Source organism: Mycobacterium sp. 852002-53434_SCH5985345, from assembly GCF_001667155.1.
In the GTDB taxonomy this organism is placed as follows: Bacteria; Actinomycetota; Actinomycetes; order Mycobacteriales; family Mycobacteriaceae; genus Mycobacterium.
The window spans coordinates 1-56,637 of record NZ_LZIE01000015.1 but is presented as its reverse complement, the minus strand read 5'-3'; the positions used below and the strand labels follow the sequence as shown (position 1 = coordinate 56,637).

56 protein-coding genes and 1 pseudogene are annotated in these 56,637 nt (G+C 68.9%); 29 read left to right on the top strand and 28 right to left on the bottom strand.

Annotated features, from left to right (window positions below):
- From A5756_RS26340 to rimP, 4 genes are all read right to left on the bottom strand, one after another.
- Positions 1-443 (bottom strand): translation initiation factor IF-2 N-terminal domain-containing protein (locus A5756_RS26340; protein ID WP_232005311.1); only part of this gene is annotated, 443 nt, incomplete at its 3' end.
- 64 nt (positions 444-507) lie between these two features.
- Positions 508-756 carry a DUF448 domain-containing protein gene (locus tag A5756_RS25210; protein WP_369817312.1) on the bottom strand — a complete coding sequence of 83 codons (249 nt, stop codon included), beginning with the start codon at positions 754-756 and terminating at the stop codon, positions 508-510.
- Between the two features lie 175 nt (positions 757-931).
- Positions 932-1,987, bottom strand: coding sequence for a transcription termination factor NusA (nusA, locus tag A5756_RS02565; RefSeq protein WP_066946445.1), 1,056 nt, complete (start codon positions 1,985-1,987; stop codon positions 932-934).
- 106 nt (positions 1,988-2,093) lie between these two features.
- Positions 2,094-2,621, bottom strand: a complete 528-nt coding sequence (gene rimP, locus A5756_RS02560) for a ribosome maturation factor RimP (RefSeq protein WP_066946442.1) — start codon at positions 2,619-2,621, stop codon at positions 2,094-2,096.
- 203 nt (positions 2,622-2,824) lie between these two features.
- On the opposite strand from rimP, the gene A5756_RS02555 reads away from it, so the two are divergent.
- Together A5756_RS02555 and A5756_RS02550 are read left to right on the top strand one after the other, a co-directional pair.
- On the top strand, positions 2,825-3,361 hold the full coding sequence (locus A5756_RS02555; RefSeq protein WP_066946440.1) for a hypothetical protein: 537 nt from the start codon (positions 2,825-2,827) through the stop codon (positions 3,359-3,361).
- Complete coding sequence (locus tag A5756_RS02550; protein WP_066946437.1) at positions 3,358-3,804, top strand: ferritin-like domain-containing protein; 447 nt, start codon at positions 3,358-3,360, stop codon at positions 3,802-3,804. The genes A5756_RS02555 and A5756_RS02550 overlap by 4 nt, the downstream gene beginning before the upstream one ends.
- A gap of 20 nt (positions 3,805-3,824) precedes the next feature.
- On the opposite strand, the gene A5756_RS02545 is transcribed toward A5756_RS02550, so the two are convergent.
- The 8 genes from A5756_RS02545 to mqo all read right to left on the bottom strand — a co-directional run bounded on the left by A5756_RS02545 (position 3,825) and on the right by mqo (position 14,472).
- The gene (locus A5756_RS02545) at positions 3,825-5,573 is read right to left on the bottom strand and encodes a proline--tRNA ligase (RefSeq protein ID WP_066946431.1); all 1,749 of its coding nucleotides are present in this window, start codon (positions 5,571-5,573) and stop codon (positions 3,825-3,827) included.
- 102 nt (positions 5,574-5,675) lie between these two features.
- Positions 5,676-7,268 carry an MFS transporter gene (locus A5756_RS02540; protein WP_066946428.1) on the bottom strand — a complete coding sequence of 531 codons (1,593 nt, stop codon included), beginning with the start codon at positions 7,266-7,268 and terminating at the stop codon, positions 5,676-5,678.
- 33 nt (positions 7,269-7,301) lie between these two features.
- Positions 7,302-8,507, bottom strand: a complete 1,206-nt coding sequence (gene cobA / locus A5756_RS02535) for a uroporphyrinogen-III C-methyltransferase (RefSeq protein WP_066946425.1) — start codon at positions 8,505-8,507, stop codon at positions 7,302-7,304.
- A gap of 88 nt (positions 8,508-8,595) precedes the next feature.
- The gene (locus A5756_RS02530; RefSeq protein ID WP_066946422.1) at positions 8,596-9,990 is read right to left on the bottom strand and encodes a cobyrinate a,c-diamide synthase; all 1,395 of its coding nucleotides are present in this window, start codon (positions 9,988-9,990) and stop codon (positions 8,596-8,598) included.
- Positions 9,987-10,601, bottom strand: a complete 615-nt coding sequence (gene cobO / locus A5756_RS02525) for a cob(I)yrinic acid a,c-diamide adenosyltransferase (RefSeq protein WP_066946419.1) — start codon at positions 10,599-10,601, stop codon at positions 9,987-9,989. The genes A5756_RS02530 and cobO overlap by 4 nt, the downstream gene beginning before the upstream one ends.
- A 15-nt stretch (positions 10,602-10,616) precedes the next feature.
- On the bottom strand, positions 10,617-12,452 hold the full coding sequence (locus tag A5756_RS02520) for a VWA domain-containing protein (RefSeq protein WP_066946416.1): 1,836 nt from the start codon (positions 12,450-12,452) through the stop codon (positions 10,617-10,619).
- Positions 12,449-12,973 carry a GNAT family N-acetyltransferase gene (locus tag A5756_RS02515; RefSeq protein ID WP_066946413.1) on the bottom strand — a complete coding sequence of 175 codons (525 nt, stop codon included), beginning with the start codon at positions 12,971-12,973 and terminating at the stop codon, positions 12,449-12,451. Before A5756_RS02515 ends, A5756_RS02520 begins: the two co-directional genes overlap by 4 nt.
- Positions 12,970-14,472: a malate dehydrogenase (quinone) gene (mqo, locus tag A5756_RS02510; RefSeq protein WP_082959085.1), complete on the bottom strand. Its 1,503-nt coding sequence runs from the start codon at positions 14,470-14,472 to the stop codon at positions 12,970-12,972. Before mqo ends, A5756_RS02515 begins: the two co-directional genes overlap by 4 nt.
- A gap of 110 nt (positions 14,473-14,582) precedes the next feature.
- On the opposite strand from mqo, the gene A5756_RS02505 reads away from it, so the two are divergent.
- Positions 14,583-15,599, top strand: coding sequence for an alpha/beta hydrolase (locus A5756_RS02505; RefSeq protein WP_066946410.1), 1,017 nt, complete (start codon positions 14,583-14,585; stop codon positions 15,597-15,599).
- 4 nt (positions 15,600-15,603) lie between these two features.
- A complete protein-coding gene (gene mtr / locus A5756_RS02500) occupies positions 15,604-16,983 on the top strand; it encodes a mycothione reductase (protein ID WP_066946407.1) in 1,380 nt (459 codons plus the stop codon).
- A gap of 57 nt (positions 16,984-17,040) precedes the next feature.
- On the opposite strand, the gene A5756_RS02495 is transcribed toward mtr, so the two are convergent.
- Entirely contained in the window at positions 17,041-17,505 is a 465-nt protein-coding gene (locus A5756_RS02495; RefSeq protein ID WP_066946404.1) for a Fur family transcriptional regulator, read from the bottom strand.
- Between the two features lie 169 nt (positions 17,506-17,674).
- Between A5756_RS02495 and A5756_RS02490 the strand changes: the two genes are divergently transcribed.
- The 22 genes and pseudogenes from A5756_RS02490 (at position 17,675) to A5756_RS02385 (ending at position 38,976) form a co-directional block, all read left to right on the top strand.
- A complete protein-coding gene (locus tag A5756_RS02490; protein ID WP_066946401.1) occupies positions 17,675-18,790 on the top strand; it encodes a HoxN/HupN/NixA family nickel/cobalt transporter in 1,116 nt (371 codons plus the stop codon).
- A gap of 85 nt (positions 18,791-18,875) precedes the next feature.
- Positions 18,876-19,211 carry a hydrogenase maturation nickel metallochaperone HypA gene (locus A5756_RS02485; RefSeq protein WP_066946399.1) on the top strand — a complete coding sequence of 112 codons (336 nt, stop codon included), beginning with the start codon at positions 18,876-18,878 and terminating at the stop codon, positions 19,209-19,211.
- 28 nt (positions 19,212-19,239) lie between these two features.
- The gene (gene hypB / locus A5756_RS02480; protein WP_066946396.1) at positions 19,240-20,010 is read left to right on the top strand and encodes a hydrogenase nickel incorporation protein HypB; all 771 of its coding nucleotides are present in this window, start codon (positions 19,240-19,242) and stop codon (positions 20,008-20,010) included.
- Between the two features lie 229 nt (positions 20,011-20,239).
- Entirely contained in the window at positions 20,240-21,295 is a 1,056-nt protein-coding gene (locus A5756_RS02475) for a hydrogenase expression protein HypE (protein WP_066946394.1), read from the top strand.
- Positions 21,296-21,373: 78 nt separating this feature from the next.
- Positions 21,374-23,173 carry a nickel-dependent hydrogenase large subunit gene (locus A5756_RS02470; protein WP_066946391.1) on the top strand — a complete coding sequence of 600 codons (1,800 nt, stop codon included), beginning with the start codon at positions 21,374-21,376 and terminating at the stop codon, positions 23,171-23,173.
- A gap of 2 nt (positions 23,174-23,175) precedes the next feature.
- Entirely contained in the window at positions 23,176-24,075 is a 900-nt protein-coding gene (locus tag A5756_RS02465; protein ID WP_082959970.1) for a NifU family protein, read from the top strand.
- Positions 24,072-24,701 carry a DUF5947 family protein gene (locus A5756_RS02460; protein WP_066946383.1) on the top strand — a complete coding sequence of 210 codons (630 nt, stop codon included), beginning with the start codon at positions 24,072-24,074 and terminating at the stop codon, positions 24,699-24,701. The genes A5756_RS02465 and A5756_RS02460 overlap by 4 nt, the downstream gene beginning before the upstream one ends.
- Complete coding sequence (locus A5756_RS02455; protein ID WP_066946381.1) at positions 24,698-25,345, top strand: DUF6084 family protein; 648 nt, start codon at positions 24,698-24,700, stop codon at positions 25,343-25,345. Before A5756_RS02460 ends, A5756_RS02455 begins: the two co-directional genes overlap by 4 nt.
- Complete coding sequence (locus A5756_RS02450) at positions 25,342-26,667, top strand: hypothetical protein (RefSeq protein ID WP_066946378.1); 1,326 nt, start codon at positions 25,342-25,344, stop codon at positions 26,665-26,667. The genes A5756_RS02455 and A5756_RS02450 overlap by 4 nt, the downstream gene beginning before the upstream one ends.
- Before the next feature lie 143 nt (positions 26,668-26,810).
- Positions 26,811-27,320 carry a hydrogenase maturation protease gene (locus A5756_RS02445; protein WP_066946375.1) on the top strand — a complete coding sequence of 170 codons (510 nt, stop codon included), beginning with the start codon at positions 26,811-26,813 and terminating at the stop codon, positions 27,318-27,320.
- Positions 27,311-27,577, top strand: a complete 267-nt coding sequence (locus A5756_RS02440; protein WP_066946372.1) for a HypC/HybG/HupF family hydrogenase formation chaperone — start codon at positions 27,311-27,313, stop codon at positions 27,575-27,577. Before A5756_RS02445 ends, A5756_RS02440 begins: the two co-directional genes overlap by 10 nt.
- Before the next feature lies 1 nt (position 27,578).
- Positions 27,579-29,924: a carbamoyltransferase HypF gene (hypF, locus tag A5756_RS02435; protein ID WP_066946369.1), complete on the top strand. Its 2,346-nt coding sequence runs from the start codon at positions 27,579-27,581 to the stop codon at positions 29,922-29,924.
- A gap of 3 nt (positions 29,925-29,927) precedes the next feature.
- The gene (locus A5756_RS02430) at positions 29,928-30,647 is read left to right on the top strand and encodes a hydrogenase assembly protein HupF (protein ID WP_066946366.1); all 720 of its coding nucleotides are present in this window, start codon (positions 29,928-29,930) and stop codon (positions 30,645-30,647) included.
- On the top strand, positions 30,644-31,318 hold the full coding sequence (locus A5756_RS02425; protein ID WP_066946363.1) for an SIS domain-containing protein: 675 nt from the start codon (positions 30,644-30,646) through the stop codon (positions 31,316-31,318). Before A5756_RS02430 ends, A5756_RS02425 begins: the two co-directional genes overlap by 4 nt.
- Positions 31,315-32,427 (top strand): hydrogenase expression/formation protein HypE, encoded by a 1,113-nt coding sequence (hypE, locus tag A5756_RS02420; RefSeq protein WP_066946358.1) that lies wholly within the window; start codon positions 31,315-31,317, stop codon positions 32,425-32,427. The genes A5756_RS02425 and hypE overlap by 4 nt, the downstream gene beginning before the upstream one ends.
- Positions 32,428-32,467: 40 nt before the next feature.
- A complete protein-coding gene (locus A5756_RS02415; protein WP_066946355.1) occupies positions 32,468-32,740 on the top strand; it encodes a HypC/HybG/HupF family hydrogenase formation chaperone in 273 nt (90 codons plus the stop codon).
- 16 nt (positions 32,741-32,756) lie between these two features.
- Positions 32,757-33,887, top strand: coding sequence for a hydrogenase formation protein HypD (gene hypD, locus A5756_RS02410; RefSeq protein WP_066946352.1), 1,131 nt, complete (start codon positions 32,757-32,759; stop codon positions 33,885-33,887).
- Entirely contained in the window at positions 33,884-34,621 is a 738-nt protein-coding gene (locus tag A5756_RS02405; protein ID WP_255360736.1) for a DUF6390 family protein, read from the top strand. The genes hypD and A5756_RS02405 overlap by 4 nt, the downstream gene beginning before the upstream one ends.
- 52 nt (positions 34,622-34,673) lie before the next feature.
- Complete coding sequence (locus tag A5756_RS02400; protein WP_066946346.1) at positions 34,674-35,816, top strand: alkaline phosphatase family protein; 1,143 nt, start codon at positions 34,674-34,676, stop codon at positions 35,814-35,816.
- A gap of 126 nt (positions 35,817-35,942) precedes the next feature.
- A complete protein-coding gene (locus tag A5756_RS02395) occupies positions 35,943-36,389 on the top strand; it encodes a hypothetical protein (protein ID WP_066946343.1) in 447 nt (148 codons plus the stop codon).
- A gap of 226 nt (positions 36,390-36,615) precedes the next feature.
- Positions 36,616-37,518 carry a PPE family protein gene (locus tag A5756_RS02390; protein WP_156659159.1) on the top strand — a complete coding sequence of 301 codons (903 nt, stop codon included), beginning with the start codon at positions 36,616-36,618 and terminating at the stop codon, positions 37,516-37,518.
- A gap of 571 nt (positions 37,519-38,089) precedes the next feature.
- Positions 38,090-38,976: pseudogene (locus tag A5756_RS02385) on the top strand (PPE family protein).
- 8 nt (positions 38,977-38,984) lie between these two features.
- On the opposite strand, the gene A5756_RS02380 reads toward A5756_RS02385, so the two are convergent.
- The 10 genes from A5756_RS02380 to dxr all read right to left on the bottom strand — a co-directional run bounded on the left by A5756_RS02380 (position 38,985) and on the right by dxr (position 50,015).
- Complete coding sequence (locus tag A5756_RS02380; protein ID WP_231989170.1) at positions 38,985-39,719, bottom strand: gamma-glutamyl-gamma-aminobutyrate hydrolase family protein; 735 nt, start codon at positions 39,717-39,719, stop codon at positions 38,985-38,987.
- Between the two features lie 99 nt (positions 39,720-39,818).
- A complete protein-coding gene (locus A5756_RS02375) occupies positions 39,819-40,379 on the bottom strand; it encodes an alpha/beta hydrolase (protein ID WP_197505407.1) in 561 nt (186 codons plus the stop codon).
- Between the two features lie 143 nt (positions 40,380-40,522).
- Positions 40,523-42,034 carry a cobyric acid synthase gene (locus A5756_RS02370; RefSeq protein ID WP_066946331.1) on the bottom strand — a complete coding sequence of 504 codons (1,512 nt, stop codon included), beginning with the start codon at positions 42,032-42,034 and terminating at the stop codon, positions 40,523-40,525.
- Positions 42,035-42,048: 14 nt separating this feature from the next.
- A complete protein-coding gene (map, locus tag A5756_RS02365) occupies positions 42,049-42,906 on the bottom strand; it encodes a type I methionyl aminopeptidase (RefSeq protein ID WP_066946328.1) in 858 nt (285 codons plus the stop codon).
- A 10-nt stretch (positions 42,907-42,916) separates the two neighbouring features.
- Complete coding sequence (locus tag A5756_RS02360) at positions 42,917-43,522, bottom strand: DUF1707 domain-containing protein (protein WP_066946325.1); 606 nt, start codon at positions 43,520-43,522, stop codon at positions 42,917-42,919.
- A 40-nt stretch (positions 43,523-43,562) separates the two neighbouring features.
- A complete protein-coding gene (locus tag A5756_RS02355) occupies positions 43,563-45,380 on the bottom strand; it encodes a penicillin-binding transpeptidase domain-containing protein (protein WP_066946322.1) in 1,818 nt (605 codons plus the stop codon).
- 99 nt (positions 45,381-45,479) lie between these two features.
- Positions 45,480-46,334 carry a GNAT family N-acetyltransferase gene (locus tag A5756_RS02350; protein ID WP_066946318.1) on the bottom strand — a complete coding sequence of 285 codons (855 nt, stop codon included), beginning with the start codon at positions 46,332-46,334 and terminating at the stop codon, positions 45,480-45,482.
- Between the two features lie 55 nt (positions 46,335-46,389).
- Positions 46,390-47,556, bottom strand: coding sequence for a flavodoxin-dependent (E)-4-hydroxy-3-methylbut-2-enyl-diphosphate synthase (gene ispG, locus A5756_RS02345; RefSeq protein ID WP_066946315.1), 1,167 nt, complete (start codon positions 47,554-47,556; stop codon positions 46,390-46,392).
- 19 nt (positions 47,557-47,575) lie between these two features.
- Positions 47,576-48,799 (bottom strand): RIP metalloprotease, encoded by a 1,224-nt coding sequence (locus tag A5756_RS02340; RefSeq protein ID WP_066946312.1) that lies wholly within the window; start codon positions 48,797-48,799, stop codon positions 47,576-47,578.
- Positions 48,800-48,818: 19 nt separating this feature from the next.
- Complete coding sequence (dxr, locus tag A5756_RS02335) at positions 48,819-50,015, bottom strand: 1-deoxy-D-xylulose-5-phosphate reductoisomerase (RefSeq protein ID WP_066946310.1); 1,197 nt, start codon at positions 50,013-50,015, stop codon at positions 48,819-48,821.
- A gap of 78 nt (positions 50,016-50,093) precedes the next feature.
- Here dxr and A5756_RS26155 point away from each other — a divergent pair, with 78 nt between their 5' ends.
- Positions 50,094-50,348 (top strand): DUF2631 domain-containing protein, encoded by a 255-nt coding sequence (locus tag A5756_RS26155; protein WP_066946307.1) that lies wholly within the window; start codon positions 50,094-50,096, stop codon positions 50,346-50,348.
- A gap of 61 nt (positions 50,349-50,409) precedes the next feature.
- On the opposite strand, the gene rlmN is transcribed toward A5756_RS26155, so the two are convergent.
- From rlmN to pyrH, 4 genes are all read right to left on the bottom strand, one after another.
- Positions 50,410-51,504, bottom strand: a complete 1,095-nt coding sequence (gene rlmN, locus A5756_RS02325; protein WP_066946304.1) for a 23S rRNA (adenine(2503)-C(2))-methyltransferase RlmN — start codon at positions 51,502-51,504, stop codon at positions 50,410-50,412.
- Positions 51,505-51,526: 22 nt separating this feature from the next.
- On the bottom strand, positions 51,527-52,450 hold the full coding sequence (locus A5756_RS02320) for a phosphatidate cytidylyltransferase (protein WP_066946301.1): 924 nt from the start codon (positions 52,448-52,450) through the stop codon (positions 51,527-51,529).
- 32 nt (positions 52,451-52,482) lie between these two features.
- Positions 52,483-53,040: a ribosome recycling factor gene (gene frr, locus A5756_RS02315; RefSeq protein ID WP_066946298.1), complete on the bottom strand. Its 558-nt coding sequence runs from the start codon at positions 53,038-53,040 to the stop codon at positions 52,483-52,485.
- Positions 53,041-53,131: 91 nt separating this feature from the next.
- Positions 53,132-53,902 carry a UMP kinase gene (gene pyrH, locus A5756_RS02310; RefSeq protein ID WP_082939483.1) on the bottom strand — a complete coding sequence of 257 codons (771 nt, stop codon included), beginning with the start codon at positions 53,900-53,902 and terminating at the stop codon, positions 53,132-53,134.
- 357 nt (positions 53,903-54,259) lie between these two features.
- On the opposite strand from pyrH, the gene A5756_RS02305 reads away from it, so the two are divergent.
- Entirely contained in the window at positions 54,260-54,496 is a 237-nt protein-coding gene (locus tag A5756_RS02305; protein WP_066946288.1) for a CsbD family protein, read from the top strand.
- A 224-nt stretch (positions 54,497-54,720) separates the two neighbouring features.
- Positions 54,721-55,458, top strand: a complete 738-nt coding sequence (locus A5756_RS02300) for a response regulator transcription factor (protein WP_066946285.1) — start codon at positions 54,721-54,723, stop codon at positions 55,456-55,458.
- A gap of 47 nt (positions 55,459-55,505) precedes the next feature.
- Here the strand turns inward: A5756_RS02300 and A5756_RS02295 are convergent, their stop codons facing one another.
- Positions 55,506-56,441, bottom strand: a complete 936-nt coding sequence (locus tag A5756_RS02295) for a lysophospholipid acyltransferase family protein (RefSeq protein WP_066946282.1) — start codon at positions 56,439-56,441, stop codon at positions 55,506-55,508.
- Between the last annotated feature and the right edge of the window lie 196 nt (positions 56,442-56,637).

The following is a 56,637-nucleotide window of genomic DNA, read 5'->3' as shown; positions in this document are numbered from 1 at the left end:
CCGCCCAGCTGGCCGAGCGGCTGCCCGGGGGCGGGCGGCTGCGGCTGCTGTCCGGGCTGTCCGGGTGCGGGGCGGCCGGGCACCGGGCCGGGGCGTGCCGGCGCTTCCGCCGGGGCGGCCGGGGCCGCTTGGGCGGCGGCGGTCGTCGTCCCGCCTGCGGCTTCGCCGTTGGCCTCGCCATTGCCGATGGCCTTGTCGAGTGCCTGGTCAAGCGAGTTGTCCGGACCCTTGGCCGGAGCCTTGGCGGCCGCCTTGGCCGCCGTTTTCTGGGGAGCCGGCTTGCCGCCCCCGAAGGATTCGCGCAGTCGACGAGCGACCGGCGCTTCCACCGTTGACGATGCGGATTTTACGAATTCGCCCTGTTCATTCAGCCGGGCGAGAACTTCCTTGCTGGTAACACCGAGTTCCTTGGCCAACTCGTGTACGCGGGCCTTACCTGCCACTACATCTCCTGTCTAAGAGGCGACAGTCGTGGGGCCGCGCCTCGGGTTTAGCTATGACGCATGGTCATCGGGACTTCACGGTGTGCTCATGTTCTTTGCTACCTGTTCTGTTGCCGTGCTGGTTGAGCGTTTCCACGTGCTCGACCAGCGCGGATGTGTCCGGTGGACGGTCGATGCGCAGCGCTCTGGTGAGAGCCCGCCGCCGAATCGCCTGTTGCACGCACTGCGGTACGGGATGCAACCATGCACCCCGCCCCGGCCGGTTGGCCCTGGCGTCAACGATCACGGCATGTTCGCCGTTCCCGTCCGACACAGCCACCACGCGAAGCAGTTCGACGGCCAGCTCTCGCTTTCGGCACCCGACACACGTCCGGACAGGTCCGTCCACACGTCTGTGCGCCCGGGCCGAAGGCTCACGCTGGATCACGGCTCAGTCTAGCGTCACTTATCCGATGGTCAGAACCGCCCAATGGTGGGCGCGGGATCCGCTAGCGGTCGTGCGCCATCCCGTGGGTGGCGCCGTGTTCGGGGCGGCTCTCCGAATGCGACTCCGATCCCCCCGGCGTATCGCCGCGGATGTCGATCCGCCACCCGGTGAGGCGCGCGGCCAACCGCGCGTTCTGGCCCTCCTTGCCGATGGCCAGGGACAGCTGGAAGTCGGGCACCACCACGCGGGCGGCGCGGGCGTTCGGGTCGATGATCGACACGGAAACCACCTTGGCCGGCGACAGCGCGTTGGCGACGAAGCGCGACGGGTCCTCGTCGTAGTCGATGATGTCGATCTTCTCCCCGGAAAGCTCGCTCATCACGTTGCGGACCCGCTGGCCCATCGGGCCGATGCAGGCCCCTTTCGCGTTTAGCCCGGGAACGTTGGACTTCACCGCGATCTTGGAGCGGTGGCCGGCCTCCCGAGCCACCGCCACGATTTCCACCGACCCGTCGGCGATCTCGGGAACTTCCAGGGAGAACAGCTTGCGGACCAGGTTGGGATGCGTTCGGGACAGGGTGATCAGCGGCTCCCGGGACCCGCGGGTCACGCCGATGACGTAGCAGCGGACCCGGTTGCCATGTTCGTAGCTTTCGCCGGGCACCTGTTCGGCCGCCGGGATCACGCCCTCGGAGGCCTTGGTCTCGGTGCCCATCCGGACGACGACCAGGCCGCGGGCGTTGGCGCGGTTGTCCCGCTGAATGACGCCCGCGACGATCTCGCCCTCGCGGGTGGAGAACTCACCGTAGGTGCGCTCGTTCTCCGCGTCCCGAAACCGCTGCAGCATGACCTGACGGGCGGTGGTGGCGGCGATCCGGCCGAAACCCTCGGGGGTGTCGTCCCATTCGCTGATGACGTTGCCGTCCTCGTCGGTCTCTCGGGCGACGACCTTGACGACGCCGGTCTTGCGGTCGATCTCGATGCGCGCGTCGTTCTGGTGGCCCTCGGTGTGCCGGTAGGCCGTGAGCAGCGCCGACTTGATCGTCTCGAGCAGCTCGTTGACCGAGATGCCGCGATCCACCTCGATGGCGTGCAGCGCGCCCATGTCGATGTTCATCAGCGCCGCTCCTTTCCCCCGCAAGCGGGAGGTGCCCCCACATCGCTACGTCCCCCTGGCCGCTTCGCGGCTGGGGGCGCCCCCACTGCATCGTCGCCGGCGCGGTTCATGCTCCGGCCTCCGTCCTGTCGGCACGGCCCGCCAGGTCCAACTCCGCCTGGGCGGGGGGCGAAAACTCCACCTGGACAACGGCTTTGGCGATATCGGCGAGCGGCAATTCGCGCAGCCGATAGTCCCGTCCCGCGCGGACCACCAGCGCGACGGAATCGCCGCGCGTCTCGCCGACGCGACCGGTCAGTCGCGCACCGTCCGCGAGGACGACGTCGACCTTGCGGCCGCGGGCGCGACGGAAATGTTTTGCAGTGGTCAGCGGGCGGTCCACGCCGGGCGAACTCACCTCGAGCACATAGCGGTCCGCGACGTCGTCGAGGCCGTCCAGCAAAGCCGACGCCGAGCGCGACAGCGTCGCGATGGTGTCCAGGTCGAGGGCTTTGTCACCGTCGGCGACCACCATGATCCGCGGCGGGCGCGTCCGGGCGTCGATGACCACGTCTTCGATCTCGTATCCGGCGCGCGCGAACTCGTCACCGAGTAGCTCGATCACCTGCGTCTGCGAAGGTAGCCCGGTGGTCACGGCGAGCTCCTCATCTTGAGTTGTCCGGTCAGCTGGAGGGCGTCGCCACCCTATTGCCCTGCGGGCGGCTCCAGTGTCCTGGCGGAACGCGAAGGCTGCCGTTCCGCGAGAGCAGCTATCAACGATACGCCAGGAATCGCGTTTGACGGCCGGATCGCGTCCTGGCTTCGTACCCACCCCCGAACCGATGGCAGGATGTGTTTGTGTCTAGCGCATTTCCGGTCGTCAACCGGCGGGGTGTGCTCGCCGGCGGCGCGGCTCTGGCTGCGCTCGGGGTGGTGACCTCCGCCTGCGGCGAGTCCCCGCCCAAGGCCCCGTCCGTCGAAGAGCTGCTGGGGCCGCTGGACCAGGCCCGCAAGGACAGCGCGCTGGCCGGCGCCGCCGCGGCCGCCGTCGGCAACCCACCGCAGATCGCCGCCGCGCTGACGGTCGTCGCGAGTCAGCGCGCCGCGCACGCCCGCGCCCTGTCCACGGAGATCTCGCGGGCGGCCGGCAAGATCACCGCCTCCTCGACCAGCGAGACGACGGGCCCCAGCCCGAGCCCCGCCGAGCCGGCGGGGCCGCCGCCGCCTCCCCCGCCGGTGTCCGACGTGATCAACGCCCTGCGGGCCTCGGCGGACAGCGCCAGCCGACTGGTGGCGGGCGAATCCGGCTACCGCGCGGGGTTGCTCGCCTCGATCATCGCGTCCTGCACCGCGTCGTACACCGTCGCCCTGGTGCCAGGGGGCCCGTCGATATGAGTTCCGGCAAGGACGCGGACAACGCGGCGCTCTGCGACGCGCTGGCCATCGAACACTCGACGATCTACGGCTACGGCATGGTCTCGGCGTTGTCGCCGCCCAGCGTCAACGGCCTGGTGGTGGAAGCGCTCTCCCAGCACCGCCAGCGCCGCGACGACGTGATCGCGATGCTGACCGCCCGCAAGGTCAACGCGCCGGTCGCGGCCCCCGGCTACCAGTTGCCGATCCTGGTGGGCAGCGCGGCGGACGCGGCGCGGCTGGCGGCGCGGATGGAAAACGATGGCGCGTCGGCCTGGCGCGTGGTGATCGAGCACGCCGAGACGGCCGACGACCGCGCGTTCGCCGCCACGGCACTGACGCAAAGCGCGGTGATGGCCGCCCGGTGGAACCGGGTGCTGGGTGCCTGGCCCATTACGACGAGCTTTCCCGGCGGAAATGACTAGCGGCGCGAGGGTTTTCAGCGCTACCCGGTCAGGGCGGCCACGACGTCGGTGGCCAGCGACGGCCCGGTGGCCAGCTCGCGCGTCTGTCCGCTGAAGCGGTCGCGCAGCTCCACCACGCCGTTGCCCCAGCCGCGCCCGACCACCAGGATCCATGGAACGCCCAGCAACTCGGCGTCCTTGAACTTGACCCCGGGCGACGCCTGCCGGTCGTCCAGTAGCACCTCGATGCCCAACCGGTCCAGGTCGGCGGCCAGCGCGGTGGCCCCGGTGCGGGCGTCCGCGTCTTTATTGGCGATCACCAGGTGGACGTCGAACGGCGCGACCGAAGACGGCCAGCGCAGGCCCAGCTCGTCGTGGTGCTGCTCGGCGATAACCGCCACCATCCGCGACACCCCGAGGCCGTAGGACCCCATGGTCAGCCGCACCGGCTTGCCGTCCTCACCGAGCACGTCGGCGGTGAAGGCATCGGTGTATTTGCGGCCGAGCTGGAAGATGTGCGCGACCTCGATGCCGCGGGCCGACACCAGCGGGCCGGCGCCGTCGGGCGATGGATCGCCGTCGCGCACCTCGGCGGCCTCGATGGTGCCGTCGGCGGTGAAATCCCGGCCGGCCACCAGGCCGACGGCGTGCCGGCCGGGCTCGTCCGCCCCGGTGATCCAGCTGGTGCCGTCCACCACCCGCGGGTCGACGAGGTAACGAACACCGTTGTCCCGCAGCGCCTTCGGACCGATGTAGCCCTTCACCAGGAATGGGTATTTGGCGAAGTCGGAGTCGTCGAGCAACGCGTAGTCGGCCGGTTCCAGCGCGGCGCCGAGCCTCTTGTCGTCGACGTCGCGGTCGCCCGGCAGGCCGATGGCCAGCAGCTCCCACTCCCCGCCGGGCTGTCGCACCTTGAGCAGCACGTTCTTCAGCGTGTCCGCGGCGGCGACGGTGCGACCGAGGTCGGCCGTGTTGGCCCAGTCCACCAGGGTGGCGATGGTCGGGGTGTCACCGGTGTCGTGGACCACCGCCTCGGGCAGCCCGTCGATCGGCTTGGCCTGCGGGCGGGCGGTGATGACGGCCTCGACGTTGGCCGCATACCCCGATTCCAGGCAGCGCACGAAGGTGTCTTCGCCGACCGGGCTTTCGGCCAGGAACTCCTCCGACGCACTGCCGCCCATCGCCCCCGATACCGCGGACACGATCACGTAGCGCACCTGGAGCCGGTTGAAGATGCGCTGGTAGGCCTCGCGGTGCGCGTGATAGGCGGCCTTGAGTCCGGCGTCGTCGATGTCGAACGAGTAGGAGTCCTTCATCAGGAACTCGCGCACCCGCAGGATCCCCGCGCGCGGACGCGCCTCGTCGCGGTATTTGTTCTGGATTTGATAGAGCAGCACCGGAAAGTCTTTGTACGAGCTGTATTCACCCTTGACGGTCAGGGTGAACACCTCCTCGTGCGTGGGCCCCAGCAGGTAGTCATTGCCGCGGCGGTCCTTCAGGCGGAAGACGCCGTCGCCGTATTCGGTCCACCGGTTCGTGGTCTCGTATGGCGCGCGCGGCAGCAGGGCGGGAAACAGGATCTCCTGGCCGCCGATCGCGTTCATCTCCTCGCGGACGACGGCCTCGATCTTGCGCAGCACCCGCAGGCCGAGCGGCAGCCAGCTGTAGAGCCCGGGCGCGATCGGCCGGATGTAGCCGGCGCGGATCAGAAGTTTGTGGCTGGGCACTTCGGCGTCAGCGGGGTCGTCGCGCAACGTGCGCAAGAACAGCTCGGACATCCGGGTGATCACAGCGGGCCAGCCTAGCGTGGCCGGTACCTGCGACGAGCGTCACGCCAGCGCAACGCCCGCATGCCAACGCCACTCTGTCGCGACGGTCGGCAACCCGTTGAGCTACAGCTCGCCGGCGTCGATCGCTTCCTTGACCTCTTGCGCGTGGGCCACCTGCGCGGGCGTGTAGCCGATCAACAGCGCCGCGGCGCCGACGACGACGGCCACGCCGGCCACCCACAGCAGGCCGTAGGTGTAGCCCTGGTCGAGCGCGTGCAATTGGAGGTCGTTCATGATCTTGACCGGGCCGGTGGTGCCGCCCATGTACAGCGTGCGGGAGGTGATCACGGCCTGGATGACGGCCAGCACGAGCGGACCGCCGAGGCTCTGCAGCATCAACGCGATCGCCGACACCGGGCCGATCTGGTCGAAGCCGACACCGGCGATGGCCGCCAGCGTCAGCGGGACGACGCAGATGCCGATGCCGATCCCGCCCACGATGATGGGGAGCACCAGGTTGGGGAAATAGGGCACGCCGCGGTGCATGAACGCCCAGCCGTAGAGCATCGCCCAGAACAGCAGGATTCCGCCGCCGATCGTCAACACCCGGGGCGAGAACCGCGACACCAGTTGCGAGGAGACGCCCAGGCCGATCCCCATCGCGATGACGAACGGGATGAAGCCGACGCCGGCGCGCAGCGCGCTGTAGCCGAGGATGTCCTGCACGTACAGGCCGATGCACACCGTCAGGCTGAACATGAGGCCGCCGGCCAGGAAGATCGCGGCGAACGTGACCAGCCGGTTGCGGTCGCGGAACAGATCGAATGGGACGACCGGGTTTTCGGCGGTTCGCTCGACGATGATGAAGGCGAGAGCGGCGGCCATCGCGACCACGCCCGAGCCGACGGTGGTGATCGAGACCCAACCCTTTTCCGGCCCCATCGAGAAGGCGAAGACGGCGGCGGTGCACGCCAGCGTCGCCAGCATGGCGCCGGTGGCGTCGAGCTTCATCCGCTCGCGGTTGGTCTCGCGCAGCGCGGTGCGCGCGAGGTAGATCATCACCAGGCCGATCGGCACGTTCACCAGGAACGCCAGTCGCCAGGACACCTCGGTCAGCGCCCCGCCGACGACGAGGCCCATCACCGAGCCGACGGCCGTCATCGCGGCGAACACCGCCGTCGCGAAGTTACGCGCGGGCCCCTTGGGGAAGGTGGTCGCGACCAGCGCCAGCCCCGTCGGGGAGGCGATGGCGGAACCGACCCCCTGCGAGAGCCGCGCGATGACCATGGTCACCTCGTCCCACGCGACCGCGCACAGCACCGAGGAGATGGTGAACAACGCGACGCCCACGATGAAGGTGCGCTTGCGTCCGATGGTGTCGCCGAGTCGGCCGCCCAGCAGCATCAGCCCGCCGAACGTGAGCACATATGCGGTGATCACCCAGCTACGGCCGGCGTCGGACAGGCTGAGCTCGTTCTGGATCCGGGGAAGCGCGACGATGGCGACGGTGCTGTCCATGGTCGCCAGCAACTGCATACCGCCGATGGCGATCACGGCCGCGATGAAGCGGCTGGAAGGCAGCCAGGCCGGGTAGTACTTGCTGAGGCGAGTGGAGGCGGTCTCCGCCGGGCGCGTGGAGCGCGCCGGGGCCGGACGATCGGGGCGCGCGGACGTGAAGTTCCGCACCGCGCGCTCTGTGTCGTTGAGGGCCGTCATAAAGGGTTACCTTACAGTAATCTTAAGATCCGTTTAAAGCCCGAAAGCCGCCACTGGCCCGATCACGATGATCGCGGGAGGTCGGATGCCTTCGGCTCGGATCTTTTCCGGCGTGTCGGCGAGAGTGGCCCGCAAAGTGTGCTGAGCCGCTGTCGTTCCATGTTGAACCACCAGGACCGGCGTTTCCGCAGGTCGGCCGCCCGCTATGAGTGCGTCGGCGAAAAGCTCGATGCGTTCGACGGCCATCAGCAAAACGATGGTGCCGGACAGCGCGGCCAGCGCATTCCAATTCACTAACGATTCGGGGTGACCGGGCGCCAGATGTCCGCTGACCACGACGAATTCGTGATTTATGGCCCGATGCGTGACCGGAACGCCGGCCAGGGCGGGCACTCCTATGGCGCTCGTCACACCCGGCACGACGGTGACCGGGATCCCGGCGTCGACGCACGCCTGCACTTCCTCGTAGCCGCGGGCGAAGACGAACGGGTCCCCGCCCTTGAGCCGGACGACGAACTTCCCGGACCGGGCGCGTTCGATCATGACGTCGTTGATCGCGTCCTGCGCCATCGCCCGCCCGTAGGGGATCTTGGCGGCGTCGATGACCTCCACGTGTGGCGGCAGCTCGGCCAAGAGTTCCGGCGGCGCCAGCCGGTCGGCGACCACCACGTCCGCGTGAGCCAGCAGCCGGCGCCCGCGCACGGTGATCAGTTCGGGGTCGCCGGGCCCGCCGCCGACGAGGGCCACCCCACCGCGTACGACGTCGGGGCTCACCGCGCTGTCCGGGGCGATGACCCCGGTCTGCAGCGCCTCCCGGATCGCCGAGCGGATGGCCGCCGACCGGCGGTGCTCGCCGCCCGCGAGCACCCCGACCGATAACCCTTCGTAGCTGAAGGACGCCGGGGTCACCGCGGTCCCTTCGACGGCGACGTCGGCGCGGACGCAGAAGAGGTGGCGGCGCTCGGCTTCCGCGACGATGGCCGCGTTCACCTGCGCGTCGTTGGTGGCGGCGATCGCGTACCAGGCCCCGTCGAGGTCACCGTCGCGGTATTCGCGCAGCGACAACGTGATTCCGGTCATCGCCTCGACCGACCTGGTGGCGCTGCGGGAGATGACGTGTACCTCCGCGCCGCTGGCGATGAGCAAGGGCAGCCGGCGCTGGGCAACCGAGCCACCGCCGACCACGACGACCTTCTTGCCGGCCAGGCGCAGTCCGGCGAGGTAGGCGTTCTCGGTCACCGGGCAAGCCTAGTGGCGACCGCGAGCGCGGCGGAAAACGCCGGGCGCTGCGGGTCGCCACCATCGGCCTAGTGGCGACCGCGAGCGCCTAGACGGAGGGCATGTTGGCGCCGCCCAGCCGGCGGGCGGCGTGCGCGACGAACCGCGCGACGGCTTGTGGCGCGGCAGCCGGATGGGTGTGCAGATACGAGGCGTGCACTCCGGCGTGCACGACGCCTTCGCGCACGGGATCCGCGTCGTTGCCCCGATAGGCCCAGGCCGGCTGGTAGCCGTCGCTGAATGCGATTGCGGTCCGGTGGAATTCATGCCCCACCACCCGTTGCCCGGCGGAATAGAGCGGCGAATCGGCCACTGCGACGGCGTCGCGATAGGCCAACGTCAAATTCGGCGTGAACCGCGCCGACCCGGCCAGCACTCCGCACATCGGGTAGCCGTCGAGTTCGGTGGCCAGATAAATCAGGCCCGCGCATTCGGCGTGTATCGGCGCGCCGGCGGCCGCCAGCTCGTTGATCTGCCGGCGCACGGCGTCGTTGGCCGAGAGCTCCGCAGTGAACTGTTCCGGGAAGCCGCCGGGCAGCAACACCGCGTCCGTGCCATCCGGCAACTCCTCAGCCAGCGGGTCGAATTCGACCACGTCGGCGCCGGCGGCCCGCAGCAGCTCGGCGTGCTCGGCATAGCCGAAGCTGAACGCCTTACCCGCCGCCATCGCCACTGTGGCGTGCCCTCCGGGCGTCTCCCCCACCGCGGACGCCGGGTCCCACGCCGTGCCGGTCCGGCTCGCGGCGACAGCGGCCACGGCCGCCACCGCCGCAAGGTCGACGTGACGGGCGACCAGGTCGGTCATCGCCTCGACCGCCAGCCGCGCCCGCCGCCCGTACTCCACCGCGGTGACCAGACCCAGATACCTTGTCGGGAGCTCTAATTCGGCGGTTCGTGGAATGGACCCCAGCACCGCGACACCGGCCTGCTCGCAGGCCTGCCGCAGCACGTGTTCGTGCCGGGCCGAACCGACCCGGTTGAGGATCACACCGCGGACCCGGGTCGCGGCATCGAACGTCGAAAAGCCATGCAGCAGTGCGGCGATGCTGTGGCTCTGGCCGCGCGCGTCGACCACCAGAATCACGGGCGCACCCAGCAGGCCGGCCACGTGCGCGGTGGAGCCTTCCGCGGGACCAGCCGCGGCGGGCCCGATCCGCCCGTCGAAGAGCCCCATCACCCCCTCGATCACCGCGATGTCCGCACCGCCCGAGCCGTGCGCGTACAGCGGGCCGACGAGGTTCTCGCCGACCAGAACCGGGTCCAGGTTGCGGCCGGGACGCCCGGCGGCCAGGCCGTGATAACCGGGGTCGATGAAGTCCGGGCCCACCTTGAACGGAGCGACGGCATGGCCCGCCCGTCGCAGCGCGCCGATCAAACCCGTTGCGACGGTTGTCTTTCCGCTGCCCGACGTCGGCGCGGCGACGACGACCGCGGGAACACTCACCACTCGATGCCCTTCTGCCCCTTGCGGCCCGCATCCATCGGGTGCTTGACCTTGGTCATCTCGGTGACCAGATCGGCGGCCTCGATCAACCGCCGCGGGGCATCGCGACCGGTGATGACCACGTGCTGGTGGCCCGGGCGTGCCAACAGCACGTCGACCACCTCGTCGACGTCCACCCACCCCCATTTCAGCGGGTAGGTGAACTCGTCGAGCACATAGAAGTCGTGGCGCTGATCGGCCAGCCGGCGCGAGATCTCCGCCCACCCGTCGGCCGCGGCCGCGGCGTGATCGAGTTCGCTGCCCGCCTTTCGCGACCACGACCAGCCCGCGCCCATCTTGTGCCATTCCACCGGCCCACCGATGTTGTGCTGTTGGTGCACCTGACCGAGTTGAGCGAAGGCGCTCTCCTCGCCCACCCTCCATTTGGCGCTCTTGACGAACTGGAAGACCGCTACGGAGAGCCCGACATTCCAGGCCCGCAACGCCATTCCGAATGCGGCGGTGGACTTCCCCTTGCCGGGGCCGGTGTGCACCGCCAGCACCGGGGTGTTGCGCCGGGCCCTGGTGCTGAGTCCATCCTCGGGGACCTGCAGTGGGCGGCCTTGTGGCATCGGCGGTTACCTTTCTCAGGCCGCGTTGCGCACGGCGCGCGTCAGAGAGTCCGCGTGTAGCTGCTCCAGGCGCACGGCCGGCGCGCCGAGGTGGCGGGCCAGTTGCTCGGCCAAACCCAGCCGCACATAGGAGGTTTCGCAGTCGACGACCACGGCGGCCACGCCCTCGGCCACCAACCGGGCGGCCGCGGCGCGACTGCGGCGCAACGGGTCGGTTCCGGCGGTGGCCCGGCCGTCGGTCAGCACCACCACCAGGGAACGCCGGGCCCGGTCGCGAGCCTTCTCCCGGACGATCAGTTCACGCGCGGCGAGCAGGCCCTCGGCGAGCGGAGTCTTGCCGCCGGTATCGAACCGGGCCAGCCGCCGGCCGGCGATGTGCGCCGACGATGTCGGCGGCAACAGCAGCCGTGCCTCCTGCTGGCGGAACGTGATCACGGCGACCTTGTCGCGGCGCTGGTAGGCGTCGCGCAGCAGCGACAGCGTCGCACCGCTCACCGCGGCCATCCGGTCGCGCGCGGCCATCGAGCCCGACGCGTCCACGACGAAGATGACCAGGTTGCCTTCACGCCCCTCCCGGATCGCCCGTCGCACGTCATCCGGCCCCGGGCGCAGCGGGCCCGACCCGGCGCGCTCGGCGGCCGACAGCAGGGTGGCGAACAGGTGCAGCCCGTGTGCGCCGGAACTCGTGTCGTTTCCGTCGGTCGCCGCGATCACGCTGCCGCTGGAGTTGCGGGCGCGCGATCGCCGCCCCGGCGCGCCCGCGCCGACCCCGGGCACCGTCAGCGCTCGGGCGCGGAAGGTCTTCGCTGGCGGCGCGCTGGGACGCGGTGGCCGCGGCTTCGACGGCGCCGATGAGTTCGGCTGCGTTGCAGGGTCTTCCGCGGCCCGACCGCCGCCCGGAGGGTCGGGCTCCGGCTCGCGGTCGTCATCGTCGGCTTGCGCCAGCGCCTCGTCGAGCTGGTCGCGGTCGATGCCGGGGTCGTCGAACGGGTCGCGGCGGCGCCGATGCGGCAGCGCCAGCTCGGCGGCCACCCGGACGTCTTGCCCTTCGACCGACTTGGCCCCACGCCACGCGGCGTGCGCGGCGGCGGTGCGGGCCACCACCAGATCGGCCCGCATCCCATCGACGTCGAACGCCGCGCATACCGCAGCGATGCGCCGTAACTCGTTGTCCGGCAATACCACTTCGCCGACGAGCGCACGCGCGGCGGCGATGCGCCGGGCCAGTTCGGCCTCGGCGTCGACGTAGCGCTCGGCGAATGCGTCCGGGTCGGCCTCGTAGGCCATCCGCTGTCGGACGACCTCCACCCGCACGTCGACGTCACGAGACGCGTGCACGTCGACGGTGAGGCCGAACCGGTCCAGCAGCTGCGGACGCAGTTCGCCCTCCTCGGGATTCATGGTGCCGATCAGCACGAACCGGGCCTCGTGCGAATGCGAGATGCCGTCGCGTTCGATGTGCACCCGGCCCATCGCCGCGGCGTCGAGCAGCACGTCCACCAGATGGTCGTGCAGCAGGTTGACTTCGTCGACGTACAGCACGCCGCCGTGCGCGCGCGCCAACAGTCCCGGCGAGAACGCGTGCTCGCCGTCGCGCAGCACCCGCTGTAGGTCCAGCGAGCCGATCACCCGGTCTTCGGTTGCGCCGAGCGGCATTTCGACAAGGCCGGCGCCCGCGTCACCGGTCGCCTCGGACAGCAACGCCGCCAGGCCGCGCACCGCCGTCGACTTGGCCGTGCCCTTCTCGCCTCGGATGAGCGCACCGCCGATCTCCGGCCGCACGGCGCACAGCAGCAGCGCCAGGCGCAGCTGGTCATGCCCGACGATCGCGCTGAACGGATACGGCTTCACGGTAGCTCCGTCAGGCCCGCGCCCGGCCCGCCCTGCGACGATGCGGTCGGGGTCTCCGCCTGAGGGGGCGGGCGTGGCGGCTTCAGCATCGGCACGTGCGGCACGCCGTCGTCGACGAAATCGTCACCGGCTCGGACGAACCCGTGCTGGGCGTACATGTCGGACAAGTAGGTCTGCGCGTCGATCCGGCACGGGTAGTCGCCGACCTCGGCCAGGGCGGCGCGCAGCAACCGGGTGGTGTGGCCCTGCCCGCGCGCGCTGCGTTTGGTGCACAACCGGCCGATCCGGAATGTCTTTCGGCCGCCGGCGTGCTCCTCCATCAACCGCAACGTGCAGATCACCTCGCCGTCGGGCGTCTCCAGCCAGAAGTGCCGCGTCTCGGCGAGCAGGTCGCGGCCGTCCAGCTCCGGGTACGGGCAGGCCTGCTCCACCACGAACACCTCCACCCGCAACTTGAGCAGCTCGTAAAGGGTCCGGGCGTCAAGGTCTTTCGCCCACGACCGACGCAACGCTTCACTCATGACCGAACCCCCGAATCGGACTTCAACCCCAACACCTCGGTACCCCAGGACCACACCTCGTCGTACAACGCCGGCTCACGGGACAGCTCCACCCCCAGCGACGGCACCATCTCTTTGAGCGTGGGCAGCCAGGATTGATAGCGGCCGGCGAAGCACCGCTGCAACACCTCGAGCATGGCCGACACTGCCGTCGATGCTCCCGGCGATGCTCCCAGCAGCCCGGCGATGCTGCCGTCGGCGGCGGCCAGCACGGTGGTGCTGAAGTCCAGCACGCCTCCCTTGCGCCCGTCCCGCCTGATCACCTGCACGCGCTGACCGGCCACGGTCAGCTCCCAGTCGGAACCCATTGCGCTGGGGGCGAATTCGCGCAGCGCGTGGATGCGATCCGGATCGGACAACCGCAGCTGGTGAATCAAGTAGTTGAGCAGTGTCAGCTGGGTGAGGCCAACCCCGAGCATGGACAGTGCGTTGTCCGGCTTCACCGAGCGGGGCAGGTCGCTGAGGCGGCCGTGTTTCAAGAACTTGGGTGACCAGCCGGCGTACGGCCCGAACACGAGCCAGGATTTGCCGTTGACGAATCGGAGGTCCAGATGCAGCGCGCCGAGCGGCGGGGCCCCCGGTGCCGGGACCCCGTACACCTTGGCCCGGTGCGCGGCGGTGAGCGCGGGATTGTCGGTGCGCAGAAACCGTCCGCCGATGGGGAACCCGGCGAAGCCCCTGACCTCGTGAATGCCGGCCTTCTGCAGCAACGGCAGCGCGCCGCCGCCGGCCCCGACGAAGACGAATTTGGCATTCAGCCGGCGTTTTTCACCGGTGCGCCGATTGCGGATCAGCAGCGTCCAGCTGCCGTCCGATTGCCGGGTCAGGTCGCGGACCTCGTGGCCGAACAACGCGGTGGCACCGCCCTGCACGCAGTGGCCGATGAGCTGTCTGGCCAGCGCACCGAAGTCGACGTCGGTGCCGTGGGGGGCCCAGTTGAGCGCGGTCGGTTCGGAGAAGTCGCGCCTGGCGCCCATGAACGGCAGCCGGCGGGCGAACTCCTGCGGGTCGTCGATGAATTCGGTGCCGGCGAACAGCGGGTTGGGAGCCAGGGCCCGCTGCCGTCGGCGCAAGAACTCGACGCGCTGCGCCCCGCGCACAAAGCTCACGTGCGGGAGCGGGTTGAGGAAACCGGTGTCGGTCAGGATCCCGTTCTCGGCGGCGTAGGCCCAGAATTGGCGGGTCACCTGGAACTGCTCGTTGATGCGCACCGCTTTGGTGATGTCGATCGAGCCGTCCGGATTCTGCGGGGTGTAGTTGAGCTCGCACAGCGCGGAGTGCCCGGTGCCGGCGTTGTTCCACGGACTGCTGCTTTCGGCGGCGACGGCGTCCAGGCGTTCGACGATGGTCATGGACCAGTCGGGTTGCAGCCGCCGCAGCAACGCACCCAGGGTTGCGCTCATGATGCCCGCGCCCACCAGCACGACGTCCGTCCGTGCGGTTCGGGCTAGCGATGACACCTGCTCCTGGTCCTTCCGTCGACTGTGCCGGTTCCCAGGCTATCCCGAGGCAAACCCGGCCCGGACGGCGTGCGCCTCCCTGTGGCCAGCAAAACCTCTAAGCTTGCCTCGTGACTGGCTGGGTGCCCGATGTCCTGCCCGGTTATTGGCAGCGCACCATCCCCCTTGGGCCCGACCCGGTCGGCGAGGGCGAGATTGTCGCGACGCTGATCCGGCGCGGTGAGCCTGCCGAACCCTCCGGTTCGGGTCACGCGGTGCTGGCCGTGCATGGCTACACCGACTACTTCTTCAACACGGCGCTGGCCGAGCACTTCGCCGACCGCGGCTTTGCCTTCTACGCGCTGGACCTGCAGAAATGCGGCCGGTCGCGCCGCGACGGCCAGACACCGCACTTCATCACCAACCTCGACGATTACGACGCCGAACTCGACCACGCCCTGGCGGTGATCCGCGAGCACCACCGACCCGCCAAGGTTTTGGTGTACGGCCATTCCTCCGGTGGGCTCATCGTGTCGTTATGGCTGGACCGGCTCCGCCGTCGCGACGCCGCAGCCCACGCCGGCATCGGCGGTTTAGTGCTCAACAGCCCGTTTTTGGACCTGCACGGCCCCGCGGTGCTGCGTCATTCGGTGACCTCGGCGCTGATCGCCGGCCTGTCCCGGGTGCGCTCCAGGAGGGTGGTCCGGACGCCCACCGAGGGCGGCTACGGCACCACCCTGCACCGCGACTACCACGGCGAGTTCGACTACAACCTGCAGTGGAAACCGGTGGGCGGCTTCCCGATCACGGTCGGATGGCTGCACGCCATCCGCCGCGGCCACGCCCGGCTGCACCGCGGGCTCGACGTCGGGGTGCCGAACCTCATCCTGCGCTCGGACCACACCGTGCGGGAAACCAGCGATGCGGCGTCCATGCAGTGCGGCGACGCGGTTCTCGACGTCACCCAAATTGCCAGGCGGGCCGGCTGCATCGGGAATCACAGCACCATCGTGCCGATCGGCGACGCCAAACACGACGTCTTCCTCTCGCTGCCGCAGCCTCGGCGGGCGGCCTACCGCCAGCTCGACCTCTGGCTGGACCGCTACCTCCACACCGACCGCACCGAGCCCTCTTCGAGGATGGGGTGAGGAGTTGGAGACCTATGACATCGCCATCATCGGAACCGGTTCGGGCAATACCCTTCTCGACGATCGGTTCGCCGGCAAGCGTGCGGCGTTGTGCGAGCACGGCACGTTCGGCGGCACCTGCCTGAACGTCGGATGCATCCCGACCAAGATGTTCGTCTACGCCGCCGAGGTCGCCACGACGATCCGGGACGCCGCACGCTTCGGTGTCGACGCGCACGTCGACCGGATCCGCTGGGACGACATCGTCTCGCGGATCTTCGGACGAATCGATCCGATCTCGATGAGCGGCGAGGACTACCGCCGCGCGTCACCCAGCGTCGACTTGTACGACCAGCACACCCGGTTCGGACCGGTTCAACCCGACGGGCGCTACCTGTTGCGCACGGACGGCGGTGACGAATTCACCGCCGATCAGGTGGTGATCGCGGCGGGGTCCCGCCCGGTCATCCCTCCCGCGATCCTCGACTGCGGCGTCGCCTATCACACCAGCGACACGATCATGCGGATCCCGGAATTGCCCGAGCACCTGGTGATCGTCGGGAGTGGCTTCGTGGCAGCGGAATTCGCCCATATCTTTTCCGCCCTCGGCGTCCGGGTGACATTGGTCATCCGCGGCAGCTCGATGCTGCGGCACTGTGACGACACCATCTGTAAACGCTTCACCCGCATCGTCGCGGCCAAATGGGAACTGCGCACGCACCGAAACGTCGTGGGCGGCACCAACAACGGCTCTGGCGTCGCGCTGCGGCTCGACGACGGGTCGACATTGGACGCCGACCTGCTGCTGGTCGCGACCGGGCGGGTGTCCAACGCCGACCTGCTGGACGCCGAACAGGCCGGTGTCGAGGTCGAGAGCGGCCGGGTGGTGGTCGACGAATACCAACGAACCTCGGCGCGTGGTGTTTTCGCCCTCGGCGACGTTTCGTCGCCATACCAGCTCAAGCACGTCGCCAACCACGAGGCCCGCGTCGTACAGCACAACCTGCACTGCAACTGGGACGACACCGAGTCGATGCTGATGACCAACCACCGCCATGTGCCGTCGGCGGTGTTCACCGACCCTCAGCTGGCATCCGTCGGCCTGACCGAAAACCAGGCCATCGCACAGGGATTCGAGGTCTCGGTCGCGATACACGACTACGGCGACGTCGCCTACGGCTGGGCCATGGAGGACACCACCGGGATAGTCAAGCTGATCGCCGAGCGCAGCAGCGGCCGCCTGCTGGGCGCGCACATCATGGGCCACCAGGCGTCGTCGATCATCCAACCGCTGATCCAGGCGATGAGCTTCGGGCTCACCGCCCACGAGATGGCCCGCGGCCAGTACTGGATTCATCCGGCGCTGCCCGAGGTGGTCGAGAACGCGCTACTCGACCTGGACTAGTGGCGATCGCAAGCGCGGCGAAGCCGGGCGAAGCGGATCGCCACCATTGGCGGAAGCTCAGCGCTTCTGACACTGCGGGCACAGGCCGCGCAGCGTCAGACCCGCTGCCTCGGACAGCGCGAACGAACTGCCCGCCATCGCGTGTTCGAGCGCCGAACTGAGCTGCCGGGCGGGCACCTCGATGATCGAGCCGCATTCGGTACATACGGCGTGGTGGTGTGGCGCGGTGGCCATCCCGTAGGTGGTGACACCGCCGTCGAGGGTCAACGGGTGCAGCACTCCCTGGCCGACCAGGGTGGTCACCGTGCGATAGATGGTCGCCACGTCGGGAGCGTGTGATCCGTGCGGCAGGCACGCCCGCACCCGCTTGTGGATCTCCGCCACCGGCAGGTGGCCGTCGACCGGCTCGAGCACCGCCAGCACCTGGATCCGCGAGGACATCCGCCGCAGCCCCCGGGCGCGCAGGAGATCGCCGATCCGTGCGGTGGCGGACGGGTCCAGTGCCGGCGGCTTGGGCGTCACCCGTTCAGTGTCGCGCCGCCGCGGTGGGCGCGCCAGTCTTCTGCCGAATTCGCCCCGCACCGGCCCCGGGATTCCTGCAACCCACTTGCATCTGCCTGACGACGGCACATACAGTCGTGCCGGTTGTTGCGTTCCATGCCCGATGCTCGAAGGACCCTGGAGGAACCCAGTGGTCAGTACTGAGTTCGGCCGGCGCCCGTCATGGACGACCAGGCTGCGCAGCGCCCTGACACCGGCGGAGTGGGGGCGGCTGGCATCGATGTCGGCGATCATCGTCGCGCTGCACGTGGTCGGCTGGTTCACCCTGGTGGCTTTCGTGGCCCCGACGCAATTCAGCTTGGGGGGCAAGGCATTCGGGGTCGGCGTCGGGTTGACCGCCTACACCCTGGGAATGCGGCACGCCTTCGACGCCGACCACATCGCCGCCATCGACAACACCACCCGCAAGCTGATGAACGACGGGCAGCGGCCGCTCGCGGTCGGATTCTTCTTCTCGCTGGGGCATTCCACGGTGGTCTTCGCGCTGGCGGTGCTGCTGGCGTCCGGGGTCAAGACGATCGTGGGACCGGTCCGCGACGACTCCTCGAAGCTGCATCACTACACGGGGCTGATCGGCACGGGCGTCTCCGGTGTATTCCTCTATTCGATCGCCGTCCTCAACGTCGTCGTGCTGGTGGGCATCCTGCGGGTGTTCGCGCGGGTGCGCCGCGGCGGATTCGACCCGGACACGGACGGGGCCGAACTGGAACGGCAGTTGGACAACCGGGGGCTGATGAATCGAGTCCTCGGCCGCTTCACCAAGTCGGTCACCAAGTCGTGGCACTCCTACCCCGTCGGGCTGCTGTTCGGTCTCGGCTTCGATACCGCCACCGAGATCGCACTTCTGGTTCTGTCGGGCACCAGCGCGGCGGCCGGGTTGCCGTGGTACGCCATCCTGTGTCTGCCCGTGCTGTTCACCGCCGGCATGTGCCTCCTGGACACGATCGACGGCTCGTTCATGAACTTCGCCTACGGCTGGGCATTTTCGAATCCGGTGCGCAAGATCTACTACAACATCACCATCACCGCGCTGTCGGTGGTCGTCGCGTTGCTGATCGGCAGCGTCGAGCTGCTCACGTTGTTCGCCGAGCAGTTCGGCTGGCGGGGCACGTTCTGGAGCTGGATCGGCGGGCTGGACCTGGGCGCCGTCGGCTATTTCATCGTCGGCGCGTTCGTCATCACCTGGGCGGTGGCGCTGCTCGTCTGGCGCTACGGGCGCCTCGAACAGAAGTGGACGCCGTCGTAACGCGAGCCCCGAGAGCGGCTGCGCATCCGGGGCCTTCGGTGTAGAACAGTGCTCATGAGCCTCGCTGCGGCCGGAGTGATCGGCGGTGCATGAACTGTCGCTGTGCGAAGCGATCGCCGGTGTGGTCAAGACGCATGCCGACGGTCGGCACGTCGATGTGGTGCGCGTGCGGATCGGGGCGCTGCGTCAGGTGGTGCCCGAATCGCTCTCGTTCTGCTGGACGCTGGTGCGCGACGCCGAGAACATGCCGGAGGCCGAGCTGGAACTCGAGTGCGTCGGCGCCGAGGTGAGCTGTCGCGCCTGCGGCCGGCGATCGGAGATCACGTCGGCCTGGTCGATCTGGTGCCCGCGGTGCGACAGTTCCGACGTCGAGGTGCTGCACGGCAACGAATTCCTGGTGACGTCGCTGGACGTCTCGTGAAACGCGCTATCCCCGAACGGATTTGACCATGGGAAGATTTCATCGGCATGACGACGGAACGGTGCACACCCACGAGCACGACGATCCGGATCACGAGCACGGCGACCACGGCCAGTACCGGACCGGTAAGCAGCGGGTCGACGTGTTGGAGGCGATCTTCGCCGAGAACGATCTGCTCGCCGAAGCCAACCGGGCGGCGTTCGAGGGCAACGGGGTGCGCACGCTGAACCTGATGAGCTCACCCGGATCGGGCAAGACGACCATCCTGCAGGCCACGCTCGACGAGCTCGCCGGCGAGCTTGCCATCGGGGTGATCGAAGGTGACATCGCCACCGATCTCGACGCGGCCAAGCTTCGTGGCCGCGGCGCCCAGATCTCACTCCTCAACACCAGCAACGGTTTTGGCGGCGAATGCCATCTCGACGCGCCGATGGTGAACCGCGCGCTGCCCGGGCTCGACCTGCCCGTGCTGGACCTGGTGATCATCGAGAACGTGGGCAATCTGGTCTGCCCGGCCGAGTTCGACGTCGGCGAGCACGCCAAGGCCATGGTCTACTCCGTAACCGAGGGCGAGGACAAGCCGCTGAAGTACCCGGTGATGTTCCGATCGGTGGATGTGGTGTTACTCAACAAGATTGACTTGGTTCCACACCTGGACGTCGACGTCGACGAGTACATCGCCCACGTGCGCAAGGTCAATGCGACGGCGACCATCCTGCCGCTCAGTGCGCGCACCGGCGCCGGGATGGGCGCCTGGTTCGGCTGGTTGCGACGATTCGCCGCGGAACCGGCGGCCTGACGGGTCCCTTCTTGCAAGGGATTTGCATGATGGCGGCGCCATCGGCCGGGCCGCCGATCGCCGCTCGCTTCGCGAAGAGACTATGCAACGGTTGTCTAATTACTTGGTACCGCAGAATCGTTGACACACCCGGCGGTGAGGAGTAGACCCAAAATCAGCGCTGCGCAAGTGGGCCGACGGTCGACTCCGGCGGCGCAGGAGCCTCAGCCCGGCTCCGGAAAGCTGCAGCATGCCAACAGAAGCAGCAGTCAAAGCAGAAGAAACATTGATCCACGTTCTATGGATCAACGCGGGGCTCAGTTGTGATGGCGATTCGGTGGCGTTGACTGCCGCCACCCAACCCTCTGTCGAAGAGATCGCCCTGGGGGCACTGCCGGGGCTTCCGCAGGTCGCCGTGCACTGGCCGCTCATCGATTTCGAATGTGGGCCCAACGGAGGGGCGGACGACTTCCTCTCGTGGTTCTTCAAAGCCGACCGCGGCGAGCTGGAACCGTTCGTGCTCGTCGTCGAAGGGTCCATCCCCAACGAGAAGATCAAGGACGAGGGCTATTGGTGCGGGTTCGGCAACAACCCCGCCACCAACCAGCCGATGACCACCAGCGAGTGGCTCGACCGGCTGGCGCCCAAGGCCACCGCGATCGTCGCGGTCGGGACCTGCGCCACCTACGGCGGCATCCACGCCATGGCCGGCAATCCGACGGGGGCGATGGGGGTTCCCGACTACCTGGGGTGGGAATGGAAGAGCAAGGCCGGCATTCCGATCGTGTGCGTGCCCGGTTGCCCGATCCATCCCGACAACCTGTCGGAGACGCTGACCTACCTGCTCTACATGGCGACGGGTCAGGCGCCGATGATTCCGCTCGACGATGCGCTGCGCCCTAAATGGTTGTTCGGCAACACTGTCCACGAAGGTTGTGACCGGGCCGGATACTACGAGCAGGGCGACTTCGCCACCGAATACGGATCGCCGAAATGCATTGTCAAACTTGGGTGTTGGGGCCCGGTCGTCAAGTGCAACGTGCCCAAGCGGGGATGGATCAACGGCATCGGTGGCTGCCCCAATGTGGGCGGGATCTGCATCGGATGCACGATGCCGGGCTTCCCCGACAAGTTCATGCCATTCATGGACGAACCGCCGGGCGGCAAGGTCTCCACCACCGCTTCGGGTCTTTACGGCACCGTGATTCGCAATTTGAGGGGTATCACGGCGCGCACCGTCGACAAGGAACCGCGGTGGCGCCACAACGGCAACCAACTCACCACCGGAGCGCGCCGGACCTGGTAGCTCGCTACCGGGTCGGCGCGCTTCGTCTCAAATCTGAGCCTTCGAGCTCAAGAGCCCACAGCGGGAAGAAGAAGTGCGATGACAACCATCATTCCGGAGCCCACCCACGCCAAGCGGGAACCCGGCCAACTGGTCGACATGGCCTGGGACCCCATCACCAGGATCGTGGGCAGCTTGGGCATCTACACCAAGATCGACTTCGAGAACCGCGAAGTCGTCGAGTGCCACAGCACGTCGTCGATCTTCCGCGGCTACTCGATCTTCATGAAAGGCAAGGATCCCCGCGACGCCCACTTCATCACCAGCCGCATTTGCGGCATCTGCGGCGACAACCACGCCACCTGTTCGTGCTACACGCAGAACATGGCGTACGGGGTCAAGCCGCCGCACCTCGGCGAGTGGATCGTCAACCTAGGTGAGGCCGCGGAATACATGTTCGACCACAACATCTTCCAGGAAAACCTGGTCGGGGTGGACTTCTGCGAAAAGATGGTCTCCGAGACGAACCCGAGCGTGCTTTCGCTGGCGGAGAAGACCCCGGCGCCGCACGCCGACGCGCACGGTTACAAGACGATCGCCGACATCATGCGTTCGCTCAACCCCTTCAGCGGCGAGTTCTACCGCGAGGCACTCGTGGTCAGCCGCTGGACGCGAGAGATGTTCTGCCTCATGGAAGGTCGCCACGTGCATCCGTCCACGCTGTACCCCGGCGGGGTCGGCACCGTTGCGACCATCCAGCTGATGACCGACTACATGACGCGGTTGATGCGGTATGTGGAGTTCATGAAGAAGGTCGTGCCGATGCACGACGACCTGTTCGACTTCTTCTACGAGGCACTGCCGGGTTACGAGAAGGTCGGGCTGCGCCGCACCCTGCTCGGCTGCTGGGGCTCCTTCCAGGACCCCGAGGTGTGCAACTTCGCGTACAAGGACATGGAGCGCTGGGGTAACGCCATGTTCGTGACCCCGGGCGTGGTGGTCGACGGCAAGCTGGTCACCCACTCCCTGGTGGACATCAACCTCGGCATCCGGATCCTGTTGGGCAGTTCGTATTACGACGACTGGACCGAGCAGGAGATGTTCGTCAAGACCGACCCACTGGGCAACGCGGTGGACCGGCGCCACCCGTGGAATCAGCACACCAACCCGCACCCGCAGAAGCGGGACTTGGACGGCGGCAAGTACAGCTGGGTGATGTCGCCGCGCTGGTTCGACGGCAAGGACCACCTGGCGCTGGACACCGGCGGCGGCCCGCTGGCCCGGTTGTGGGCCACCGCGCTGGCCGGCCTGGTCGACATCGGCTACGTCAAGGCGACCGGCAACAGCGTCAAGATCAACCTGCCCAAGACCGCGCTCAAGGGTCCGGTCGAGTTCGAGTGGAAGATCCCGAAATACGGCAGCAACACGATCGAGCGCGACCGGGCGCGCACCTACTTCCAGGCCTACGCGGCAGCGTGCGCGCTGCACTTCGCCGAGAAGGCGCTCGGGGAAATCCGGGCCGGACGCACCAAGACCTGGGAGAAGTTCGAGGTGCCCGACGAAGCCATCGGTTGCGGCTTCACCGAGGCGGTCCGCGGCGTGCTCAGTCACCACATGGTGATCCGCGACGGCAAGATCGCCAACTATCACCCGTACCCGCCCACCCCCTGGAACGCCAACCCGCGTGACAGCTACGGCACGCCCGGGCCGTACGAGGACGCGGTGCAGGGTCAGCCGATCTTCGAGGAGAACAGCCGGGAGAACTTCAAGGGGATCGACGTCATGCGCACGGTGCGCAGCTTCGATCCGTGCCTGCCCTGCGGCGTGCACATGTACCTGGGTAAGGGCAAGACCCTGGAGAGATTGCACACACCAACGCAGTCACCCGTCGGGGAGTGATGATCGCGGATCGCCCGGAGGAACCCCTGATGACCTCAGACACAGACGCGCAATGGCGCACGGCGGGCGATCGAATCCAGACCCTGCTGGATTCCTGCGCGGCGGGTGGGGCGGCCGCGCAGGAGCGCGCCCAGCAGTTGGTCCGGGAAGTGGTCGGGCTCTACGGGGCCGGGCTGGAACGGATCATGCTGCTGGCTCGGGACGGCCAAGGCACTGGCCTGGCCGAGCGGCTGGCCACCGACGACCTGGTGGCCAGCCTGCTCCTGGTCCACGGTCTGCACCCGCACGACGTGCACCGCCGGGTGTCCGACGCACTCGACCGGGTGCGGCCGTACCTGGGCTCGCACGGCGGGGACGTCGATCTCATCGAAGTCGACGGCGATACCGTGCGGCTGGCGTTCACCGGCAGTTGCAAGAGCTGTCCGTCGTCGGCGGTGACGCTGGAATTGGCGGTCGAGGACGCGGTGCGCGCCGCCGCACCCGAGGTCGGCTCGATCGAGGTGGTGACCGCCGAATCCGCGCCCGGTCCGGCCGTGATACCCGCCGATTCGCTGATGTCCCATCTGCATTCGAGGGGCTCGACCTGGTATCCGGTACCCGAGCTGGCCGAACTGGAGCTCGGCGAGGTGGCAGGGTTCCTGGTCTCGGACACCACGCTGCTGGTGTGCAGGATCGGCGACCTGCCACTGGCCTATCGTGACCACTGTCCGGTGTGTGATGACTCGTTGGCGGGTGCGCGACTGCGCGAGACCCTGCTGGCCTGCCCGCGCTGCGGCACGCAGTTCGACATTGTGCATGCGGGTGCCGGCCCCAACGGGGCCCATCTCGAGCCGCTCCCCGTGCTGCTTCGCGACGGGGTGCCATCGGTAGCGCTGGCCGAACCGATGGGCGCCGGCGCATGACGACCCCGTACGAGGTTCTGACCCGCATCCGCAGCGAGCGGCCGGCCCCCGAACCGGCCGGCGAGCGGTGTGAGATGTGCTCGGAATCGATCGCGGACGCACACCAGCACGTGGTCAATGTGGCTGACCGCCAGCTCATGTGCGTGTGCCGCGCCTGCTATCTGCTGTTCACCGACTCCCGGGCGGAACTCCGCTACCGCGCGGTGCCCGATCGGTATCTGTCATTCCCGGACTTCGCGCTGGATCGCCGCGCCTGGGAGGCGCTGCAGATACCGGTGGGCGTCGCCTTCTTCTTCAGAAACTCCGCGCTCGGGCGCACCGTCGCCTTCTACCCCGGGCCGGCGGGCGCATGCGAATCCGAGCTCGCGCTGGACGTCTGGGACGCGCTCAGCGGCGCCGACGCCCGGGTGGGTCTGCTGACGGACGACGTGGAGGCGCTGTTGGTCCGCGTCCCCGAATCCGGTGCGCCGCAGAGCTATCTCGTACCGATCGACGCCTGCTACGAATTCGTCGGTCGGCTGCGCATGCTGTGGCGTGGGTTCGACGGAGGGCAGGAGGCGCGCGAGTTCATCGACGGGTTCTTCTCCCACCTCGAAGCGCGCGCCGTGAGGACGCCGCCGCCATGATGGACGTCGACTTCTCGGTCCTCGACGTGGTTCCCGAGCCGTACACCGTCAGCCCCGTGCTGACCGCACGAGTCGCCATCGACACCGGCGGAAGTGCGGGCGACCCGGTGCACGCGATCGCGTTGCGTTGCCAGGTCCGCATCGAGCCGTTGCGGCGGTCCTACTCCGACGCCGAAGCAGAGGGGTTGCTCGACCTGTTCGGGCCGCGCGAACGCTGGGCGAGCACCCAACGCACCTTTCTCTGGCAGCATTGCACGGCGATGGTGCAGGGCTTCACCGGCAACACGACGGTGGCGCTGCCGCTGGACTGCACCTACGACTTCGAGGTCACCGCGGCCAAATACCTGCATGCCCTGCGCGATGGCGCGCTGCCGCTCCAATTCCTCTTCAGCGGAACTATTTTCGTCAAATCCGAAAGCGGGTTCTCCGTCCAGCAAGTCCCGTGGGACTGTGAAGGCCGCTACGACATGCCGGTCACGGTCTGGCGGCAGCTGATGGCCCAGCACTACCCGAACGCCGGCTGGCTGCGGCTCAGCCACGAAACCATCACCGCCCTGGCCGCCTACAAGTCGGCGCACGGGCTGCTCGACCTCGACCACGCGATCATCGCGCTGCTGGACACGGACCGGGAGACGGCGCGGTGAACGAGGATCGGGCCCGGGCCCGGGCCGTCGCAGACGCGGTGCTTTACGAGGGCTACCTGCTCTACCCCTATCGCGGCACCTCGAGCAAGAATCAGTCACGCTGGCAATTCGGCGTTCTGGGCCCGCCCGGGGCCGCGGAGGCCGGCCTGGGCGAGGACGACACCCTGGCGGCACAGTTCCTGGTCGACGGGGCCGGGGAGCTGACCCTGATGGTGCGATTCCTGCAGCTGCAGCATCGCCGGGCCGAGCGCGAAGTCACCCGAGGGGAATACGAGCCGGTCGACGAGCTCGCCACCCCGGGCGGATCGTGGCTGACCTGGGACGAAGCGGTCGAATGCGAAAGGTCCTTCGGCCCTGTCGCCCTCGACGGCCGGCCGTGGACACTGGCGGTGACGGCGGACGCGGGCACCGACATCGAATTCCTCGATGGCGGGCGGCTCGTGCGGCAACGACGGGAGGTACGCGGCGTGCTCACGGTCGCCAGCGAGGCGGACGGCGATCTGCGCCGGGTGTCGGTGCGGGTCAGCAACATCGGCGACGGTGCAGCGGACAAGAACGACTCGATCGCGCGATCCATGATCGGAACGCACCTCATCGCCGAACTCGAGGGCGGCCAGTTCGTTTCGCTGCTCGAGCCGCCGCCCGCGGCGGTCGACGCGGCATCCCGGTGCAGCCAGCACCGCTGCTTTCCGGTGCTGGCCGGCCCGCCCGGCACCCGGGACCTGCTGTTGGTCTCGCCGATCATCCTCTACGACCACCCGGACGTCGCCGAGCAGAGCGACACCGCCCTGTATGACTGCACCGAGATCGACGAGATCCTCACCCTGCGCGTGATGACCATGACGGACGAGGAGAAGGCGCAGGCCCGGGCCACCGATCCACGGGCGGCGCGGATCATCGACCAATGTGACGCCATGTCTCCCGACGCGATGGCTCGCCTGCACGGCGTGCTGCGCGATCCCCACGCGATCTCGGGCCTGGTCCCGGAGATCCCCGAGGGGGTCGATTGGTGGGATCCGCTGGCCGACAACGCGGTACGCCCGGAAATCGATGCGGTGCTGGTGAACGGGGTCCGGGTAGCGCGCGGCAGCCGGGTCCGATTGCGGCCGAGGCGCAACGCCGACGCGCAGGACATTTTCGTCGCCGGCAAGACGGCACGCGTCACCTCGGTGCACGAGGACGTCGAGGGCACCAAGCACGTCGCGGTCGTCGTCGAGGACGACCCGGCCGCCGACCTGCATGACTGGTACGGCCGTTACCTGTACTTCTCCCCCGACGAAATCGAGCCTCTGGAAGCTCAACGCAGCCCGGCAAACTCGTGAAAGGAGTCCGAGATGGAGATCCTGGGTTGGATATTCCTCGCGATCATCGCGTTGGTGGTCGCGGTCGGATTGGCGCTAGGGGTGACATCCCTGCCCGATGCCCGCCGCTACCTGAAACTGAGGCGGATGTAACCGGCCCGGACATGACAGCGCGCATTCTGGTAGCGGGCATCGGCAACATCTTCCTGGGCGACGACGGATTCGGATCCGAAGTGATCCGAACCGCCGAGATCCCGCAGGACGGCGCGAGCGTGCGCGTCACCGACTACGGCATCAGCGGGATGCACCTCGCCTACGACCTGCTCGAGGACTGGGACACCCTGGTGCTCGTCGACGCTGTCGCCAGCCGTGGCAACCCCGGCACATTGCATGTCTTCCAGGCCGATCATGAATCAGATTCCACCGCAATGGGTTTCGACGGCCACAGCATGGATCCGGCCGCGGTGTTCGCCAGCCTCCGGGCGCTGGGCGGCAATCCGCCCTACACGGTCGTCGTCGGGTGCGAGGCGGGCAGCGTCGAGGAGGGTATCGGCCTCAGCGAGCCGGTGGCCCAGGCGGTTCCCCGCGCCGCGCGGGCCGTCGAGGAGATCGTCTCGGCGTTGCAGGCGCACTCGGTGGCAACCAGCCGAGGGGGTACTGAGCCATGTGTCTAGGGATCCCCGGCCAAGTGATCCGGATGCTGGACGGCTTCGAAGGGCAGCTGGCCCTGGTCGACGTCGCCGGCGAACCGCGCAGGGTCAACGTCGGCATGCTGCCGGAGGAGACATTCGCCCCGGGCGACTGGATAATCATTCACATGGGCTTCGCCGTCGAAAAGACGGACCGCGCGGGCGCGGAACAAGCGCTGGCGGGCCTGGAGCTGATGGGCCGGGGCCGCACGGACCCAACGGACTTTCCGGAGGTCGGCTGAGATGACCTCGTCCCCCCTGCTGCTGCGACACCGCGACGTTCGGCAGCGCTTCACCGTGACCGGTGTCGTGCAGGGGGTTGGCTTCCGGCCCTTCGTCCATCGCATCGCGACCGAACTCGGCCTGTCCGGCTTTGTCGGCAACGATTCGCGCGCCGTCTTCCTCGAGGTGCAGGGCGAGCGCACCCGCATCGCCGAATTCGGCCGGCGCCTCCGCACCGAGGCGCCGCCGCTGGCCCGGATCCGCGACGTCACGGTCAGCGAGCTTGCCGCCGACGCCGGCGGCGGCCGCGGGTTCCGGATCGTGGCCAGCCGGGACGTCCCGGGCGAGACGACGCCGATTCCGCCCGACATCGCGGCGTGCGACGACTGCGTCGCCGAACTCTTCGACCCACGCGACCGGCGCTACCGCCACCCCTTCGTCACCTGCACCAACTGCGGGCCGCGATTCACCATCATCCGCGAGCTGCCCTACGACCGCCCGTCCACCACCATGTCCGGGTTCCCCATGTGTGCGCGCTGCGCCGCCGAATACCACGACCCGGCGGATCGGCGCTTCCACGCGCAGCCGATCGCCTGCCCCGAATGCGGGCCGTCCCTATGGTTCCGGTCGGCGAGCGGACGCCTCGACGGAGCGGACGCGGCGCTGGCGGCCACCCAACGCGCGCTGGCCGCCGGCGCGGTGGTGGCCATCAAGGGCGTCGGCGGTTACCACTTGGCCTGCTCCGTCAGCGACGGCGCGGCCGTCGCCGCGCTGCGGGCGCGAAAGGCGCGCGGCGCCAAGCCGTTTGCCATGCTGGTCCGTGATCTGGACGTCGCGCGCCGCTACGCCTACGTCGACGACGACGAGGCCGCCGTGCTGCTGGGCCCCGCCCGGCCGATCGTGTTGCTGCGACGCCGACCGGACGCACCCGTTGCCGACGCCGTCGCGCCCGGCAGCCCGCTGCTGGGCCTGATGCTGCCGTACTCCCCCATTCATCACCTGCTGTTGGCGCCCGTACCCGCCTCTGCCGCGCTTGTGCCCGACGCGCTGGTGCTCACCAGCGCCAACCGGTCCGACGAACCGATCTGTTTCACCGATGACGATGCGGCACAGCGCCTTCCGGCGCTGTGCGATGCAGTGCTCGACCACGACCGCCCGATCCACGTCCCGTGCGACGACTCGGTGGTGCGCGTGTTGAAGGACGAGGGGGCCGCATGCGAACTGCCGATCCGGCGGTCCCGCGGGTATGCGCCGCTGCCGGTCGACTTGAACTTCGCGGGCCCGGCGGTGCTGGCCGTTGGCGGGGAATTGAAGAACACCTTCTGCCTCACCGACGGCGCGCGCGCCTACCTGTCCGGGCACATCGGCGACATGGGCACCTGGGAGACGCTGCGCGCGTTCGAGCGGGCGGTGCACCAACTCAGCGAAATGCGCGGTGAGCCGGCCCGGTTGGCCGCCGACCTGCACCCCGGGTATCACACCCGAAGCTGGGCGGAGCGCCGCGCGGACGGTCGACCGCTGGACCTCGTCCAGCACCACCACGCGCACGTGGTGTCGCTGCTGGCCGAGCACGGGCGAATCGGCGAACCCGTCGTCGGGGTCTCCTTCGACGGCACGGGTTACGGATGCGACCAGACCATCTGGGGCGGGGAGATTCTCCGGCTCGGCCGCGACAGCCAGCGATTCGTCCGGGCCGGCCACCTGTTACCGGTACCACTGCCCGGCGGTGATGCGGCTGTCCGCAACCCGTGGCGGATGGCGCTCTCGCAGCTGTGGTCGGCCGGCATCGACTGGACCCCCGACCTGGCCCCCGTCGCGGCCGCGACACCCGACGAATTGCGCCTGACCCGTTCGCAATTGGAGACGGGAACCGGATGCGTGCCCTGCTCGAGCATGGGCCGCCTGTTCGACGCGGTCGCCTCGTTGCTCGGCGTGCGGCACCGCATCGACTACGAAGGCCAGGCCGCCATCGAACTGGAGGCGCTGGCGCAGTCGGCGGGCACGAACGCCGGGCCGTCGCTACCGCTCATGGTGGGCGCCGACGGGGTGATCGATCCCGCCCCGATGGTGCAGACGTTGGTGTCGGCGCTCTACACCGGCACGCGATCCGCGCTGCTGGCCGCGGCTTTTCACGAGGCCGTCGCGGACGCCGTCGCCAAGGTGGTCGGTCAGGTGGCCGGTACCACCCGATTGGTGGGCCTCACCGGTGGGGTATTCCAGAATGTGTTGTTGCTGAGAGCGTGTCGTCAGCGGCTGCAGCTGGCGGGATTCGAGGTGCTGACCCACCACATTGTTCCGCCCAACGACGGCGGGCTCGCCCTGGGGCAGGCCGCGATCTCCATGCTGACCGCGCGGGAGGAGGGCTGACGCATGACCACCACAGCCATCGATCGCGGGCTCGGCGCCGAATTGGCCGAAGACCTCGCCGCCACCGCGTTCACGCTCGCCAAGCGCTTCGCGGCGGGCGCGACCATGTGGTCCATCGCGCCGTCGTGGGAACCGCACGCCCTGCACATCGCGGTCGAGTTCGTGCACCCGGTGATCATGGGCAAACGGGCCCTGCCCGCGGTGGCGCTGACCGGACCCGACCTGGTTGACCTGGTGCGAGTGTCGGTGCGACCGGGCGACATCGTGGTCGCGGTTTCCGGAGCCGACGACCCGCAGGTCCGCTCGGTCATGCGGCGGGCCCCCGCATGGGGCGCCACCACCATCTGGATCGGCAGCGGCGACCGCCCCGGCGCGGGCATGGCAGACCACGTGCTGTGGCTCGACGACCCCGATCCGCGCGTGCCCGCGACGGGTGGCTTCGTGCTGTTCTATCACGTGCTGTGGGAACTGACCCACGTGTGCTTCGAGCACCCCGGCCTGCTCAAATCCGAATGCGCCGAGTCGGTTTGCGTGACCTGCAGCGACGAGGGGCGACCCGGCGAGGCGGTGACGGCGTCGGCCGACGGGCACGCCACGGTGCGCACCGCGCGCGGCATCGAAAACGTGGTGACCACCCTGATCGACCCGGTCGAAGCCGGGGAGCTGATGTTGGTGCACGCGGGCATGGCGATCGGCAGACTGGAAGACGAGGAGGGCCGATGAGCACCGCCGACGAACCCACCAACTTCCTGTATCCGTTCATCGACGCCCAGGAAGACGACCCCGCCTCGCTGCTGGCCGACCTGGCCGCGTCGGCGCAGGCGAAGGCGGCCGAAAGTCTGGCGCTGCGGCGCTCGACACTGGAAGCCAACGCCGCGCTGCTCGGTGCGGCCGCCGCCGAGCTGGCGCGCCGTTTCGCGGCGGGCGGCCGCATGTTCACCTTTGGAAACGGCGGCAGCTGCACCGATTCCACCACCTTGGCGAGGCTGTTCGCCCGGCCGCCGGTCGGCATGCCGCTGCCCGCGTGGCCCTTGACCACCGATCAGGCGATCCTGACCGCGCTGGGCAACGACGTCGGATTCGAGTTGGTGTTCGCCCGGCAGTTGATCGCCCGCGCCAGGACCGGTGACATCGCGATCGCCATGTCGACCAGCGGCGGTTCGCCCAACCTGCTCGCCGCGCTGGCCGAGGCGCGTCAACGCGGCCTGTACACCATCGGATTCGCCGGCTACGACGGCGGCGCGTTCGCGAACAATCCGAATGTGGACGCCTGCTTCGTCGTTCGCTCGCAGAGCGTGCACCGGATCCAGGAATCGCAAGCGCTGCTGGGCTACCAGCTGTGGCTGAGTGTGCACCAACAGCTCGGTGGCAAGCAAGGCATGGGGGCGGCATGAATAAATCGGCGGGTGAATACCTTTCCTCGGGGCCACGATTCGCAGAGGGTGAGGTGATCGAGCGGATCGAATCGTTCCGCAGGCGCCGGCCCCGGTTGCTCGACGACCATGTGACGCTGGCGCACGGCGCGGGCGGCAAGGCCTCGGCGGCGCTGGTGGACGCGGTGTTCGTGGAGGCGTTCCGCAACCCGCTGCTGGAGTCACTCGGAGATAGCGCGGTCCTGACTCTGCCGAGCGGCGAACGCCTGGCGATGTCCACGGATTCATTCGTGGTGCAGCCCAGGCGCTTCCCGGGCGGCTCCATCGGCGCGCTCGCGGTGCACGGCACCTGCAACGACCTCGCGATGGCCGGCGCCGTGCCGTCGTGGATCTCGGCGGCGTTCGTGCTCGAAGAGGGTTTCCCCATCACCGAATTGAAGGAGGTCGTCGCCGACATGGCGGCGGCGGCCGCGGAGGCGGGCGTGCAGATCATCACCGGCGACACCAAGGTGGTGCCCAAGGGCGCCGCCGACGGCATGTTCGTCACGACCGCCGGGACCGGTGTCATTCCCACGGGACGCGAGCTGTCCGCGGCGTCGGTGCGGCCCGGTGACAAGCTGCTGCTGTCGGGATCGATGGGCGACCACGGCATGGCGGTCATGCTGGCGCGGGGCGACCTGGCCATCGAGGCCGACATCCACTCCGACACCGCGTGCCTCAGCCCGCTGGTGGAGCTGCTGATGGCGGCCGCGCCGTCCACCCGCTGGCTGCGTGATGCGACCAGGGGCGGAGTGGGCACCGTCTGCAACGAACTGGCGCAGGCCTGCGGTCTCGGGGTGCTGCTCGAAGAGGAACGACTTCCCGTGGCGCCCATGGTGAACGGCGCCTGTGAGCTGCTCGGCATCGATCCGCTGTACGTCGCCAACGAGGGCAAGTTCGTCGCGGTCGTCGCGCCGGACGAGGCGGCGGCCGGGCTCGACGCCCTGCGGTCGCATCCGTTGGGTGCCGACGCCGCCGAGGTCGGGGAGATCGTCACCGAACCAGCCGAAAGCGTGGTCTTGCGAACCGGATTCGGCGGAACACGGATCGTCGACATGCTCGTCGGCGACCCGCTGCCGCGGATCTGTTAGGGCGTAGCAGGTCGCCACCAGAAAGGAAGGGAGGCCGCACATGTGTTTGGGAATTCCGGGCCGGATCGTCGAGATCACCGATCCCGCCGACTATTTGGCGAAGGTCGACGTCAGCGGCGTGCAGCGCACCATCAGCGTGCGGCTGCTCGCCGACGACATGCCCGAACCCGACGACTGGGTCCTGGTTCATGTCGGGTTCGCGATGGCCAAGATCGACGAGACGGAGGCGCTGCTCACCCTGGCCGCCGTCAAGAAGCTCGGCGACGCCTACGACACCGAAATCCAAGCCTTCGACTCCTCATCGATCGTCTGAGAAGGAAAGGACCGTCATGAAATTCGTTGACGAGTTCCGTGATCCGGCCGCGGCCCGCAAGCTGCTGGGCGCCATCGAACGCTTGGCCGGCGCCGACGGCGAACTGTTCAAATTCATGGAAGTGTGTGGCGGGCACACGCACACGATCTACCGGCACGGCATCGAGCACCTGCTGCCCGACAACGTCGAGCTGGTGCACGGCCCAGGCTGCCCGGTCTGCGTGATCCCGATGGGCCGCATCGACGACGCCATGTGGCTGGCCGGCCAACCCGACGTGATCTTCACCTGCTTCGGCGACATGATGCGCGTGCCCGGATCGCACGGCAGCCTGCTGGACGCCAAGGCGCGCGGCGCCGACGTGCGGTTCGTCTACTCCCCGCTGGACGCGCTGAAGATCGCGCTCGACAATCCCGACAAACACGTCGTGTTCTTCGCCATCGGTTTCGAAACCACCGCGCCGTCGACGGCGGTCACCCTGGTCCGGGCGCGCGACCTGAAGCTGAGCAACTTCAGCGTGTTCTGCAACCACGTCATGATCGTCCCGCCGATCAAGGCCATCCTGGAGTCGCCGGACCTGCGCCTGTCGGGTTTCATCGGCCCCGGGCACGTGTCCACGGTGGTCGGCAACCGCCCCTACCGGTTCGTGCCGGAGGTGTACCGAAAGCCATTGGTGGTGGCCGGTTTTGAGCCCTTGGATATTCTGGCCGCGGTCGCGATGCTGTTGACCCAGATCCGCGAGGGCCGCTGCGAGGTGGAAAACCAGTACACGCGCGTGGTGCCCGAGGGGGGCAATCCCGCCGCTTTGGCGTTGATGGGCAAGGTTTTTGCGCTGCGCCCGCACTTCGAGTGGCGCGGGCTTGGTTTCATCTCGCAAAGCGCACTGCGGCTGCACGACGACTTTTCGGGATTCGACGCCGAGCTGCGGTTCGCGATGCCGGGCGTGCGGGTCGCCGATCCCAAGGCGTGCCAGTGCGGCGAGGTGCTCAAGGGTGTGCTCAAGCCATGGGAGTGCAAGGTTTTCGGCACGGCGTGCACCCCGGAGACACCGATCGGCACGTGCATGGTGTCCCCCGAGGGGGCGTGCGCCGCCTACTACAACTTCGGCCGGATGCACCGCGACGCGGTCAAGCTGGTGGGGCGCGCTTGACCGGTAACACCGACGGCCCAGACATGTTCGCGCGCTACGCCTACGCGCCCAACGCGCTGGGCTATTGCGGTCCCCCGCTGGGGGCGACCCTGCGCGACGGTTCGGTCGACGAGGTACGCCGGGCGGCGACGAAGTTCTCCGGGGCGTGGCCGTACCTGCGGGTGCTGTCGACGCTGACCGGGATCGCCGACCCCCTGGACTACCGGCTCGTGGAGTCGTACTGGCTGGGCGGCGGCGTCGGCGCCGACCTGGACCCCCTGGACTTCTTCAAGGCGTTGCTGGCGATCATCGGCCCGCAGGCGGGCCGCTACTGGTCGCACCTGACGCCGGACCTTTCCGGCGAGGCCGCCGCCAACCACTGTTTCCACGTGTTCGGCGTGTACCCGTGGACCCGGTTCCTGGGGCGGGGTATGGACGAACATCCCCTGAACGTGCTCGACAACTGCCGCATCACCTGGGGAACCGTGCTGTCCCGCGACCGCGACCGGATCGAGGTGCTGCGCCGAAGGCTGGTGCTCGACGGTGAGGGGCTGGCGCTGTCCGAACCGTCGTCCGCTGTGTTCGACGTCTGGATCGACGGGTACAGCGCGGTGCCGGATGCCGCCGCGGGCGACGAGGTCGCGCTGCACTGGGGGCGGCTGTGCGGCCGCCTGTCGCCGCCGCAGGTCCGCGCCCTCGCCGACGGAACCGAGCGTCAACTGCGGGTGACGAGCCACCGCCTGGCGCGCGTCTAGCGGCGAAGTGGATCGCCGCCATCGGGGGTCGGCTCGTGCCAGACTGGCCCCCGTGCCCGGTTCCCTTTGCGACGTGCTGCCCGCGGCCGCCGCTCTGCTCGGCGCGCCGGGCGCCGTCGACGAGCTGGGTTTGGCCGACCGGGTCGGCGGGGCGGACCAGGTCGATCGCGTCGCGGTGGTGCTGGTGGACGGACTGGGCTGGCACCTGCTTGCGGAGCTGGCCGGCAGCGCCCCGCTACTGGCCTCCGTGCTCGCCGGGCAGACCGGCCACCTCACGGAGCTCACCTGCACCTTCCCGTCGACCACCCCGACCAGTTTGGTCTCGCTGGGTACGGGGGCACAGCCCGGCGAGCACGGGATCCTGGGCTTCACGCTGAACGTGCCGGGCACCGATCGGGTGCTCAACCACATCCTGTGGCGTGACGACCCACCGCACGCCGAGTGGCAGCCCTTACCCACCTGGTTCGGGCGGCTCAACGAAGCCGGCGTGAGCGCACGCGCCGTCTTGCCGGCCGCGTTCATGGGTAGCGGGCTGACCGAGGCGGCATACCGCGGCGCCGAGTTTCGCCCGATCCAGCCGACGGACGACAACGCGCAGGCGGTGGCCGACGAGCTGCGCGCGGCGCCGGGCCTCGTCTACGGCTACACCGCGGCCCTCGACACCGCGGCCCACGTATTCGGCGTCGGATCGTCCCGTTGGCACGAAGCGGCCGCCCAGGTGGACACGCTGCTCAGCCGGTTGGTCGAGGCGCTGCCGCCGAACGCGGCGCTGCTGGTGACCGCCGACCACGGCGGTTTCAACGTTCCACCGGACGCGCGGGTCGACCTCGACACCGACCCGCGGCTCGCCGCGGGAGTCCGCGTGGTCGCCGGCGAACCGAGGGTTCGCTACCTGCACACCGAGCCCGGCGCCGCGGCTGACGTGCAGGCGGCCTGGAGCGAGGTACTCGACGGCAGGGCGCACGTCTACAGCCGCGAGCAGGCGGTAGCCACCGGGATGTTCGGACCGGTCAGCCCGGCGCACCTGACGCGGATCGGTGACGTCGTCGCCGTCTGCACCGGCGATGCGGCCGTGCTGGCAACCGGGCACGAGCCGCCGGAAACGGCTCGACTCATAGGCTTTCACGGCGCGGCGACGGCCGCCGAGATGGCCATCCCGCTGATCGCCTTCAAATCCCCTGCCGCGGCTCACTAGTCGCCGCGGCGCCGCCTCGCAGCTTCTTCCGCGAATCGCTCACAGCCCAAATTGCGCTACCTCTAAGCCTTTTCAAAGCGGACTGGCAGGGCCGGCACTCACCCGCGCTGCTACGGTGGCAGCACTGTGAGTTTCCGTGGTGCGGGCAGACCTTCACGACGGCCACGCCCCTCGGCTCTGGCCGTAGTTGCTGCACTGTCCCTTTTCGCCGCTGCCTTCGGATTCTGGGCGTTGCAGGTCGAGGCGGCGGCCGGCCCACCGCAGCACGTGGCGGCGTCGGTGGCGACCACCACCCGCACCGGGACCCTTGAGTTCCGGGACGGCTCCGCACCGCGCAGCCATCCTGACTTCGGCTCCACCCTCAACGACGACAAGGCATTCAAGAGCGCGGGATTGAAGCGCGACCGGCCGACGACCTTCTCGCTGTCCGTGCCGCGCTGGTCGTGGACGCTGTCCTCACTTGCCTCGGCCACTGGGGCACAGCGGCCCCTCGACGTAGGGCCGTCACGCGCACCCTCGACTGTCCTCGCAGGACAAGACCTCTTGACCAAGCTTTGCGTGTCCAGGCGCTGATCGGCATTCCGAGCCACTCGTAGCCATGTCTGGCCGGCGCCGCGCGCCGGCCGACAGCCGACCGCGTTAGCCCGAAAGCGGCCAAACCCGTCGGCATGCCCGCAACTCCCGACCCGACGCTGAACGTCGGTCGCTACCCACCCAAGGAAGTCATGTTTGCAGCCAACTCCCGCACGCCCGCTGGATCCGCGGCCACCCACCCCGCCCCCGCCGGGGGCAGATAGCGGTGGACTTCGGCGCGTTACCCCCAGAAATCAACACCGCGCGAATGTATTGCGGCCCCGGCCCCGCATCACTGCTGAGCGCGGCCACAACGTGGCAGCGGCTGGCCGACCAGCTCCGCGAGGCCGCGACGAAGTACCTCGTTTCCGCGGGGCTGCTGGACGGCTTGCGCGGCCCCGCGGCGGTGCAGATGGGCGAAACGACGGCACCGTACGTAGCGTGGCTGCAGGCGACGGCCGCATTAGCGGAGCAAACCGCCGCCCGCGCCGGCGCGGCGGCCGACGCGTACGAGTGGGCGTTGGCCGCGACCGCGCCGCCGCAGACCATCCTCGCCAACCGGGCATTGCGAATGTCGCTGGCGGCGACGAACCAGCTGCGCCAAAACACCCCGGCCATTGCGTCCGCGGAGTGCCACTACGACCAGCTGTGGGCGCAGAACGCCGCCGCCATGTACGCCTACGCCACTGCCGCTGCGGCCGCCTCGACCGTGACGCCCTTTACGTCCCCGCCCGCCGCCGAGGACGGCGACGATGTGATATCGGCTGGCGCGGAACTGATTTCGATGCTGCCCGCAGCGCTCGACGGGTTATCGTCGGCATCTTGCCGGCGATTCCGTACGGCGGTGCTGTCGATGTCGTCGCCGCTGTCCAAGCTGAGTTCCCTGCGCACCGGGTTTGCCCGGCAGGCCAGCATCCCGCTCGCCGTGGCCATCGGTGCTGCGGCGGCGAAGGCGGGCAGGGGTAATCGCGCTGCGGTGCTGGTGGATTTCGGACGCGCGATCTCAATTGGCGGGTTGTCGGTGCCGCGGGCGTGGCTGCCCGCGGCGAAATCGAAAGCGGTGGGCAAGCAGCCAACCGAACACCGGCGCCGCCTGGGCGGGCAGCCGCGAACCCACACCGGACTTTGATCGTTTTCACAGCTCGCTGGGCTTGTCGGCCAAGCCTCGTGTTGTAGGTTCGGGCCACTGTGACAGTCGGCGACACCCGTGGAACTCGACGATGGCGGTCGGTCATCGCAATCGTCGCGGTGCTCGGCGTGTCCTGTGCGGTCACCGCGGGTTGGGCATCGCGTGGGGGCGCGGTCCCCGGACTCGCCCGCGTGAATGCCACACACGTGCAAGCGCATAACGCGAGCGCTGCCGCACCGGGCTTTTCCGCCGGCTCCTCGCCGACACATCACAAGACCACCAAGACCGCGTGGATGACGCGGGATCGGCCGCCGACGTGGGCCCGCTCGTCGCCGCCATCGATCGGGTCGGCATTACCGACTTCGTTTGCGGCCGCGGTATTTCGGCTGCCCCGCGCACCATCCCGTGCGCCCGGGGCGGTTCCGTCAGACCGGGATCTGTTGACGCTGCTCTGCGTCGCCCGTTGCTGAGGGCTCCTTGGCAGGTAGGCCTGTAACCCCCGGGCCTACGTCCCAACAGAAGAGTCCCGTTCGAACCGCGGCCCCACCGCCGTCGTTAGGCAGAGATAGCGATGAATTTCACGATGCTCCCGCCCGAAATCATTTCCGGACAACTGCATGCCGGCCCCGGCTCTGGCTCGATGGCCGAAGCCGCGACGGCGTGGGCCCGCCTGGCCACTCGGCTGCACACCGCGGTCGCGGACTACCGGGCGGTGACCTCGAAGCTGGCCGACTGGGAGGACCCCGCCCCCGGGCACGATGCCGCGGCGTCCTACATCGCCTGGCTCGACGCCACCGCGATACGCGCCGAGCAAGCGGCCACCCAGGCCGCCGCTGCGGCGAGGCACACGAAAGGGCGTTAGCGGCAACGGTGCCACCGTCGTCGATCGCCACCAACCGGGTGCAGCGCAGGTCGCTGACCATGGCGAACTCCCTGGGTCTGGCGAGCCCGGCGATCGCCGCCACCGAGGCCGACTACGAACGGATGTGGGCGCAGGACGCCGCGGCCATGCACGCCTACGCCGCGGCGTCGGCGGATGCCGCGGCCATCGTGCCGTTCACGTTGCCGCCCGGCAGCGCAAGCCGGGGCACGTGGGCACTGGAGTCGGGGCCGGAGGTCGTGTCGGCGGGCCGGCAGCTGCTCGCAGCCGCGCCCGGCGCGCTGCGGGCGCTGTCCCTGTCGCCGCTGGCCACGTTCGACGTCTCCCTCGCGCCGGCGACCTGCGCCCTGTCAAAGCTGAGCTCGCTCACCGCGCCGTCGGGTATCGCGATCGACTACCTGAATTCGCTCAACAAGGCGGCGGCGTTGCGCTGCCTGGCGCCCGACCATCGTGCTGTTCGCGGCGCGGCAATCACCGCGCGGGTCGGCCGCGCAACGTCGGCCGGGGCGTTGTCGGTGCCACGGGTCTGGGCGACGGCCGCGGCGCCGATGGCCGTCTACCGTGGAACGGTTGCGTAGCGCGCGGGTCAGCCCGCGCGCCCGGCGTACGACCGCGCGGCGTCCACGATCGCGGCGAAGAGGCGCAAGTCGTCCAGGGACTGTTCCGGATGCCATTGCACCGCAAGCACAAAACGGTCCCCGGGCAACTCCAGCGCCTCGATGACGCCGTCGGCGTCCCAGGCGCTGACCATCAGCCCTTCACCGACCTTGTCGATCGCCTGATGGTGGTAGCACGGCGCATCGGTGGACTCCCCGACCAGCGCGGCCAGCCGGCTGCCGGCGGCGGTGCGCACCGTCAACCTGTTGAACACCGCGTTGCCCGCCCGATGTCCGTCGTGCCCGAGAACCTCCGGCAGGTGCTGATGCAGGGTGCCGCCCAGCGCCACATTGAGCACCTGCGCACCGCGACAGATGCCCAGCACCGGCAGTCCCCGGTCCAGCGCGCCGCGCAACAGCGCGAATTCCCATTCGTCGCGGGCGGCGCGCGGCCGATCGGTGGTCGGATGCGGCTGTTGGCCATACGCGGCGGGATCCACGTCGTAGCCGCCCGTGATCACCAGCGCGTGCAGACTGTCGAGCACCGACCCGACCGCCTCCGGTTCCGCCGGCTGCGGCGGTAGCAACACCGCGGCCCCGCCGGCCATCACGACACCCTGGAAGTAATCGGCAGGCAGATAACCCGCCGGCACGTCCCAGATCCCGGTCCGCACCCGCTCCAGGTACGAAGTCAGGCCCACTACCGGGCGCTCAGAGGCGTTCACAACCGCGTATCCTTTCCCCGACCGACACGGTACCGCCCGCCATCCACGAGGTCGCGGCAAACCGCTTGTGCGAGTTAGTGTTCGGCGTGCCCGCCGGGATTACCAGGTACTGGTGCGCAACACGATCTCGGCGGCCAACTGTGCCGTCGACTCCTGCACCGTCCGCCGGCCCAAATGCACCACGCGGTACTCGGCGTAGACATACTGCTGGCTGGCGCGCGCCACCGCCCGCGCGGCCGGGGAGCTGACCAGGACCGTGGTGCCGATCTCCACCGGCGGGCAATGCCCGTCGCGAACCGCGCCGTCGCGATCGGCCGCCCGCGGATGGCCGCGATCGATCACCACCAGGCCGACGAACCGGCCCAGCTTCGTCGCGGCGAGTTCCCAGGCCAGTTCGCCGCCGGCACGGTCGCCGACCACCACGGCCCACCCGATTCCCAGCACGTCGAGGATGCCGACGACCGACTTGGGGGTCAGGCGCGGATCGAGACCGATGACGACCGTCCGAAGCGACGCGGTGTGCAGCCGTTCGCAGACCGCGTCGTACGCGGCGGGGATGCGCTCCTCGTCGCCCAGAATGACGACCACGACGCCCTGTTCCGGACCGGCCACCGCTACCGGGACGGGGAACCCGTCGAGCGTGGTCATCATTGAGGGCATCTACGCACGCTACAACCGACCGGCCCACGCGCGCGACGATTTCTCCACATCCCCGCGTTCAGCGGCTATCCCGGCGGGCTCGCGCGACGCGTTTTGCGTCGCCGTCAATTCGGTCGGCATACCGCCGGGCCTCGGCGAATGCCCTACGGCCACAACCGAGTTGCCAGGTGCGGGCGGCGGGGCGGCGGACCGTCCAGCAGGCCGAGGACAGCGTCGGTGTCGAGGTGGGCAGCCAGCAGATCGGCGATCACATCGAGCTGGGCATCGCGCCGCGCGGCCACGTTGGTGTCGGCGACGACGAACCCGTCACGGCCTGCCGCGGCCGCGACGCCGGTGAGCCACGCGCGGCGGAAGTCGTCGTTGTCGAGCAGGCCGTGCCAATGGGTGCCGAAGACCGCGCCGCGAACCAGGCCGTGCGGTTGGCAGTCGCGCCCGCCCTGCGCGCCGAACCAGATGTCCTCCGCGCAGCGCGACACCCGGCCGTGATGGATCTCGTATCCGGCGAGCGGCGGCGGCCACCGGCGCAGGATCTTGGTTTCGCCGAAGGCGATGTCCGCGTCCAGCAGCCCCAGCCCGGCGACTTCGCCGAGTCCCGATTCCACCGGGTCGTCGAGGCGCCGGCACAGCATTTGAAAACCGCCGCAGATCCCGAGCACCGGCTTGCCGGCCGCGGCGTGCGCGGTGATCGCCTCGGCCAGGCCGTGATCGCGTAGCCAGGTCAGGTCGGCGACGGTGGATTTGCTGCCGGGAATCACGATCAGGTCGGTGTCGGCCAGGTCGGCGGGGTCGGCGCTCCAGCGGACCGCGACGCCAGGCTCGCACGCCAGCGCCTCCACGTCGGTGGAGTTGGAGATCCGGGGCAACCGGATCGCGGCCACCCGCAGCCACTCGCTCCCGCGCGGCGGTTCCGGGGTGCCGACGAGGCGGCGCGCGACCACCGACAGCGAGTCCTCGGCGTCCAGCCAGAGTTCGTCGGCGTAGGGCAGCACGCCGTAGGTCGGACGGCCGGTCATCGCGTGCAATTGCCGCAATCCGGGTTCCAGCAGTGCGGGGTCGCCGCGGAATTTGTTGACCACGAACCCGGCAATCAGTGCCTGGTCGTCGGGCTCGAGCACCGCGACCGTTCCGAATAGATGGGCGAGCAGGCCGCCCCGGTCGATGTCTCCGACCAGGATCACCGGCAGGTTCGCGGCCCGGGCCAGGCCCATGTTCGCCAAATCCGTGGCACGCAGGTTGATTTCGGCCGGCGAGCCGGCCCCCTCGCAGATGACGGCATCGAAATCATTGCGCAGGCAAGACAATTCGTCGGCGACGATCCCCGCCAGGCGCTCGCGATGCCGCACATAGCTTGCCGCCGTGACCGAATCCGCGACCTGGCCGCGAATCACCAATTGCGACGTCCGGTCACTGCCGGGTTTGAGCAGGATCGGATTGAACCGCACGCTGGGCTGCAGCCCCGCCGCCCGCGCCTGGAGGGCCTGGGCCCGGCCGATCTCGCCGCCTTCCACGGTGACCACGGAATTGTTGGACATGTTCTGCGCCTTGAACGGCGCCACCCGAACGCCGCGGCGTGCCAGCAATCGACACAGGCCGGCGACTACCACCGATTTCCCGGCGTCGGAGCTGGTGCCGGCGACCAGCAGCGCCCCGCTCAAGGATTCACGGCTTGTTATATCGAGGTGAGGATTTCAACGCCGGTGTCGGTCACCAGCAACGTGTGCTCGAACTGCGCGGTCCACTTGCGGTCCTTGGTGACCACCGTCCAGCCGTCGTCCCAGATCTCGTAGTCCAGGCCGCCGAGGTTGATCATCGGTTCGATGGTGAACGTCATCCCCGGCTGCATGACCGTCGTCACCGAGGGCTGGTCGTAGTGCAACACGACCAGCCCGTTGTGAAACGTCGTGCCGATGCCGTGACCGGTGAAGTCACGAACCACGTTGTACCCGAACCGATTCGCGTACGCCTCGATGACGCGGCCGACGACCGACAGCGCCCGCCCCGGCTTGACGGCGTTGATCGCGCGCATCGTCGCCTCGTGGGTGCGCTCCACGAGCAGCCGGTGCTCCTGCGCGACGTCGCCGGCCAGGAAAGTCGCGTTGGTGTCGCCGTGCACCCCGTCGATGTAGGCCGTGACGTCGATGTTGACGATGTCGCCGTCCTCGACCACCGTCGAGTCCGGGATCCCGTGGCAGATGACCTCGTTGAGCGACGTGCAGCACGACTTCGGGAAGCCCTTGTAGCCCAGGGTCGACGGGTAGGCGCCGTGGTCGATCATGTACTCGTGGGCGATCCGGTCCAATTCGTCGGTCGTCACCCCGGGCGCCACCGCTTTGCCCGCCTCCTGCAGCGCGCCGGCCGCGATCCGGCCGGCGACCCGCATCTTCTCGATCACCTCGGGGGTCTGTACCCACGGCTCGCTGCCCTCCCGCACGGTGGGCTGCCAGGCATACTCCGGACGGGGAATGCGGCCGGGCACCGGCAGAGTCGGGGACAACTCTCCGGGGGAAAGCGCAGTGCGAGCAGGCATGGCGACCAGCTTAATCGCGCCGCGCGGCGGCTCCGCCGAAGCGGCCGCGGATCAACGAGCGCCGCGGCCCGCGGATGATCACCGAGCCGCACACCACCCGTCCCGTCAGCACGACGTGCGGCCGGCCTTCGCCCGGCGCGTCCTTGCGGCGGTCGCTGGCGCTGCCCACGTAGACCTCCACGTCGTCGATCGACGCGCTGGCGCCGTCCGGCAACCGGATCTCCACCGAGCCGAACCGCATGTCGAGTTCGACGACCACGACCGGGCCCGCGAACCGGGCCTTGGTGAGGTCGAGCTCGATGGAGCCCAGCCGGCGGACCAACGCCAGCCGGGTGGGCACCGTCCATTCGCCCTGGCGCTTGAGCGAGCCGGCCCAGCCGCGCAGCTCGACCCGGTCGGCCGCGGAGGTGACGATCGCGCCAGGACCGGGCAGGTCGCCGACCAGCCCGTCGAGCTCTCCCCGGGTGCGCGCGTAGGACACCTGCGACGAGCGCTGCTCGAACTCGTCGATATCGATCAGCCCGAGCGCGACGGCGTTGTGCAGTCGCCGCATCGTGCCGTTGCGGTCGGCGTCGGAGACCCGTAATGCCACCATGTCGCCGCCGGTATCCGTCATGTTCGCAATTTACCGCCGAAGCGGCCCCACGGATCGCGCGCTAGGCCAGGAAGTCCGGCGGCAGCGATTCGAACATGAACTTCGTCATCCGCACGGCCCACTCTGAGCTACCGCCCCCGACGATCAGCGAGGCGAACGCCAGGTCGCCGCGATATCCGGCGAACCACGAGTGCGATCCGCCCGGGAACTCGGCCTCACCCGTCTTCCCGTAGACCGCGCCGCAGCCGGCGATCTCCTTGGCGGTCCCGTTGGTTACCACCAGCCGCATCATGGGCCGCAGCGCGTCCACCATCTTCGGGCTGATCGGCGTGGTATCGCCCTGGACCGCGGTCGGCCGACCGGCGATGAGCTGCGGCGTCGGGGTCTTGCCGGCGGCAATGGTCGCCGCCACCAGGGCCATGCCGAACGGGGTGGCCAGCACCTTGCCCTGGCCGAAGCCGTCCTCGGTGCGCTCGGCCAGATCCACCGTGGGTGGCACCGACCCGGTCACCGTGGTGATGCCGTCCACCGCGTAGTCGAGCCCGATCCCGTATTGGGCGGCCGTCTGGGTCAGACCCCGAGGCGGCAGCCGGCTGCTCAACTCCGCGAATGTCGTGTTGCACGAGCTGGCGAAAGCGCGCGCCATCGGCACCACGCCCAGGTCGAAGCCACCGTAGTTGGGGATGGTGCGGTGCCCGATGTCGAGATGGCCCGGGCAGCCCAGCATCGAGTTGGGCGTGGCCATGTCGCGATCGACGGCGGCGCCGGCGGTGACCATCTTGAACGTCGACCCGGGCGGAAACAGGCCGGTGGTCGCCAGCAGGCCGTCAGCATCGGCGCCCCCGTTCTGCGCGATGGCAAGGATCTCCCCGGTCGACGGCTTGATCACGACGATCATCGCCTTGCCGCCCTTGTTGTCGACCGCGCGCTGGGCGGCGTTCTGCACCACCCGGTCCAGCGTGATGGAGATCGACGGCGCCGGTGATCCCTGCACCTCGTGCAGGACTTCGACTTCGACCCCGTTCTGGTTGACGCTGACCACCCGCCAGCCCGCCTCGCCGTCGAGTTGGTCGACCACGGCCTTCTTCACCTCGGACATGACCGCCGACGCGAAATGCGGGTCCGTCGGCAGCATCTCGGGCTGGGGCGTGACCACCACCCCGGGCAGCCGGCCGATCGCCGGGAAGACCTTGTCGTTGTCGTCGGGATGCAGCGTCACCAGGTCCACCGGCTGGGTCGCCGAGCTGGCCTGCTCGGCCAGCAACTGCGGGTCGTTCAGCGTGCCGTTGAAGGGGTGCAGGACGTCCACGATCGCGTGCGCCGTCCCGCTCAGGGCTGCTCCGGATCCGGCCTGGGTGGCGTCCAGCGTGTAGTGGTACAGGTAGCCGGGCACCAAGACGTCGCTGCCGCCGAGTTCGTTGACCGAGGCGCGCCGCGGTCGATCCGCGCGCAATGCGAACGTCTGGTGCTCGCCCAGCTTGGGGTGCAGGTCGGTGGGGGTCCACCGGACCTCCCAGCGCCCCTCGTCGCGGGCCATTTTCAGCTGGCCGTCGTAGGTCCAGGTCCGGTTCTTGGGCAGGTGCCAGGTGAAGCGGTAGCCGATCGTGCCGGTGTCCTCGGCGTACTTGGCGTTGAGAATCTGCGTGTCCAGGTGGGTCGCCTGCAGGCCCGCCCAGGCCGCGTTCAACGCTTCGCGGGCCTCGTTGGGGTTGTCGCTGAGTTGGGCGGCCGTGGCGGTGTCACCGATCGCCAGGGCGCCGAAGAACTTTTCGGCCGCGGGACCGGGGCCGTCGGGCCGCGGTGTGCATCCGGACAGGGCGACGACGCCGACGAGCAGCAGGCCGGAAGCGGTTGATACCAATGAGGCTTTTGTGACCATCGGTACAGATGTTATGAAATGCGGGGCCAACACCTGCGCAGACACTCCGAGACCGAGCCGTTACGTGCACAGGGCGCCCCGAGCGGGGGCGCCTTACCCCTAGTCCAGCAGCACCGTCGCGAAGGTGCCGACCTCGGCGAAGCCGACTCGGGCGTATGCGGCGCGGGCCACGGTGTTGAAGCTGTTCACGTACAGGCTGGCGGTGCGCCCGCTCCCGACGATGACGGCGGCCACGGTCGCGGTTCCGGCGGTACCGAGCCCCAGGCCGCGCCACTCGGGATGCACCCACACCCCTTGGATCTGGCCGACGCCCGGCGACTGCGAGCCGACTTCGGCCTTGAAGACGACCTGGCCGTGCTCGAAGCGGGCCCAGGCGCGACCGGCCGCGATGAGGCTGGCCACCCGGCGCCGGTAACCCCGACCGCCGTCGCCGATCCGCGGGTCGACGCCCACCTCGCCGATGAACATGTCCACGGCGGCCACCAAATAGGCGTCCAGCTCGTCCGGCCGAACCTGGCGCACCCCGGGGTCGATCTCGCAGTTGGGGTGCCTCGACAGCGACAGCAACGGCTGGTGGTCGCGCACGTCCCGGGCCGGGCCCCACGCCGACTCGAGCCGCTCCCACATCCGCATCACCAGATCGGACCGGCCGACCAGCGACGAACAGCGGCGCGTCCCACTCATCGCCTCGTCGGCGAAGGCGTCCATGTCCTGCGGTGCGCCGCGCAGTGGGATCAGGTTGGCGCCGGCGAAGCACAGCGACTCTTCCGCGCCGCGCAGGGTCCACAGTTCCCCGCCGATGGAATTGGGGTCGATGCCGTGGTCCGCCACCCGGGCCGCGACCATGCAGGATCCGACGGGATCCTCGTCGAAAACCCGCCAAACGGCCGCGGCGTCGCGCACCACAGAAACCCGTCGCTCACCGACAAGGCGGAAGAGGGGCGGAGCCGACATCTGGCGAACTCTCTGTGATGCGATTAACGGACTTGCAAGCGGGAAACGGCCCCCATCAGCTTACGGTCACGATCGGCGAACCGCTTGATGTTGTGTCAGGACCGTGATCGGTCCCCATCTCCGAGGCGAGACGCATGGCCTCCTCGATGAGCGTCTCGACGATCTGGGCTTCCGGCACGGTCTTGATGACTTCGCCGCGAACGAAGATCTGCCCCTTGCCATTTCCTGACGCGACGCCCAGGTCGGCCTCTCGCGCCTCGCCCGGACCGTTCACCACGCAGCCCATCACGGCAACCCGCAGCGGAACGTCCAGGCCGTCCAGGCCGGCGGTGACCTCGTTGGCCAGGGTGTAGACGTCGACCTGCGCGCGACCACACGACGGGCAGGACACGATCTCCAGCCCGCGCGGCCGCAGGTTCAGCGACTCGAGAATCTGGGTGCCGACCTTGACCTCTTCGACCGGTGGCGCCGACAGCGACACCCGGATGGTGTCGCCGATCCCCCGCGAGAGCAGCGCGCCGAAGGCCACCGCGGACTTGATGGTGCCCTGGAAGGCCGGACCGGCCTCGGTGACGCCCAAGTGCAGCGGGTAGTCGCACTGGGCGGCCAGCTGCTCGTAGGCGGCGACCATCACGACGGGATCGTTGTGCTTGACGCTGATCTTGATGTCGCCGAAGCCGTGCTCCTCGAACAGCGAGGCCTCCCACAGCGCCGACTCGACCAGCGCCTCGGGCGTGGCCTTGCCGTACTTCTCCAAGAACCGCTTGTCCAGCGAGCCGGCGTTGACGCCGATGCGGATCGGGATGCCCGCGGCGGCGGCGGCCTTGGCCACCTCGCCGACCCGGCCGTCGAATTCCTTGATGTTGCCCGGGTTTACCCGCACCGCGGCGCACCCGGCGTCGATTGCGGCGAAGATGTACTTCGGCTGGAAGTGGATGTCGGCGATCACCGGAATCTGGCTGTGCCGGGCGATCTCGGCCAGCGCGTCGGCATCCTCTTGACGGGGACAGGCCACCCGCACGATGTCGCAGCCCGCGGCGGTCAGTTCGGCGATCTGTTGCAGCGTCGAGTTGACGTCGTGGGTCTTGGTGGTGCACATCGACTGCACCGAAATGCGATAGTCGCTGCCCACCCCGACGTCGCGGACCATCAATTGCCGCGTTTTGCGCCGGGGGGCAAGCGTGGGTGCCGGGGCGTCCGGCATGCCCAGGCCAATGGTCACTGTTCTAATTCCTTACTTGCTATTGGAAGAGCCTGATCGGATTGACCAGATCGGCGGTCACGGTCAGCAACATGTACCCGACCACGAACACCAACACCACGTAGGTGGCGGGCATCAACTTGAGGTAGTTCACCGGTGCGGCCGCGACCTTGCCGCGGGCCGACCGGACCAGGTTGCGGATCTTCTCGAACACCGCGATGGCGATGTGGCCGCCGTCGAAGGGCAGCAGCGGCACCAGGTTGATGGCACCCAGAATGAGGTTCAGCTGGGCCAGGAAGAACCAGAACGCCACCCAGAGCCCGTGGTCGACGGTGTCGCCGCCGATGATGCTGGCGCCCACCACGCTCATCGGGGTCTGGGGATCACGCTGTCCGCCCCCGATGGCGTGCACCAGCGCACCCACCTTGGTCGGGATGGTGACCAGCGCCTTGCCCACCTCACGGGTCAGGTCACCGGTGAACGCGAAGGTGGCCGGCACCGCGGAGAGCACCCCGTAGTGCGCGGGTGCGAGTTTGACCGCCGCGACGCCGATGGCACCGACCGTCGACGGCGCCGGCTGACCGCCCTGCCCGTTGGCGCCGGTGCTCAGGAAGCGCTGGGTGGGCGTGACGTCGACGTAGGTGGTGATCGCGTTGCCGCCACGCTCGACGACGACCGGGACGGTGCCGTGCACCTTGCGAACCGCGGCGGCCATGTCCTCGAAGGTGGACACCGGGGTGTCGCCGACCTTGACCACGACGTCGCCGGCGCGGATGCCGGCCGCCGCAGCCGGACCGGGGCCGGTGCAGTCCGCGACCTTACCCGGAGCCACTTCCGGTGCGACACAGGCGGTTTCGCCGATCACCGCCCTGGTCGGGGGGTGCAGGTTGGGCAACCCCCACACCAGCGCGATCGCATAGATCAGCACCAGGCAGATGACGAAGTTCATGGCCGGACCGGCGAACAACACCGCGACCCGCCTCCAGACGGCCTGCTTGTACATCGCACGGTCGGTCTCGTCGGGAGCCAGCTCCTCGACCGAGGTCATCCCGGCGATGTCGCAGAAGCCGCCCAGCGGCACGGCCTTGAGGCCGTATTCGGTCTCACCACGCCGCGTCGACCACAGCGTGGGCCCGAACCCGACGAAATAGCGACGGACCTTCATGCCGGTGGCGCGGGCGACCCACATGTGGCCGCACTCGTGCAGGGCCACCGAGATCAGGATGGCAAGGGCGAACAGCACAATGCCGATAACGAACATCATCTCCGCTGCAGGACCTTTCTCACACCATTCCGGAGGCGTTGACGGTGGCCTCGGTGGGCCGCGCGTGTGCGACGGCGCGTCGCGCTCGCTCCCGCGCCCAGCGCTGCGCGTCTAGTACCTCATCCACGTTAGCGGGTGAAACCGCCCATTGGTCTGCGGCGTGCAGCACGTCGGCGATGGTTTTCACGATGACGGGGAATCCCACCTGGCCCGCGAGGAACGCCGCCGCGGCTTCTTCGTTTGCCGCGTTGTAGACCGCGGTCATGCAACCGCCGGTCTGGCCGGCATACCGGGCCAGTTCCACGGCGGGAAAAACGTCGCCGTCCAGCGGCTCGAATTCCCAGCTAGACGCGGTGCTGAAGTCGCAGGGGGCGGCCACCCCGGGAACCCGGTCCGGCCAGCCCAGCGCCAGGGAGATCGGCAGCTTCATGTCCGGGGGGCTCGCTTGGGCGATGGTCGAGCCGTCAACGAACGTGACCATCGAATGAACAATCGACTGCGGGTGCACGACGACCTCGATGCGGTCGTACGGGACGCCGAACAGCAGGTGCGTCTCGATGAGTTCGAGCCCCTTGTTGACCAGCGAGGCCGAGTTCAGCGTGTTCATCGGGCCCATCGACCAGGTCGGATGGGCGCCGGCCTGTTCCGGGGTGACACCCTCGAGCTGGGCGGCGGTCCAGCCGCGAAACGGCCCGCCGGAGGCGGTCAACACCAGCTTGGCGACTTCCTCGGGGGAGCCCCCGCGCAGGCACTGGGCCAGCGCGGAGTGTTCGGAGTCGACCGGCACGATCTGACCCGGCCGCGCCGCCCGCAAGACCAGCGGACCACCGGCGACCAGGGATTCCTTGTTGGCCAGCGCCAGCCGGGCGCCCGATTCCAGAGCGGCCAGCGTCGGGCGCAGGCCCAGCGCGCCCACCAGCGCGTTGAGGACGACGTCGGCCTCGGTGTCCTCGACCAGGCGGGTCACCGCGTCGGGACCCCGGTAGGGGACGTCGGCGGCCTGCGCCGCGCGTTCGTCGGCGACGGCGATGTTGGTGACCCCGGTCTCGGCGCGCTGGCGCTGCAGGGTGTCCAGGTTCGCACCCCCCGCGGCCAGGCCGACCACCTCGAAGCGGTCCGGATGGGCCGCGATCACCTCCAGGGCCTGGGTGCCGATCGAGCCGGTACTGCCCAGCACCAGCACGCGCAGGCGGCCCTCGGGTGTCGCGATTGTCACTCACTCATTGTGCCCGCTCGGTCTCGCGAGGGGGTGTGCCAGAATCTCCGTACCAGCCGATCACGAAAGGGATTCACCGTGGCCAGTACCGAGGTGGAACAGTTCACCGGCGTCGACACCGTTGAGGTGCCGTCCGCGGCGTGGGGCTGGAGCAGGATCAATCACCGCACCTGGCACATCACCGGCCTGGTCATCATCGTGTTCCTGCTGGCGATGCTGCGCGGTAACCACGTCGGCCACATCGAGAACTGGTTCCTGATCGGGTTCGCCGCGCTGGTGCTCGTCGCCCTGGTCCGCGACCTGTGGGGCCGCCGGCGCGGCTGGATCAGGTAGCCACTACTTCTTCTCGGCGGCCAGCTGTCCGCAGGCCCCCGCTGATTCGCCCGCGCTCCAGCTACCCGCCTTCGGCGGCCAGCTGTCCGCAGGCGGCGCTGATCTCGCGGCCGCGCGTGTCGCGGACCGTGCAGGAAACCCCCTGCGCCCGAACCCGCCGGACGAACTCCCGCTCCACCGGCTTGGGGCTGGCGTCCCATTCGCTGCCCGGCGTCGGGTTGAGCGGGATCAGGTTGACGTGCACCAGCGGGCCGAGCGCCCGATGCAGGCGTTTGCCGAGCAGATCGGCCCGCCACGGCTGGTCGTTGACGCCGCGGATCAGCGCGTACTCCACTGATACGCGGCGACCGGTGACGTCGGCGTAGTAGCGGGCGGCGTCGAGCGCCTCGGCGATCTTCCACCGGTTGTTGACCGGCACGAGCGTGTCGCGCAGTTCGTCGTCGGGTGCGTGCAACGACAGCGCCAGCGTCACCCCGAGCCGTTCGTCGGCCAGTTTGCGAATGGCCGGAGCCAGGCCGACGGTCGAGACCGTGACCGAGCGAGCCGAGATGCCGAAGCCGTGCGGCGGCGCTTCGGTGATGCGGCGCACCGCGGCAACCACCCTGGCGTAGTTGGCCAGCGGCTCGCCCATGCCCATGAACACGATGTTGGAGAGCCGATCGCCGAACTCGTCGCGCAGGGCGACGGCGGCGGAACGGACCTGCTCCAGAATCTCCGCGGTCGACAGGTTACGGGTCAATCCGCCCTGCCCGGTCGCACAGAACGGGCAGGCCATGCCGCAGCCGGCCTGCGACGAGATGCACACGGTGTTGCGCTGCGGGTAGCGCATCAGCACCGACTCGAAGGTCGTCCCATCGGTGCCGCGCCACAACGTCTTTCGGGTCTGCCCGGCGTCGCAGGTGACGTCGGCGGCCGAGGTGAGCAGGGGCGGGAACAACGCCTCGGCGACCCGGTCGCGCACGGCCGCCGGCAGGTCGGTCATGTCGCGGGGATCGGCGATCAGGCGACCGTAGTACTGATGCGCGAGCTGCTTGGCGCGGAACGCCGGCAGCCCCAGCTCGGCGACGGCCGACGCGCGGCCTTCCGCGTCGAGGTCGGCCAGGTGCCGCGGCGGCTTGCTCGGGCGGGGTTCGGTGAAAACCAGTTCTTGGACCATGACCAGTCCAGTATCGGCCCTCTCAGGGGACGAGTGTCAGCACCGTCCACGCGGCGACCGCCGACGGGAGCACCCCGTCGAGCCGGTCCATCAGACCGCCGTGGCCGGGCAGCAAGCGGCCCATGTCTTTGATGCCGAGGTCACGCTTGATCTGGGACTCGACCAGATCGCCAAGGGTACCGGTAAGCACCAGGACCACACCCAGCAGCGCTCCGATCCACGGCGGTTTGCCGGCCAGGAACGTCGCCGTCAGGATGGCCGCGGTGATCCCGAAGAAGAGCGAACCCGCGAAGCCCTCCCACGACTTCTTCGGGCTGATGGCGGGAACCATCGGGTGCTTGCCGAGCAGCACGCCCACCGCGTACCCGCCCACGTCGGAGGCGACGACGGTGACCATCAGACAGAACACCCGGCCCGCGCCGTCCTTCGGGTAGACGAGCAACGCGCCGAAGGAGGCGAACAGCGGCACCCACGCGGCCAGGAACACCGTCGCCGAGGCGTCGCGCAGGTAGTTGGCCGACGGAGACCCGGCGAACGGCTCGGGCCGCTTGCTGTTGTCCTGCATGAACAGCCGCCAGACGTTGCACACCACCACGGTGGCGCCGAAGCCGGCCAGGGCGCCGGCGGCGTGGAACGGCCACGTCAGCCAGACGGTGGCCTGACCGCCGAGGAGCAAGGGGATCAGCGGGATGACGTATCCGGCCTCGCGCAGCCGCCGTACCACCTCATGGGTAGCGACGGGGATGGCGATCGCGACGATGGCAACCCAGAAGCGGGGCGCGAAAATCAGCGTCACGATGAGCACGCCGCCGATGCCCGCGCCCACCGCGATGGCGGCCCGCAGGTCGCGTCCCGCGCGGGACGTCGTCTTGGCCGGCTGCTGCACGATGTTCTCGGCGTCACGCGCCGGTTCGTCGGGCGTGCTGGCTGCGCCGGTGGTTGCCACGGACCTGGGTGAACTCAGCTGCTGGGCGGCCGCTAGACCTCCAGCAGCTCGCCTTCTTTGTGCTTGACCAGCTCTTCGATCTGGGTGACGTACTGGTGCGTGGCCTTGTCCAGGTCTTTTTCGGCCCGACCGACCTCGTCCTCGCCGGCCTCGCCGTCCTTGCGGATGCGGTGCAGCTCTTCCATCGCCTTGCGGCGGATGTTGCGCACCGAAACCTTGGCGTCCTCCCCTTTGCCCTTGGCCTGCTTGACCAGCTCGCGGCGCCGCTCCTCGGTCAGTTGCGGCACCGCCACCCGGATCAGGGTGCCGTCATTGGTCGGGTTGACACCCAGGTCGGAGTTGCGGATCGCCGTCTCGATCGCGCCGAGCTGACTGGATTCGTAGGGCTTGATGACGACGAGCCGCGCCTCGGGCACGTTGATGCTGGCCAACTGCGTGATGGGGGTGGTGGCACCGTAGTAGTCGATGACGATCCGGGAGAACATGCCGGGATTGGCGCGGCCGGTCCGGATGGTTGACAAGTCGTCGCGGGCCACCGCTACGGCCTTCTCCATTTTCTCTTCCGCGTCGAAGAGAGCCTCGTCAATCATTGCGCCGCTCCTCTCCCCCGCAAGCGGGAGGTACCCCCACATCACTGCGTTCTGCATCGTCGCCAGCGCGAATCATCGTTCGCTCTTCCCCTCAGGTGGTGACCAGTGTCCCGATTTTCTCACCGGCGACCGCGCGGGCGATATTGCCATTGGTCAGCAGGTTGAACACCAGGATCGGCATGCCATTGTCCATGCAGAGGCTGAACGCCGTGGCATCGGCCACTCGGAGCCCCCGGTCGATGACCTCGCGATGGCTGATCGCGGCGATCAGCTCGGCGTGCGGATTCTGCCGCGGGTCCGCTGAGAACACCCCGTCGACCGCCTTCGCCATCAAGACCACCTCCGCCCCGATCTCCAGTGCCCGCTGCGCGGCCGTGGTGTCGGTGGAGAAGTACGGCAGCCCCATGCCGGCCCCGAAGATGACCACCCGGCCCTTCTCGAGGTGGCGGACGGCGCGCAATGGCAGATACGGCTCGGCGACCTGTCCCATGGTGATCGCCGTCTGGACGCGCGTGACGATGCCTTCCTTTTCCAGGAAGTCTTGCAGCGCCAGGCTGTTCATCACCGTGCCGAGCATGCCCATGTAGTCCGAGCGGGTGCGTTCCATGCCGCGCTGCTGCAGTTGCGCGCCACGGAAGAAGTTGCCGCCGCCGATCACGACCGCGACTTGGACACCGTCGCGAACCACCTCGGCGATTTGGCGGGCCACCCGCGCCACGACATCGGGGTCCAGCCCGACCTGGCCACCGCCGAACATCTCGCCGCCAAGCTTGAGCAACACCCTGGAGTACTTGGGCCGCGTCCGCGGCTGCCCGGCAGCTGATCCATTCTCCGGTGCCGTGGGCTCCCTGGACTCCGTCATCACGCTCCTCGCATGAGAGTGCCATCCCGGGGGTTAACTCCTCCGGAACGGCATTTCACATCCTGCCTCATCGCAGCACACGCCGGCGTCGGTGGGGTGCGTTATGCGCCGAGTTGGCGATGCGGACGATCTTTCGCGGCGATCGACCCATGTGTCCAGCGGCGGCGCTACGCCTCGTCGGCTTGTCGCTACGCATGTTTGAGGCATGACCGTAGTGGGGAATCCGCACCAACGCGGCGGGAATTCACGGTCTTGAGAAAGAAGGGCCCATTGTCGCCGTATGACCGGATCGATCGCGTTGGCGATCGGTGGTGAGCGCGAATCGCTCAGGTACGCCTACGAGGAGGAATTGAATCCATGGCGGACAACAACTCGGGACCTGCAGAAGCCGTCAAGGGCGTCGTCGAGGACGTCAAAGGCAGGGCGAAGGAGGCCGTTGGTGCGGTGACGGGTCAAGACGACCTCACCCGCGAGGGCCAGGCCCAGCAGGACAAGGCGGAAGCGCAGCGCGACGCGGCGAAGAAGGAAGCCGAGGCCGAGGCGGCCCGCGGCGGCGCCGAAGCCGCTGAACAGCGCCAGAAGGACAATCAGTAGCTTGCTGGGAGGATGGGTCCGGTCTGTGGAAACGGACCGGGCCCATCGACTTTTCCGGGTCAAGACGATCCCGTCCGGCTAGCAGGGCCGGCGCGGTCCGCGAGCCGCACAAAAATCGTTTGCATACTTTCGCCGCGAGTGGGTAATCACCGCTGCGCTGGCTGACATCTCCCCAGGAGATGCCTACGGGCCGAGGCCGAAAACGGACCCATGTTCTTCGGGAGATGTCGTTGGACGTTCTGCTGCTGACCGACGCGGAGGACTTCGAGCGCGCCCTGCCGCCCCTGACTTCGTTCGGGCGGATCATGCGGCGCGCGCCCCTGATAGCCGACGGCCAGGGGCCGGGCGAAGCCGGCGACGTCGCCATCGTCGATGCTCGCGGCAACCTCGCGGCCGCGGCGGCGGCCTGCCGGCGCCTGACAACCAATGCCCCCGCCACCGCAGTGGTGGCGTTGGTGGCGCCGGCCGACGGCGTACCGGCAGACGTGGACTGGAATGTCGACGACGTCATACCACCGGGAACCGACTTCGACGAGCTGCAGGAGCGGCTGCAGCGGGCGATTGCGTTGCGGCGCAGGGCAATCAACGGCAGTCTGCGGTTCGGCGCCCTGCTCTTGCACCCGACCAGCCTCACCGGATCACTGGAAGGCAAGGACCTGGGTTTGACGCTGACCGAGTTCAAACTGCTGACTTTCCTTGTGCAGCATGCCGGTCGGGCATTTACCCGGACCCGCCTGATGCATGAGGCGTGGGGCTATGACAGCAACGGCCGAGTCCGTTCGGTCGACGTCCATGTCCGGCGCCTGCGCGCCAAGCTCGGACCCCGACATCAGTCGATGGTGGACACCGTCCGCGGTGTCGGCTACATGGCCGCGACCCCACCGCATCCGGAATGGATCATCAGCGAGCCGACGCTGACATCGGCGCCGACGGATTCCGCCTGGGACCCGGTCGCGCAGTGACGCACTGAGCCCGAATCGCACTGTCCGAGAGGGACTTCGGGGATTGATCAGCCGAAGAGCGGGAAGGCGCGCTTTCGCGCGAGCGCGTCCATGCCGTCTTGGATCGCGTCCTGGATCTCGCGGTACTTGCGATCGATGTACGCTTCGTCCTCCGCGCGTGCGGGATCGTGGTCGAGCTCCACGGCGGGCATGAACCGGGTCCTGATCTTGGCCGGTAGCGGCAGCTGCGGAAGCGCCGCCGGCGCGATCCCCCACGGCAGCGAGATCGCCAAGGGAAACACTTTGAGGCGCAGCAGGCGGTCCAGCTGCAAGGCCTTCGACAGCTTGTCGCCGCGGATGAGCACAGGCATGGCGTCGGCGCCGCCGACCGTCGCGATCGGCACGACGGGCACCCCGGCCCGAATCGCCATCTTCACGAAGCCTTTTCGGCCCGCCAGGTTGGCCTGGTCGCGCTCGGTCCACGGGCGCAGCGAGTCCACTTCCCCGCCGGGCCACAGCGCAACGTCGCGTCCTTCGGCCAGGGCCGTGGCGATCGCGTCCGGGGCCGCCGGAAGCACACCCATCGACCGGAAGTACCGGCCGATCACCGGAATCGCCATCAACGCGTCATGGGCCGTGCCGTGCAGGGGGCGTTCCTGCCCGAAGCGCCGCCACCATTGCAGGCCGACGGTCCAGGCATCCCAGACGAAGGGAGCGCCGGAGTGGATCCCCACCAGCAGAACCGGCGGCTCCGGGACGTTCTCCCAGCCGTCGATCTCCATGCGAAACCAATAGTCCACCAGCACATTCCACAGATACTTCTGCCGCTGTAGGCTGGCCTCTTCCTGGCCGCGGAGGTCCCACCGACCGGCGCGCTCGGCGACCCAGCCGCTCAGTCCCCCGCCCTGACCGCTGCGCCGATCCTCCATCGCCGCCCGCGCCCGCTCGGCGTTCAGCTGCGCTTGTTCGCGTACTTCGGCTGGCCTGTGATCCGGGTTACCCATGGGTACGGTGTACCCGATTCATCCCCGCACGACGCACCACCGAAGGGCCGAAAACGCACCTCCCCGGGGGGGGGGGGGGGGGGGGGGGGGGGAGGGGGCGGGGGGGGGGGGGGGGGGGGGGGGGGGGGGGGGGACCCACAAACGAACGCGCGGCGCGGGGGAGGAGACAAGAGGACAAAACACAGACGGGGGAGGG

Coding starts and splice junctions, on each gene's coding strand:
- A5756_RS02440 (WP_066946372.1), top strand. CDS start 27,311: ATGTGTCTAGGGATCCCCGGCCAAGTGATCCGGATGCTGGACGGCTTC.
- hypB (WP_066946396.1), top strand. CDS start 19,240: ATGGGAAGATTTCATCGGCATGACGACGGAACGGTGCACACCCACGAG.
- A5756_RS02430 (WP_066946366.1), top strand. CDS start 29,928: ATGACCACCACAGCCATCGATCGCGGGCTCGGCGCCGAATTGGCCGAA.
- A5756_RS02445 (WP_066946375.1), top strand. CDS start 26,811: ATGACAGCGCGCATTCTGGTAGCGGGCATCGGCAACATCTTCCTGGGC.
- A5756_RS02415 (WP_066946355.1), top strand. CDS start 32,468: ATGTGTTTGGGAATTCCGGGCCGGATCGTCGAGATCACCGATCCCGCC.
- A5756_RS02460 (WP_066946383.1), top strand. CDS start 24,072: ATGACGACCCCGTACGAGGTTCTGACCCGCATCCGCAGCGAGCGGCCG.
- A5756_RS02340 (WP_066946312.1), bottom strand. CDS start 48,799: ATGATGTTCGTTATCGGCATTGTGCTGTTCGCCCTTGCCATCCTGATC.
- rlmN (WP_066946304.1), bottom strand. CDS start 51,504: ATGGTCCAAGAACTGGTTTTCACCGAACCCCGCCCGAGCAAGCCGCCG.
- A5756_RS02540 (WP_066946428.1), bottom strand. CDS start 7,268: ATGACGGCCCTCAACGACACAGAGCGCGCGGTGCGGAACTTCACGTCC.
- cobO (WP_066946419.1), bottom strand. CDS start 10,601: ATGCCACAAGGCCGCCCACTGCAGGTCCCCGAGGATGGACTCAGCACC.
- nusA (WP_066946445.1), bottom strand. CDS start 1,987: ATGAACATCGACATGGGCGCGCTGCACGCCATCGAGGTGGATCGCGGC.
- frr (WP_066946298.1), bottom strand. CDS start 53,040: ATGATTGACGAGGCTCTCTTCGACGCGGAAGAGAAAATGGAGAAGGCC.
- hypF (WP_066946369.1), top strand. CDS start 27,579: ATGACCTCGTCCCCCCTGCTGCTGCGACACCGCGACGTTCGGCAGCGC.
- A5756_RS02360 (WP_066946325.1), bottom strand. CDS start 43,522: ATGACGGATACCGGCGGCGACATGGTGGCATTACGGGTCTCCGACGCC.
- pyrH (WP_082939483.1), bottom strand. CDS start 53,902: ATGACGGAGTCCAGGGAGCCCACGGCACCGGAGAATGGATCAGCTGCC.
- A5756_RS02355 (WP_066946322.1), bottom strand. CDS start 45,380: ATGGTCACAAAAGCCTCATTGGTATCAACCGCTTCCGGCCTGCTGCTC.
- A5756_RS02350 (WP_066946318.1), bottom strand. CDS start 46,334: ATGTCGGCTCCGCCCCTCTTCCGCCTTGTCGGTGAGCGACGGGTTTCT.
- map (WP_066946328.1), bottom strand. CDS start 42,906: ATGCCTGCTCGCACTGCGCTTTCCCCCGGAGAGTTGTCCCCGACTCTG.
- A5756_RS02470 (WP_066946391.1), top strand. CDS start 21,374: ATGACAACCATCATTCCGGAGCCCACCCACGCCAAGCGGGAACCCGGC.
- A5756_RS02515 (WP_066946413.1), bottom strand. CDS start 12,973: ATGAGTGAAGCGTTGCGTCGGTCGTGGGCGAAAGACCTTGACGCCCGG.
- A5756_RS02295 (WP_066946282.1), bottom strand. CDS start 56,441: ATGGGTAACCCGGATCACAGGCCAGCCGAAGTACGCGAACAAGCGCAG.
- A5756_RS02425 (WP_066946363.1), top strand. CDS start 30,644: ATGAGCACCGCCGACGAACCCACCAACTTCCTGTATCCGTTCATCGAC.
- hypE (WP_066946358.1), top strand. CDS start 31,315: ATGAATAAATCGGCGGGTGAATACCTTTCCTCGGGGCCACGATTCGCA.
- A5756_RS02305 (WP_066946288.1), top strand. CDS start 54,260: ATGGCGGACAACAACTCGGGACCTGCAGAAGCCGTCAAGGGCGTCGTC.
- A5756_RS02475 (WP_066946394.1), top strand. CDS start 20,240: ATGCCAACAGAAGCAGCAGTCAAAGCAGAAGAAACATTGATCCACGTT.
- A5756_RS02375 (WP_197505407.1), bottom strand. CDS start 40,379: ATGCCCTCAATGATGACCACGCTCGACGGGTTCCCCGTCCCGGTAGCG.
- A5756_RS02455 (WP_066946381.1), top strand. CDS start 24,698: ATGATGGACGTCGACTTCTCGGTCCTCGACGTGGTTCCCGAGCCGTAC.
- A5756_RS02550 (WP_066946437.1), top strand. CDS start 3,358: ATGAGTTCCGGCAAGGACGCGGACAACGCGGCGCTCTGCGACGCGCTG.
- hypD (WP_066946352.1), top strand. CDS start 32,757: ATGAAATTCGTTGACGAGTTCCGTGATCCGGCCGCGGCCCGCAAGCTG.
- A5756_RS02300 (WP_066946285.1), top strand. CDS start 54,721: ATGTCGTTGGACGTTCTGCTGCTGACCGACGCGGAGGACTTCGAGCGC.